The organism is Streptococcus sp. CCH5-D3, from assembly GCF_001556435.1.
In the GTDB taxonomy this organism is placed as follows: Bacteria; Bacillota; Bacilli; order Lactobacillales; family Streptococcaceae; genus Streptococcus.
Window position 1 is genome coordinate 1 of record NZ_LSIW01000081.1, and the last position, 57,671, is coordinate 57,671.

A 57,671-nucleotide genomic window follows, 5' to 3' on the forward strand; every position below is an offset into this window, starting at 1 on the left:
CCATTAGTATACCAAATTTATTTGACTTGTTCACACCTAAATCATAAACTGTCCATTTTTTGTCATAATCGGAAAATGACCGACTTATACTTACATTTTCGTTATTTTCCAAAAAAGCAAAAGGAAAAGTAAAAAGATTACTAAATAAATAGCAATCTTTTTCATACTAGTTACGGTAATATGGTCCATTTGCCCCAATAACAAGATAATCTGAGCTTCCTACTCCTCCTGCCACAACGGATAAGGCTACACTATCATCTTGAGATACCACCGATGCATTGAATGTATTATCTGAAACTCCTTGAGGCTTCAATTGAGCAGTATAACCTGTTGAGTTTTTAATAATTGTACCATCAGCGTTAATTGTAACTGATTCACCATTCGCATTAGTCCAAGTTCCCACAATAGAGCTAATATCACCATTATCAAGGGCACCAAAGTTAAGTGATGATTGACTATTATTTGTACCCTTCTCAGATTTATCCTTATCTGTTCCAACTGTAGCTTCAGCCACTTGACCACCATCTGTAGTGCCTGCTTGAGCTTGTTCTTGAGAAGAAGCTTTAGGTGTCACTACTGAGGCCTGATTGTCATTTTCTTCATTTGTGACTGCTGAAGATGATGATTGAGCTGATTTCTTATCCTTCTTAACAGCTTTACTTGAGCTTGAATATGACTTCTTAACTGTTTTGACTGAACTGCTACTTGTGCCAACACGAGCTGATTCATGGCTGTTAAATTTAGTCACCAAAAAGATAGCGAGAATAACTACGATAAGAGCTAATACTAAACCAATAAGTTTGCTTGTATTTTTCATGAGTGATGTTCCTTTATTGATTATTTTTTGTCATAAATATAACATTTTTATTTCTATATTTCAATACTATTACACAAAAATATAGAAATATTTTTATGACATCTTCTAAAATTGGATAGCCTTTAAAACTTAACTGATCTCAATATAACGACGTGCACCTGAATATGATAAATAAGAAATCCAATAATGACCATCTGCCTGAATAAGGCTATCATAATTTACTGTATTTCCAGCATCATAATATGCCAACTCAGGTGCAGAAATCTTTGGTTCTGCTTTGATACTTGCATGGCCTTTAAAAGTATAAACACCACTATTAGGAATTGATGGTTTAGAAGGATTAGATGTAGTTGAAGCACTTTCTACAGTTGTCGTTGTTCCACCTACACCAATTTGTTTACCACTATCAATAACATAATAAAGATGGATAAGATATTCTCCTCTGTCATTCTTATGATCACTAATTTTTACAGAAGTCTTATAGGTACCATCAGATTGTTTAACAGCTTTATACCATTTCAAGTCATCTTGTCCATTTTTTGCTGACCAAATTGGAACTTGAACTTCTTTTAGTCCAACATTACTTGAAACATTCGAGATAACAACATCAAAAGTACCTGATTGGTCATTCTTATTTGTAACGTTAATGGTTCCTTTAACCTCTGGTTTTACCTCAGTTGAAAGCTTTTGTACTGGAATATAGCGACGGTTTCCTGCATATGATAGATAAGAAATCCAGACATAACCATCTGCTTGGAGTGTTTTATCATAATTGACAGTATTCCCTGCTTCATAATAGGCTAGTTCTGGAGCAGACATTTTAGGTTCCGCCTTAATACTTACTCGCTCAGTAAATTGATAGGCTCCAGACGATGCTAAGCTACCACCCGTATTATTTGTTGGTGTAGGAGCATCGGGAATACTTGTATTTCCACCTTTTAAGTCTTTAAAATGGATGTAACCACTTGCAGAGTTTCTAGGAATAAACCTATGGTTATATCGATTTGTATATCCATAATTATATTCTTCAATCTCAACATTTTCCCCATTTACACCTACAACCCATGCAACATGAAATCCCTTATTACCAGTAAACCACGCAACTGAGCCAGCTGCCGGATTCATGTCAACACGATAGCCTTCATTTTGAGCACGATATCCCCATTGATTTGCATTACCATATGCATAAGGAATTGTAAATCCATTCACTGTACTCAATCTGTAAGCTACAAAAGAGACACATTCACGTTTATATAATCCCCAAGGATCAACTTCAGCATAAGGTATTGCAGCATTCGGCCATGGGTAGTTGTCTCCAATAACAGTACTTCTTGACATTGGTCGTCTAATATTTCCAACACTGAATAATCGCGAATAACCAGTACTTGGTGTTGATGGTTTATTATCTGTTATAATTTCAGGAACTTTTGGCTCAGAAATTTTCTCTGTTACAGTAACTTTTTCAGTCTTCTTATCTTCACGCACCTCAGACTCAACTTTTTTATTTACCTCATTAGAAATGTTTGGAGTAGTAATTTTTCTATCAGATGCCTTATCAGTATTTGTCGCTACGTTAACCTTTTCTTCTACTGTTGATATCGCTTCAGTAGTATTTTCAACTTTGTGAGTTTCATTCGTAGTAACTGTTTCAACACGCTGAGAACTTTCACTTGTCTTTTCTGGAGTCACAGCAGCTGAAGGAGCTTCAGCAGGTGCTAAACTTTCCTTTGGAATTGAAACATTAGCTTCAGAAAGAACAATCTCAGAGTTTGAAGAAGTTACTTTATCTGATACAACTCCATTATCACTAGTAATACTTGTAGTTGAATCAGAAACAGCTACTTGCTCATCAGCATGAGCAGTCTGTACACCAGAAAGTAGGAAAACTCCTAAAAGAACAGAAGCAGCACCAAAAGAGTACTTACGAATTGAGAAACGTTGAGCAACATGGTAAAAACTATTTTTCATAATAATATCTCCTTGTCTTTTTCATAACTCTTTCCTATGCAAAAGAGTATAGCACGACTATCCTTATCAAACTGTGTAAGTCATAAACAGTCAAAAAATTGTCAATACTAGCAATTTATTATATTCGTTTATCGGAAATTTTCTATCATTCTAAAAATATATGTCCTTTGAAAACAAATATCGAGTCAGTTACATGTTTTATTTTTAGCGTCTATTTAGAATGATAGTCATTAAATCGTGTTGATAAAGAACAATTAGGATACCTTTCTAAAACCTCTCGAACAGTGGACAAATCTATACCATGTCCATTCCCTTTGCTTGAGTAACTAATTTTAAAGATATGATATAGAGTATATTGATAAATTCTTGAGAAGTATTTACTCTTTTAGTGCTGCTTTCCATACCAGCCTCAAATATCTCTAGTCTTCCCAGTTTATATACGTGTCAATTGACGTATTGATAAAACCTCTTCACAATCACTTAAATATAAAGGCGAGATTCTTTTAATCTCTTTTTTTATTTAGAAAAATAGCTTACCTTTGCCAACAGAGAGGTGAATTTTTCCAAATAATTTTGGAAAAAGAGGATGCAATCCTAGCCGTCTGCAAGACCACAATAATAATGACTCTGTCATTATGTATATTGTGTTATAAGCAGCGTCAGACTCTGCGGACTGTCTTCATCATCCCCTAAAAAATTCGTCATAATCTGTTTTTTTATTTTCAACTTATCAGACATAATCAATAAATAAAGGAGAAAGTTATGGACAATGCATATACTATTTCAGCTCACTTTGGAAAAAAGATGAGTCGTGATCATAATATTCGTAATCGCAACATAACCAACTCGGAGGATCATATACATCCCGAAGGTTATTTTAAAATCATAGAAGACCGACCTATAAAACAGGCTTATTATAAAATTTTCGGACAGGCTGTGCTTGAATATAATTCGAAACAAACTCGGTCTGACAGACAAATTATAGACTATCATACGAAAGTACTTTCAGCTTATAAACGTGATCCCAATCGTAATCCTGCTACCAGCCACGAAGCGATTTTTACAATTGGAAATGTTAACCATCATCCCACAATCGTAGAATCAGAAAAGATTCTAACAGATTTTTTAGATCAATTCAAAAAAAATAACCCTAATGCCGTCGTTTTCGGCGCTTATTTCCATGCAGATGAACCTGGTTCTGCCCCTCACCTTCATGTTGATTTCATATTAGTCAAACGACAAAATAAAAGAGGCTTAAGCATTCAAGTCGGTCAAGAAGGTGCCCTTAAAGAAATGGGCTACTACACAACAGGTTCTAAAAAAAATAAGGATTTAGTAACAGCACAGACGAGATGGCAAGCAGCTCAACGCGAACTACTTCGAACAACGGCTAGAAATCATGGAGTTCAAGTTCAAGAAAGTGGCAAATCTAAAACAATAGCTAACCATCTGGATACTGAGATTTACAAACGAACTACAAAACTTAAAAACTTGGATCAAAAAATTGAGGAGAAAAAGATGTGGGCTGAAAATGCTAAATCTGAAGCAGAGAAAAATAAAAAGGAGCTGTCAGAGATCTTGAAAACTAAACAAGAGTTAGACATTGAAATTCAGATGAAAAAAGCAAACCTCGAAGAGATTACTAAAATTAAAAAGAAAAATAAAGAATTAAGAGAGGAGAATACTTTTTTAAAGAAATCAATTAATATTCTGCAAGAGAGTATCGATCTAGCCGAAAGTTGCTTCAAAACATATTTCTTAAAAAATAAAGAGAACCTCTGGAATATATTTAAACAAAAACTGTCTGAAACATTTGGTTCTAAAAAATACGAACGTTATAATATTATTCGTCATGATACAGAGTTAAATGAAAAACTTGCACAACACGAACGAGATTACTTAGAGGGTGAAAGACGTGATCCACCCCCTACTTTGCTATTTGGATATGATGCTAAAACAGATAATGAATCAGATTTTCATTGTGAAGAATTGACTGTTGAAAATGAAAATTTATAAAAAGGTTAGTTCTCGTATTTTTTCTACGACTAATATCAAACATAATATATTTAGAAAAATTGAAAATAAGGAGATAATAAATGATGAATCATGTCAATTCCCAAATAAAAAATAGGAGAAGAAATACAGTTATTGCAAGAGGAAAAATCATAAATATAGAAAATAATGAGGATTACTCTTACTTAAAATTATTTATTCGAAATGGCGCTGGACTAAGACATACTTACTTAATATTTAGATATGATCCAAAAATATTTTATATTAGTAAAAATCAATATGTGATAATTACAGCACATATTGAAAATAAACAAAATAGTTTTGGAGGTGTTGATCAATTTATCATAATTGATTCAATTTCTGAATCGCAAAGTGAACTATCTGAGCACTTTTTTGATAATCAAAAGAAATTAGGATTCTCGTATCCCAAACCATACGCAAAATGTTATGTATACGGAGAAGTCATTCATAAATTCGAAAAAAATAATTCTAATTGGATCGAACTTATTGTTAAGGACAATTTTGACTTCACAGTCAAACTCCAATATAGTAAAAAAATGCGAGTATCAGATATAAATTATGATGTAGGAGACAATCTATTCATATATGCTTTAATTATTTCAAGCGAAAAGACAATAAATCAAAAAAAGCGTTCATATTTCAATCTCATAGTAGAGGATATGATAAACAAAACCAATCTAAAATAGAAAAACAAAAAAACTGCCAAAAATAAATTTGGCAGTTTTTTTGGTAGGGAACCTATTAATTCAAACAGTTTCTCATAATCGCTTATCGCAATAAAAAACCGGTATAGTAGGATTCCGCAATTAAATAGCTATATGACTATTATTTAAGAGTAACTGAAGCTCCAGCTTCTTCAAGTTTAGCTTTGATTTCTTCAGCTTCAGCTGCAGCAACACCTTCTTTAATAACTGATGGTGCACCGTCAACGATAGCTTTAGCTTCTTTAAGACCTTCGCCTGTGATTTCACGTACAACTTTGATAACGCCAACTTTTTTGTCGCCTGCAGATGTCAATTCAACGTCGAATGAATCTTTAGCAGCACCAGCGTCAGCAGCACCAGCTGCAGCAGCAGCTACAGGAGCAGCAGCAGTTACGCCAAACTCTTCTTCGATAGCTTTTACAAGGTCGTTCAATTCAAGGATTGAAGCTTCTTTAATTTCAGCAATAATGTTTTCAATGTTCAATGCCATTGTGATTTCCTCCAAATGTGTTTTTTAATATAGTGTTTTAAACGTAGCTTAGGCTACGAGTTGTGAAGATGGGCTTATGCAGCACCGTCTTCTTTGCTTTCTGCAACCGCTTTGACAGCGTATGCAACGTTGCGCACTGGCGCTTGAAGTACAGAAAGGAGCATAGAAAGCATACCTTCTTTGTTTGGAAGTGATGCAAGAGCGTTGATTTCTTCGACTGAAGTGAACGCACCGTCAACAACACCACCTTTGATTTCAAGAGCTTCTGCGTCTTTAGCAAATTCGCTAATAACTTTTGCTGGTGCGATAACATCTTCGTTTGAGAATGCTACTGCAGATGGACCAACAAAAAGTTCTTTAAGGTCTTCAAGACCTGCTTCTTCAGCTGCACGGCTCAAGATAGAGTTTTTGATAACTTTAAATTCAACGCCTGATTCACGAAGATTACGACGAAGAACTGTATCTTGGTCAACTGTAAGTCCACGAGAGTCAACAACAACGATAGATGCTGCTGCTTTCATTTTCTCAGCGACGATAGCAACCTGTTCAGCTTTTTTAGCAATAATAGCTTCACTCATTAGTAGTTTTACCTCCGTTTTTATTTTTGGGCTAGGCACAAAAAAATCGTACCTAAACCTAGACACGAAAGTACAATACGTTACAAAAAAATAGTTACGTTTTGTGCCTCGGTTGGATGTTTACGAGTCTTGCTCCCCAACTGTCTTAGGTCAGTTTTTTCAAACCTTATTTATAATATCATGACCTAAATCAGACGTCAAGAAAAAAATGCAATTTTTTTATTTTTTTCTCTATCTTTTTTCGAAGACCATAAAACCTCTCAAAATCTAAAGATTTCAAGAGGTTATTTCTAATCATACCTAAGGGCCTCGATAGGATCGAGTTTTGAAGCTTTATTAGCCGGTAGAAGGCCAAAGATAATCCCTACAGCTGCTGAGAAGGCTATGCTTCCCATGGCTACACCAAGAGAAACCGTCGCTTTAAGGTCCATGGCATTCCCAATTGGTCCAACAACTAGGGCTGCAAAGCCTAGCCCAATCAAACCTCCCAGAATGGTCAGAACCATCGACTCAATCAAAAACTGAGTCAAGATTTTACGACGTGTAGCACCTAAAGCCTTACGAAGACCAATCTCTCGTGTCCGCTCAGTTACCGAAACCAACATGATGTTCATAACACCGATTCCGCCAACTAATAATGAAATCCCAGCAATAGCTCCGACAACGGTGGTAATGGTTCCAAAGATCGTATTCACCTGATCTAGGGCCGAACTCATATCTGCTGCCTTATATTCTCCATTGTCATCTTGGGCCAACTGGGTCAAGCGTTTAGCAGCATCCTTAGCAACGCTACTACTATTTTTCACATCGGTCACATGGAAAAAAATCTGGCCAATAGCATCAGTGTTATTTTCAGCCGCTAACTGGGTATTGGCCACAAGAGCTGTTCCAATTTCACCATAAGCACCGATTGCTGTGTCTTTATTCTTATAAACACCAATCACACGATAATCATTGTTCCCAATAGTAACCACTTGGTTAAGGGCATCCCCATTCGTCTCAAAGAGTTTTTTAGCCACCATCTGATCAATGACAATAACTCGTGAAAAGTTTTTATAATCATTGTCTTGCAAGGAACGTCCTGTCAACATTTCTAACTTTTTAGCTTTAAAGTAGCCCTGACTGGCACCTGTGATATTAACATTCTTCACGGTCTTTTTTTGGAGGGAGATAGAGGAAGTTAGGCTGTTAGTCACAAAATAACTATCAATACCAGGCGTCTGCCTAGCCACTTGCTCCAACCAAACTTCTTTAACCGGTTTGGTAGGTTGTGCCAAATCTGCATAGGCAGGATCTAGCTCCTCACCCTTGGCTTCATAGTAGACTTGAACTGTATCCTTGTCACCAGTCACACTATCGGTAACACTCTGACGCATTCCATTTCCTAGCCCCATGATAAGTACTACCGCAGCAACACCAATGATAATTCCCAACATGGTCAGGAAGGACCGCATCTTGTGTGAACGAATAGAACTAAGAGCAAATTTCCAATTTTCCATTCTTACCTCCTAGTCAATCCGAACGCTGTCCGTCGTGTCCTGGGTGATTTCACCATCACGAATGACAATCTTACGTCGGGCATAGTCCGCAATCTCTGGCTCATGAGTAACCATGATGATAGTCTTTCCTTCACGGTTCAGCTGGGTTAAGAGCTCCATAATCTGCATCCCTGTCTTGGTATCAAGAGCACCTGTAGGTTCATCCGCCAAAATGATTGCCGGATCGTTAGACAGTGCACGCGCAATGGCAACCCTCTGCTTCTGTCCACCAGACAGCTCCGATGGTAGGTGATGGCTACGGTCTGACAAGCCAACTTTTTCCAAGAATTGTTGTGCCCTTTGCTTACGTTCACGTGGAGATTTCCCTGCATAAATCAAGGGAAGCTCTACGTTCTTTTGGGCACTTAACTTTGGCAAGAGAAAAAACTGTTGAAAGATAAAGCCAATCTGGTCATTTCTTACCTTGGCTAGACGATTTTCAGAGAGTTCAGCCACATCCTCGCCCTCGAGTTGATAGGAACCTGTAGTCGGTTGATCAAGAAGTCCGATAATATTCATGAGGGTTGATTTCCCTGAACCAGAAGGACCCATGATAGCCACAAAATCACCTTCTTCAACTGACAAGTCAATACCCTTAAGGACCTGCAAAGACTCTTGACCATTTTTGAAAGACTTGGTGATGCTCTTTAAAACCATAAGTGCTGGCTTAGTCACTAGACCTCACCTCTTCTCCACTAGTGTCTTTTGATTGTTTGCTATCAGCATCCGTCACATCTTTTAGGGTTTCGCCATCCTTAAAGGATTTATCTGCCTTGGTGATAACTTTTTGACCTTCTTTAAGTCCTGAAGCAATTTCCTGTTGCTTGGCATCCGCATTGCCAAGTTTAACCTTGACTTGCTTAATTTTCTGAGTTTCATCATCGTAAACCCAGACATAGTTGTCAGAGCCTTTCTTGGTCACAGCAGTTACAGGAACCAACAAGGCATCATCATCTTTGGTCACTTCAAGTGATACATTAAAACCTTGCTTCAGTTTTCCGATTGGACTGGTCAATTGAACCTTGTATTCATACTGAGAACCTGACTGACCTGAGTTGCCAGATGTCCCCGTTGACTGGTTGGCATTTTGCTTAGGATAATTGGAAACATAGCTGACCTTCCCTGTCCAAGTTTGGTCTGGGTATACTTTGGAAGTAATCTTGACCTTTTGCCCCACTGAAATATTTGGAATGTCATATTCTGTTAAGGTCCCTTGAATCTCAAATTGGCCTTCACTTGTCACATGAACTAGGGTTTGGCTCTCTTTTGAAGCAGGGTCCACAGAGTCCGCAACTTCTACGACTGTCCCATTAGCATCTGAAACAATCACTGTTTGGTTGAGAACATCTTGTGCCTTTTCTAGCTCCGATGCTGCATTGGCAATAGCATCATTATAATCTTGCAAGGTTTGGTAATTACTTGCCTCGGTTTGCTGACGCTGTTGAGGACTAACGGTAGTTGTCGAATCATCCTCATCCGAATCACTACTTGTTTGTGCTGAAGCCGCAGGAGTCGTCCCATACTGTTGGAAATAATTACGGTCACGAACTGCCTTATTGTAGGCACGACTAGCCGTATCATAAGCCGCTTGGGCTGAGGTGCTGTCGTATTGGACCAGTTGCTGACCGACGCTAACTTCCTCACCCACAGAGACTGTCACAGTGGCATTGCGTCCAATGGTATTGTCAAAATAAACATACTGTTCCGACTGAGCCTTCACCATGCCAGTCAGAAGGGTCGACGAGGCTAGCTGCCCCTTAGTTACCTTACTTGCTGTAGGGGACTCAGAAGCCTTATCTTTCTTGCCACCACCTGCAAAAAGGTTAAAGCCTAGAACCAAAAGGACAAGGAAGCCGATTCCTCCAATGATCCAAACTCTTTTTTTATTTTTAAATAACTTTGGACTGATTTTCTTTCGCATATGTCTCTCTTTTCTTTTTGTATCACATAAGTAAAACAATTGTAATACTTTTAACTTTCAGTGTCAATGGCCTTCGTTTACATCCATGACACCATAATGTAGCTTTTGATTGGGCCGAACCTGGCGTTCAAAACCAAGTTCTTCAAAAACGATATCTCGAAAATGTGCCTTGATGATAATTTTTTCCCGTGCAACACGTTTAGCTTCTTTTAGCCATTCTTCTGTCAGACGGCTACCATTAGCTAGAGGTTTGATAGCTTGTAGATTTTCCGATTCCTTGATGATCTCTGAAAACATAGGATCGGCATAGATGATATCAAAAGAGTGATCAGACTGAGATTTCAAAAAGGATAGGCTATCGCTCTTAATAGCTTTAATAGAACGCATGGCCTTTTCAAGCTGCTTATCATCCGTCTGATAAGAGGCAAGACCACGAGAAACCACCTGAAAAATCACATCTTGACTCTCAAGGGCAGTCACCTGATTTCCCGCTGCTGCCATCACTAGGCTATCAGAAGCCAAACCCATAGTCGTGTCAAGAATAGCCTTGGGAGACTTACCTAAAAGACTGACTAAAGCGTCATGGGGAGCCTTAATCCTGAGAGCAGCCGTATCTGGATGGAAGGTCAACTCACTAGCATCCGAATTGATAAAAGACAGTCTATCTTTATATAGGAGATAGAAAGGTCCAAAGTGCTCTAAACATTTCGCCAAAGATAACTTGCGCCGAGGCTGGTAGTCAGCTCCGAGGTCGAGAGCTAGTTCTTGGGCACGCGCAATCAAGGTCTCGTTTCCCCGTAAAGATGTCGTAATAATCATGTTTCTAGTATAGCAGAATTTAAGTAGTCTAAACCATGGTCTTAGCTTTCATTTTTAACTTTCTAGCTTACATTTGTGTAAGAAAACTCCTCAGCAAGGTTGAGATTCAGAACATAATTAAACTATTTTTAAATATGAAATAGATTTTGCGAACCTAGTCAGCTTAGACCGAGACTTTTGGCAGTGATGAAAACGCCTGAAGCAATTAGTCTCAGGCGTTCGGAAGTTTTGAGACGTTCGGCTCAAAACTTAGTCATGGAACTTCGAAGAAGATCGCTGACGTCCGCCATCACCCAAGAAAAGTCTCAAAAGAAAACTGTGTCTTCAATAAAAAAAGTCCCAGCAATGCTGAGACTCTGTTTTAAAATTAGATAGCTTCTGTTGTAAAGCTACGGCTTTCAAGCACACGCACCATAGCATCTGCTGTATCAAGCGCTGTGAAGAGTGGAATTCCAGCTTCAATAGCTGAGCTACGGATAGCTGCTCCGTCTTCGTCATAAGTACGTTTGTTACCAACCGTATTGATAATAGCTTGCGCTTTACCTGTACGAACGAGGGCTGGAATGTCGTTATCATCATTTTCACCCAATTTGTTAACAAGCGTTGCGTGAACCCCGTGTTCATTCAAGAACTTAGCTGTTCCTTCAGTTGCGTAGATACCATAACCGATAGCATCGAAACGACGGGCCAAGTCAAGGGCTTCTTCTTTAGTATCATCATGAATAGTAAAGATGACATTACCAAAGGTTGGCAAGTGGAGGTAAGATGCTTCAAAGGCTTTATAGAGCGCTTTTTCAAGAGTCGCATCTGTACCCATAACTTCACCAGTTGACTTCATTTCAGGTCCAAGGAGGCTATCTACCTTAGCCAATTTTGTGAATGAGAAGACTGGTGCTTTGACATGGACATGGTTACTTTCTGGGTAAAGACCATCTTTGTAACCTTGCTCAGCCAATGATTTACCAAGAATCAAGTTTGTAGCAACTTGAGCCATTGCGATATCAGTAACCTTAGACAAGAATGGTACGGTACGGCTAGCACGTGGGTTAACCTCGATAACATAGACCGTTTCATCCTTAATAACGAACTGAATGTTCATCATACCGATACAGTTAAGACCAATAGCCAAGCGTTTAGTGTAGTCAGCGATAGTCTCTTGGATTTTCTTAGAAAGGGTTTGTGGTGGGTAAACTGCCATTGAGTCCCCTGAGTGAACCCCTGCACGCTCGATGTGTTCCATAATACCTGGAATCAAGACATCCTTACCATCAGAGATGGCATCCACTTCACACTCACGTCCGATGATATAGCTATCAACAAGAACTGGGTGGTCTGGACTTGCCTTAACGGCTGTACGCATGTAAGAACGAAGGTCATCTTCATTTTCAACAATTTCCATGGCACGTCCACCCAAAACGTATGATGGACGAACAAGAACTGGGAAGCCAATCTTACGAGCTGCTTCAACTGCTTCTTCTTCATTTGTCGCTGTTTGTCCTGGTGGTTGTGGAATGTCCAAATCTTTAAGGGCTTGTTCAAAGAGGTCACGGTCTTCGGCACGGTCAAGGTCGGCAACCTGTGTACCCAAGATTTTCACACCAGCTTTAGACAATGGCTCTGCCAAGTTGATGGCTGTTTGTCCACCAAACTGAACCACGACACCCTTAGGTTGTTCCAATTCGATAACGTTCATCACGTCTTCGAAAGTCAATGGTTCGAAGTAAAGTTTATCTGAAACTGAGAAGTCTGTTGAAACCGTCTCAGGGTTAGAGTTCATGATGATAGCTTCGTAACCTGCAGCCTGGATAGCTTTTACAGAGTGAACTGTCGCATAGTCGAACTCAACCCCTTGTCCAATACGGATAGGACCTGAACCAAGAACGATGACAGATTCTTTATCAGATTTGATTGATTCATTTTCCCACTCGTAAGTTGAGTAGAAATACGGTGTTGATGACTCGAACTCAGCTGCACAGGTATCAACCATCTTGTAGACAGGAACAATATGATTTTCCAAACGTGTCGCACGAACTTGGTCGGCTGTTTGATTCCAAAGATCAGCAATCTTACGATCAGAGAAACCGTTACGTTTAGCTTCTTTCAGAACATCAACATCGCCTACGTGAGTAGCCAATTCTTGTTCCAATTCAAAGATATGGAGCAATTTGTCAAGGAAGAAGATATCAATCTTAGTCAACTCTGACAATTCTTCAATAGTGTATCCACGACGGATGGCTTCAGAAAGGTAGAAGAGACGGTCGTCTTGAGCTTTGACAATCTTTTCAACCAAGGCATCGTCTGTGACATCCGCAAGCTCAGACATTTCATTGTGGTAAACACCGATTTCAAGTGAACGGCAGGCTTTAAGAAGTGACTCTTCGATGTTACGACCGATAGCCATAACTTCACCTGTTGCTTTCATCTGAGTACCAAGGCGACGTTCACCATGTTCAAATTTATCAAATGGGAAACGTGGAATCTTAGCAACCACATAGTCAAGAGCTGGTTCAAACATGGCATAAGTTGTACCAGTGACTGGGTTAATCATTTCATCAAGTGTCAAACCAACAGCGATCTTGGCTGCCAATTTGGCAATTGGGTAACCAGTTGCTTTTGAGGCAAGGGCTGATGAACGTGATACACGAGGGTTTACTTCGATAACATAGTACTTGAAGCTATTAGGGTCAAGAGCCAACTGTACGTTACATCCACCCTCAATTTTAAGGGCACGGATAATCTTCAAGCTGGCATCACGAAGCATTTGGTTTTCAATATCTGACAAGGTTTGCGTTGGGGCAAATACGATTGAGTCCCCTGTGTGGATACCCACTGGGTCGAAGTTTTCCATGTTACATACCACAAGAGCATTGTCTGCGGCATCACGCATAACTTCGTATTCTATTTCCTTGAAACCAGCGATAGAACGCTCAATCAAACATTGTGTTACTGGTGACAATTTCAAGCCATTTTCAGCGATTTCACGAAGTTCTTCTTCGTTGGCACACATACCACCACCAGTACCACCAAGGGTAAAGGCAGGACGCACGATAACTGGGTAACCAATTTCTGTCGCAAAGGCAACTGCTTCTTCAACCGTATTGACGATTTCAGATTCTGGAATAGGTTGTTCCAAATCTTCCATCAATTGTTTGAAGAGGTCACGGTCTTCGGCTTGGTCAATGGCAGACAATTTTGTTCCCAAAAGCTCTACTCCAAGCTCTTCAAGAATACCAGCTTTTGACAATTCCATTGCCATGTTCAAACCAGTTTGTCCCCCAAGTGTTGGCAAGAGAGCATCAGGACGCTCTTTACGAAGAATACGTGTAACAAATTCAAGCGTAATTGGTTCAATGTAAACCTTGTCTGCGATTTCTTTATCAGTCATGATTGTCGCAGGGTTAGAGTTGACAAGGACAACACTGTAACCTTCTTCTTTCAAGGCCAAGCAGGCTTGCGTACCAGCGTAGTCGAACTCAGCAGCCTGACCAATGATGATAGGACCAGACCCGATAACCATAATTTTTTTAATATCAGAACGTTTAGGCATAATTTATGATACAAAGCCCGTTAAGGACCCAGTGAAAATAGGAAACGTGACGACGCCTAAGCGTCTAGTCACCGTTTATCTTTTTCACACAGTCCTTAGGGCATGTTCACTTCCGTGAACCTGTATCTTCTCCTTTCTATTTGACAACTCTCTGGTTGTCATTAAATAAGGTAGTAGACTGGGGCGAACAAGAGTCACACCCCACTATAGTCACTAGACAGTTGCAATTAACGACGTGCTTTTTCAGCTTGGAAAGCATCAATCAATTCCAAGAACTCATCAAAGAGATAGCTAGCATCGTGTGGACCAGGTGCTGCATCTGGGTGGAATTGCACTGAGAATGCAGGGAAGTCACGGTGACGAACACCTTCAACTGACTTATCGTTAATTTCTTCATGTGTTACCATGAGGCAATCTGGAAGTGACTCACGGTCAATGGCATAACCATGGTTTTGGCTGGTGAAATCAACACGACCAGTCGCAATTTCACGAACCGCATGGTTAAATCCACGGTGACCAAACTTCATCTTGTAGGCCTTGGCACCATTCGCCAAACTAAACAATTGGTGACCCATACAAATACCAAAAATTGGAATTTTACCTTGGATGCCACGAATCATATCAAGTGCATACGGTACATCTTCAGGGTTACCTGGACCATTTGACAACATCACACCATCTGGATTAAGGTGGAGAATTTCTTCAGCAGTGATATCATGTGGCACAACAGTCACGTTACAATCACGTTTTGAAAACTCACGCAAGATAGAGTGCTTGAGACCAAAGTCAACCAAAACGATATTTTTACCAACACCTGGTGCTGGGTAGGCTGTCTTAGTTGATACCTGCTCAATATTGTTGGTTGGCAAAACAGTCGCACGCAATTGATCTTGCAAGTGCTCGATACTGTCACCAGGATTAGCCAAAGTGGCTTTCATGGTACCGTGTTGACGGATAATCTTAGTCAAGGCACGTGTATCAATACCAGAGATACCAGGGATGTTTTTCGCTTTCAAAAACTCATCCAAGGTCATTTGGTTACGCCAGTTGCTGGCACGACGGCTAGCCTCTGACACAACGACACCCTTAGTCGTTGGCGTAATTGACTCATAGTCGTCACGGTTAACACCGTAGTTACCAACAAGTGGATAAGTAAAAGTCAAAATTTGACCATTGTAAGACTGGTCTGTGATAGATTCTTGATAACCTGTCATACCAGTATTAAAGACGATTTCACCCGTCACATCCACATCAGCACCGAAGGCCTGACCTTCAAAAATAGTGCCGTCTTCCAAAATAAGTAAACGTTTTGCCATTATAGTAAATTGTTCCTTTCACTAAGATACAAAGGGCGTTAAAATCTGAATGAAAATCAAATCTAACAAAGAAGCTCTAGCCTCTAGGAAGATTTGTCTCTTTTCAAAGATTTAGCCCATGTTCTTTTTCGTCTGATTCTCTCAGGAATCGGTTAACGTTGTTTACGCTTTGCCATTTAAAATAGCTTCAATAATTGCCATACGGACAAAGACCCCGTTTTGCATCTGAGCAACGATACGAGCCTTAGGCGCCTCAACCAGGCTATCAGCAATCTCCACATCACGATTAACCGGAGCAGGGTGCATGATAATCGCCTGATCAGCTAACTTGGCATAACGTTCTTCAGTCAAACCATAGAGAGCATGGTAGTCTTCTTTTGAAAATCCTTTATCGTCCCCATGACGTTCGTGCTGAACACGAAGCAACATGAGAACATCCAAGTCCTCAATGACGTCGTCAATGGCCACATGCTGACCATAAACATCAAACTCATTCGAGTACCACTCTGCAGGACCAGCAAAATAAAGCTGAGCACCCAAACGCTTGAGAATCTGCATATTGGACTTAGCGACACGCGAATGCGTAATGTCACCCGCAATACAAATCTTAAGATTTTCAAAGGTTCCGAACTCTTCGTAAATGGTCATCAAGTCAAGCAAACACTGACTTGGGTGTTGCCCTGAACCATCACCACCATTGACAATAGAGGTCTGAATAGTCCTACTATCAATCAACTGCTTGTAGTAATCGACTTCCGAGTGGCGAACCACACAGATGTCAACGCCCAAGGCAGACATGGTCAAAATGGTATCATAGAGAGTCTCACCCTTATTCACCGAGCTAGTTCCAGCATCGAACTCAATCACATCCAAGCCAAGTTTTTTCTCAGCCACTTCGAAGGACTTGTGTGTTCGTGTTGAATTTTCAAAAAAGAGATTGGCAGCGAAATACTGTCGATCCAGCTGGAAATCAGCTCTGCCATTTTTAAAATCTCCACCTCGACGAATCAGGCCCAAGACCTCTTCATTCGTGAGGGTTTCCATGGTCACCAAATGTATCAGTGACACTTTTCCATCTGCAATCGCCATAGTTTTTCCTTTTAAATTGATTGACTAATCTTTACTACCTTTTTTAGGATCTGGCAAAATTTGATAGAGCAAGATACCAAGAATAGTTGAGCTTGCCACACCCGTGATTTGAAGACCACCAAGGTCAATCATCAAACCACCGATACCAGAAACCAAGATAACACTAGCAATCAAGAGATTCTTTTTATTATCAAAATCAATCTTATGTTCAACTAAAATTTTCAAACCGCTAGCAGCGATAACCCCAAAGAGGGCAATAGATAATCCCCCTAATACAGGAGTTGGAATAGAATGCAAGAGTGCTGATAGCTTACCAATAAAGCTCATCAAGACCGCAATCACTGCTGCGCCCGCAATAACGTAAACTGAGTAGACCTTACTGAGGGCCATAACCCCAATATTTTCACCATAAGAAGTTACCGGAGGAGCTCCAAAGAATCCAGCGATAATCTGTGCCAAACCATCACCAGTAAGGGTACGGTCAAGACCTGGATCTTTAAAGTAATCACGCTCAGTCAAACTGTTTAGAACCATGACGTGACCAAAGTGTTCAGTCATCGTCACAAAGGCAATCGGAGCCATGGTCAAAATCGCACTTGGATAGAGCTTGAAGCTATAATCCACAAATGGAATGTCAAAGTTTGGAACCTGAATCCAATGTGCCGCTGCTACCTCTGAGAAATTGATAAAGCTATGTCCTGTCAGCAAACCAAGAACCGCTGAGAAAATATAGCCCACAATTAAACCAAGTAAAATTGGGATAACACCGATAATCTTCTTGCCATACATGTTAAAGAGGATAACCGCAAAGAGGGTCACCATAGAAATCAAGAGAGCATAGATACTATAGCTTTTATTTAAAGTTGTCGCATCATTGACTGCATTAGCCGCAAGGTTCAAACCAATCACCATGATAATAGGGCCAACCACAATTGGTGGAAGGACCTTATCAATCCAGTCTTTACCCGCATACTTAACAATCAGAGCCACAAGCAAGTAAACCAAACCACCTGCCATGGCACCTTGAGCCACGGCCGCAATGCCATCAGTCTTCATAAGTGTCTGCATAGCCGCAATATAGGCAAAACTAGACCCCATGTAAGCTGGAATTTTGTACTTGGTCACCGTCAAGTGAGCCAAAGTTCCCAAACCAGATGAGAAAAGAGCAATAGCGGGATCAATCCCAACCAAAATCGGCACAAGCACCGTCGCACCAAACATGGCAAACAAGTGCTGGAATGACAAACCAACCAATAAACCAGGTTTTGGCATATCATTCACATCATATTTTACGTTATTCACGATATCAAAGGACTCCTTAAAACAAGATACAAAGGGCGTATAAAGAGCAAAGTAAAATTAGGAAATCTGACGCCGAAGCTTTAGCTTCTAGGAAGATTTATCTATTTTACACAGCTCTTAGCCCGTGTTCAATTAAACAAGATACAAAGGGACGTTTTGGCTTAGCCAAACATTTCTGTAGAAAAATAGGAAGTCGACAATGCACTCACAAGAGTGCTAGGAGACTTATCTTTTTTCCTAAGAAATGAGTCCCGTGTTCAATTAACAAGATACAAAGGGCGTTTCACCCTATCTGTCAGCCAACTTAGCTTGGATCAATAATGTTGACGCTATCTTTGCCATCAACTTCTGTCACCAACACTTCAATTTCTTCTGACTCACTTGTTGGGATATTTTTACCAACATAGTCCGCACGGATTGGCAATTCACGGTGACCACGGTCAACCAAGACAGCCAAACCAACACGCGCTGGACGTCCATGGCTAACGATATTGTCAATAGCTGCACGAATCGTACGACCTGTGTAAAGCACATCATCCACAAGGATAACATCCGTTCCATCAATTTCAATAGGGAAAACAGATGTGTCTTGTTCAGCCTTAACATCATCACGGAAAGCCTTAGTATCAAGCTCAATCAATGGCACATCAAGGTTTTCCAACTGTTTCAAGCGCTCTTGGATACGCTGAGCAATATAAACACCACGTGTCTTAATACCAGCCAAGACAATCTTGTCGAGATTTTTGTTACGCTCAATAATCTCATAAGTGATACGTGTAATGGCACGTTTCATGGTTACGTCATCGACGATTTCTTTTTTCTTCATAAAAAGAACCTTTCTAAATACAAAAAAATCCCCTCGAAAACAAGGAGATACACAAAAATATGAGTACAGTTCACCCGTACACTTCTCATGGCTCCTTGCCTGCCTCTCTGGACAGTGATTAAAGGACTTATTTAATTAGGTAAATTATAGCAAATTTCAGACTCTTTTACAAGAAAAAAACGGACGTCTCTCCCAAGAAAGACTATCCGTTTAATAACTGTTAAGCTTCTCTCAGCTTCTCCAAGGTTTCCTTGAAAATAGCAGGTTCTTCCGCTGTAAATTCGACCAATTCTCCAGTCGTAGGATGCGTGAAACCAAGGGTCTTGGCATGTAGAAATTGGCCATGGCCCTTGAGGGTCTTGCGTGGCCCATAAAGAGGATCTCCCGCCACCGGGTGACCGATATAAGCCATGTGCACACGAATCTGGTGCGTGCGACCTGTTTCCAGCTGCAACTCTACCAAGGTATAGTTGCCAAAACGTTCAAGAACGGTAAATCGTGTAACTGCAGGTTTTCCTTTAGCTGTAACCGCCTGCTTCTTGCGGTCCTTGTCTGAGCGCCCAATCGGAGCCTCAATCACGCCTCGATCGTTAGGCAGATTGCCATGCACGATAGCCACATACTTACGAAGGGACTTCTTATCCTTAAGCTCCGCCGCCAAAGCATTGTGAGCCTTATCATTCTTAGCAATCATAAGAAGACCAGACGTGTCCTTGTCGATACGGTGGACAATTCCTGGACGAACCACACCATTGATAGACGAGAGGTCCTTGACATGATACATCAGGGCATTGACCAAGGTACCAGACGTGTGACCAGCTGAGGGATGGACCACCATACCTTGAGGTTTGTTGACCACTGCCACATCCGCATCTTCGTAGATAATATCCAAAGGAATATCCTCAGCCTTGTACTCCAAGACCTCTTCTTCTGGCAATTCATAGGTGATGACATCACCCTCTTTAACCGCATACTTGGCCTTTGCCGACTTACCATTAACCAAGACTGTCCCAGCCTTGATTGCTTCATTGGCCTGACTACGTGACAATTCTGTCAAATCTGCCAAAGCCTTGTCCAGACGGTTTCCCGCCTCTTTAATGATGACTTCCATTTTCCTCTTTCCATAAGATTAAAATCAAGAGTAGCACACCCACCGTTAGATAGGAGTCTGCCACGTTAAATATCGCAAAATCAATAAAATCAAGCTGAACCATATCAACCACGTAACCCAAGTGCAGACGGTCAATAAAGTTACCAATACCACCTGAGATAATCAAAACCAAAGATAGCACCAGCCAAAGACTCTTCTGATAATTCTTAACCAGATAAACCAAAGCCGCACCAATCACTAGAACCGTCAAAATCACAAAGAAATATTTCTGATCCTGTAAAATCGAAAAGGCAGCACCACGGTTCTGTAGATAGGTCAAGCTGAAAAGTCCAGGAATAGCCTTGATAACTTGGTTAAGGGCAATATTTGCCACAACCCAATGCTTAAACCACTGATCCAAACCAATCAGAGCTAGAATAGCCAAAGGAATCACAACCTTACGCATAAATCCTCCTATGGTTTGTATGTATCAAAGTAGTCAAACATAACATTGACAAACTTGAGAGCACAAGACGACAAGTTAATCCCCTTACGACGGACATAAACCATCTTGTTATCCAAATTATCCTCAAGCGGAATCACCGTAATCCCATTCACACTTTGTGCATCCAAGAAGCCAGACCCCGTCGCATAAGCATCCGTACGTTCCAAGATACCGTTCAAAGTCGCACGGTCTGTCACGTTAAACATAAGAGATGAATCTGACGTATCCACAAAGTTCTCAGAATAGTAAAGGTACTCGTCCTTCTCCTGAGTGAAACGCACCGTAGGCAAGGCTGCCAAGTCCTCCATGACCAGACTTTCTTTTTTAGCCAGAGGATGCCCCTTACGGAGATAAATGTGAGTCTTAAACGGAATCAAATCAATAGCCTCAAGCCCAAGCTTGTCCATATTTTGCTGGATTCCCTTGCTATTTTGACGATTCAAATAGATAATCCCAATCTCACTGTGCCCCTTGGCTACCTCATCCAAAATCTGAATGGTCGTAGACTCAAAGATACGGAAATCCTTGTAATCAGGGTAACGCTCTGAAAAAGTCGTAATCAAAGGTGGCAAAAAGTCATAGTGCTGGCTGGCAATCGAAAACTGGTTCCCCTTTTCAGAAGCATTGAGATAGCGATTTTCAAAACTATCAAAACTGCGTACCACTTCAAGTGCACGTTCGTAAAAGGTCATGCCCTGACTGGTCAAGACAGCCCCCGTCGTTGTACGGGTGAAAATTTGAAAATTCAACTCCTGCTCCAAATCCTTGATAGCCACTGATAGGCTAGGCTGGCTCACAAAGAGCTTGCTGGCTGCCTCACGAAAGGTTCCGCTGTTGGCAATGGCTACGACATAACGTAGTTGTTGTATGTTCATCTGTGACACTTCTTTCTTGAAAAATCAATCAATTTTATTATACCAGATTTTATCCTCTTTTGTTGATACTAAAAAGCCCAGGCAACCCTGAGCTTGAATGACTAACAAAGTAGTCTTATTCGTCTGATTTATCTGTCAAGAAGTACTCGTTTTCACGTTTGTCATAGTCGAAGGTCAAACGAACAGTATCTACCTTACCATTTTCTGGATTATAATCTCGGTAGCTAAGACTCACTGACTGAGTGAGATCGCCCTGTTCAGTTTGTGTCATTTCATGATAAGTGAAGCTAGCCTCTGGGTGTTTTTCAACCACTTCAGAAAGTCGTGTCCCCTTAAGCAAATCAGCTTGTGTACCTACAGCCAACTTTTCATAGTCATCTTTTGTCCAGTTGCTATGATAGTCATCGACTTCTTTGACCTTATCATAGTCGAAGGTTGCTGAGGCAGATTTCAAAACATAGACACCGTCTTTTATCTCGAAAGTCAAACGAACATAGTTGTTTCCATCTGTATTTTCTTTTCTATAGGTGAGGTCTAGCAAATCTGGTTTATCTTCCTCGTAAGCATCACTATACTCGGCATCAGTCGCCTTACCGTGAGCGTCCAAGACCTCGTCCAATGTCAAAGTACCAACCTTCAACTCCTTAAACTGATCCTCAGTCCAGTCAAACTTATAATTCTCATCGATGTACAGATAAGCTCTATCGTGACCGTCACTTTGGAACTGTTCAGCATGGTTCATGACATATTTCACCGCTTGATAACCTGCTCCAGCAAGCGAAGTCATGAAGAAGATAATTGACATGACTAGGGCAATAATAGATAGTACCTTGCGTGTCGATTTCAGACTCAAAACCAAAGTCACAATAGCCAAAATGATAAGGAAGAAGGCAAGGAAGGTAAAGACAAAACCGATAGGAAGTGTCCAAGACAAAACGACAAATAGAATCCCCAAAACTAGAATAATGATTGGCAAAGCAATATTAACAAAAGCATTGTTCTTGGTTACTTTTGGTTTGTAATAAGGGTTTTCCAAAGGTATCTGACTTGCCTTTGGAGTTTCTTTTTCTTGCTCTTTCTCCAGATTCAACTCAGGCATGTGATTAGGAGCTTCCTCCTCTAATGTCACCTGAACTTCGTCTAGTTGCGTATCTGCTACTGAGTCAGCAGACACCTCTTCAGTAGTTTCAGAGCTATCCACTTGCTGAGACTCAACCTGCTCAGACACTTGGGCACTTGGTTCCTCCGAAGCGATGACAAAGCCCTCTTTCTTAGCTTCCATAAACTCCTCAGGACTTGGTTTACGACCATTGACGTCCTCAAAGTGACGCACCCATTCTTCTCTAGTTGCCATAGCTGACTCCTTTATCTCTTTTTCTTTATTTTATCATACTTTAATCTGGTCTTATGAAAATAAGGTCGGATATAAGAGATAATTTTTTGAGACTGCCTTAGGTGCTTAAGTGACAAGCTATCTCATGAAAATGGATGAAAGTCGAAAAAAAACTGTACCCTAAAGTTAGATTTTTCTGTCTAACTTTTGTGGTGCCATTCACTTCTAGTGAATTATAGTATTTTCACTGTCCACTGTAAGTGGGAGTATATCACCTTCACCATCTCAGAGGATAGGAATTAAAAGAAGATTTCAATAGAAAAAGGACTCTGCATTGAAAAAGAATCCTTAATTTCTTATAATCCCATCAAATAATTTCTTCAAATTCCCAAAACTCACCACTGGAAAGACGAGTCCTGAGTAGAATAAGAGCACGGTGTTTAGAAAATCTACCAAGACTGAAATTCGTTGGAAGCGGATGGTCAGTCGAATCATGACAAGATAATAGCCGAGGAAAATCAGGAAACCAATCAGTACCACGAGCAGTCCTTGAAAACTGATGACCTTCAAAGAAAAGTGAGTTGGTAAATCCTGATGAATCAAAAGTAGAGCAATCCAGAAGATCAAAGACAACCAAACAAAGTAAACCACTGCTCGTTGCAGGTAAATTCTATACACTGATTGCAAAGCATACTGGGTGCCAAAAGATTGCCCAGACCGAATCTCGTACTCCAACTCTTCATTACCCAAGGAGACCACATGGGTCAAGATGAAATAATAATAGAAATAGGACAACTGAAAGTCAGAATTTCCCCTCAAAAGGCTATAAAAACCAAGAATGAAAATGACGTGGTAGAGGGTGTCAAACAGGGTATCCGCCCAGCGTCTCCTGCGAAAGAGATAAAATCGCTTCACTTCATTATACATGGAACAAACTTCCCTTCTTTTTGGCATAGGTCAAACAAGTTTGAAAGCACAAGAAACCCAAGAGCCAGTAAATCAAACCGTATCCCAGTAATAATAAAAGAACGAACCAACTTGGCTGGCGGATAAAACTCACCAAGAGATGGAAAGGCAAGAAACGAGTTAAAGTAGCAATCAAATGACTCGATTGTTCCTGAAAACCAACCAAAAAGAGAATCCCGTAAGCAAGGAGGCTAGTAATACTGGAAATTTTTGTAAAGACAAAGGAAAAACTGGCAAAGAGAAAGCCTAGACCATAAAGGGACGCAATAACCACAAAGGACAGAAGAAAGGTAACAAATGTATCGACCCAGTCAGTAGGAAAGGCAATCTGCTGAACCAAGGCAACCAAGCAAAACAAAGGAATGGCCTTGACCAAGTCCAACAAAATCTGTACGATAATTTTGATAAAAAGCATGCCAAATATGCTCCGCCGACTCTGAATCACGTTGATAATGGTGCGGTCTGCAATCTCATCCTCGATAAAATAGGTTGGATGGGTGATACTGTGGCTAGAAAAATACCAAGTAAAAAGCAAGATAAACAGCTCAAAAGTATCTTGCTGGCTGTCAAAATAGGTCAGAAAACCCGTAATTAGAAAGAAAATTCCCAGATTGGCAAAGAGAAGATTGACTTTGAACTGTTTGTATTCACTGAGTTGGCGACTAAACTCTCGCCCAATAGCTGCTAGCATCATTTGAGCACCTCATAAAGCAAATCTTCCAAAGAGGCAGGTTCTCGGGTGAACTGCAAGACTTCTGTTTCTTCCAGCAATAGCCGATAAAGGTCTGGATTTCTGGTCTCTACCGAAATCCCACCGTCAAGCACCTTGTAGTCCAGCTCAGGGAATCTTTGTTTCAGTACACTTTCTGCACTCTTATCTAACAGCAAGTGATAGACTTCATGCTGGTGGACATTGCCAAAAATCTCTTCAAAGGTTCCTTCACGATAAAGCCGCCCCTCCTGAATTACCACCACCCGAGTGCTGACCTTCTCGATAAAACTAGCATCATGACTGGTGATAAAAATACTGGCTTGATGGTGACGAGCATAATCCTGCAAAAGAGTCATCAGCTGTTTTTTTGCCAGCAAATCTAGCCCATTGGTCGGCTCATCCAAACAGAGTACTTTCGGTTTTTGCACCAAGGCTAAGATTAAGGTCAATTTTTGACGGTTGCCCTGGGACAGTTCTGAAACCAGCGTGTCCTTATAAGGGGTAAAAGCCAGCTGGTCACACAAGACATCCACCTCTGCCTTGATATGAGACAAGGCAATCCCATTCAAGCTTAGAAAATATTGGAGATTCTCCATAGCTGTCAAATAACTGTACAACCCCTGCCCGCTCTCCAAGACAAACTTGACCAGCGAGTGGATTTTCTTGGAGCGATTAGAAACGCCATAGACACGAACCTCGCCCTTATCCTGCAAAAAAATCCCTGCCAAGAGCTTGATAAAAGTCGACTTACCGGCACCATTGCCACCAACGATGGAGAAGATTTCACCTGAATCCGCTTGAAAATCAGGAATGTCTAACACCAACTTCTTGTGAAAACTCTTTTGAACTTGTGAAAATGTTATGTTAGTCATTTAAGATTACCCCTTGATTTGGAAGATTCCCTTTAATTTGTTCAATTATTTTTTCAATATCTATAATTTCAGTATTATTAGGAAAATTATAATGCTTTGGAATATAGAGATTGTAGATATACTCATTTTTCCCCTCTTCATTAACACTCTGAGCAATCTCACGAATTTTTTCATTAATTTGTTTTTCCATTTTATCCTCCAATACGGTTTAAAATTGTTTTAACTTCAAGCATTTTGCCATCAATTTCATACATTACTTTAACCACAACTTAACCCTGCATCCTCCTATACTCCTTCGACTTCTCGCCATACCAGTCCTTAGCTGAGTAGCCAAATTGCTCTCGATATTGCTCAGAATATTTAAAAAGGTAATAGCCTCGTAGCAAATCAATGGAAAAGACATAAGTCGCAAAGACAAATATAGCAGGCATTATAGGCATTAACACCGCATCAATGTTCCCTCTAATGTCACTTCCAGTAGAGCGGTCAAAAAGCACCAGTCCAGCTGTAATCCCTGTTCCACTTAAAAAGACCAAACCATCCGAAATCTTTTCAGTCACAAGTGCTACCATGGGGCTAAACTCTGTCTGATTTTGAAGAGCTTCTTTCAGTTTACGGGGAACCGTTCGAATCAAGTAATAAATGGAAAGAAGAAACATAGTTCCCGATAGTATGCTGACAATATTTCGTCGTGTCATCATCATTATACCAGCACATATTGTAAAGATAGCGAGTAAGACTACCATGTAAAAGTAGGTGCAAAATTTTAGTTTCATCGGGCTTCTTCTGTACTTTATTGAAAGGAGCAGATAGACCAGATACATGACCACATACAAGATAATCATGGGCCACTGAATCCAAGAAAATGTAGGATCTTGTTCAACGGTCAAGCCCTTTATAAACATCGGTGTGGCAATGGAAGAAAAGTAAAGAAGGATTGAAGTGATAAACAAGCCAATAAATCGTTTCCAGCTTCCTTTTTGATTGAGCTTTTCTACGGTCTCCTTAGTGACAAGAGACTGGCTTTGATCGAATGTATAATTTAAAAATCTCAATAGTTTTCTCCTTTTATCAAGAAAAAACAGGAAGGTTTCCCCTCCTGTTCCTTAATTAATCCTCGCCATCTGGACCTGATTTATAAGTAAGGTAGAACGTATCGTCATCTTCTTTGGTATCAAATGACAAGTAAACACTCTTGAGTTTACCATCTCCAGCATCATAGTCACTATAAGAAATGCTCATTTCTTTTTTGAATTCACCTTGACGAGATGTTGAGATTGTGTATTCTGCACTTGAAGCTTTAGGGTGATCCTTAACGATATCTTCAAGTTTCGTACCGTTTGATGGATCAGTGTAATCACCCTTAGTGAGAGCATCAAACTGTTCTTTTGTCCAGTCAGCTTTGTAAGAGCGATCAACTTCAACCTTATCTTGAGGGAATCTACCTGAAGCATATGACAAGATAAATGTACCGTCATATTGTTTCTTAAAGTTTAGGTAAACACTTTCACCATAGTCTTTACCAGAGTAATTCAACTTCATCTCATCGCCAGAGATTTGTGCATCAGAAGCCTTACCATAAGTCTTGATGATAGACTTAACGGTATCTTTACCGACTTTCAATTTCTGGAACTTAGATTCATTCCAGTCAAATTTAGCATTTTTGTCAATGTAATCGTTGACGTCAGTGCTATCACCTTTTGAATCAGATTTAGAGTCAGATTTTGAATCGCTGTCATCATTTTTCTTGTCAGCATCATCGTCTTTATCAGCAACTTTTGATGTCTTGCTTGAGCTTGTGTTATCACTAGCGTTTTGAGAGATTTGGAAAATCAAACCACCAATAGACACAAAGAGCATGAGACCAGCAACACCTGTTGCAATGATTGAAAGCAATTTCTTGCTTGATTTAAGGCTAAAGACAAGTGAAACAACTGCCACCGCAACTGCGAGGACTGTCAAGATGATGAAGAGCCAAGCAGGACCTACAAACCATGCCAAGACTGCAAAGATTACTGAAAGTGCAATCGCAACGATTGGCAAGATAAGATTGAAAAGAGGTTTATCTGCTGAGCCAGCTGCTGCTGGATTAGGAACTGTTCCAAATCCTTGAGCTGATGAGATAGGTGCCTTTTCAAACATGCTTGAATCAAATTGTGGGGTTGGTTGTTGCACAGGTGCTTCTGAGAAAGCTTCTGCACCAAATGGTGATTCACTGCTTGCTTGTTCTGCGACGGCATCCTCAGCTGTTTCAGCTACATCTGCGATGTCATCTTGTTCTGTGACTTCTTCAGTAGCAACTGGTTCTGGAGCTACTTCTTCAGCGACAGGTTCATTAGCTGGTGCTTCTACAGATGCTGCTTGAGCAGCCAAAGCACTTGTATCAAAGTCAGCTGCTTTAGCATCCAAAAATTCTTGGGGGCTAGGCTTACGCCCGTGTACCGACTCAAAGAGTTCAGCCCATTCTGCTTTAGTTGACATAAAAATCTCCTTTTTTCAAGAAATCCAAACAAGAGGCCCCTTCAGCTTAGCGAAGTTTTCTATAGTTAGAATTTAGACACCTATCTCTGATAAGAGCAAGTAGCATGCGTCCTTCCAAAAGTCAGCCCTCACTTTTTAGCCTGAGGCAACCTTTCCCTATATCTAGTCCCATGTTCATTTTCTTGTTGATAGTTCCATTCTACCATATTTAAAGACCTCTGTTAACCGTTTCCCAAAAGGTTTTTTTCTGCTACAATAGTAGGTATAATGCACCAAAGGAGTTATATATGAAAAACATTAAAAAGTACATTCCATTAATTATTGTACTTGTTATCGCAGGCCTAGGTTTTGCCTTTCGTGAGAACATCTCACGCGCCGTTCGTGGAGATGCCTACGTTGATAACAAGATATTCACTAAACAATTAGAAAAGGCTCAAAAATCTGGAAAAGATGCCTTTCCACAGTTGTCAGACAAGGTTGGTAAGGACGAAGCTGAAGTTATCCTCCACACTTCAAAGGGTGATATCACAGTCAAGCTCTTCCCTACACTTGCTCCTAAGGCTTCTGAAAACTTCTTGAAGCATGCCAAGGACAAATACTATGATGGGCTTACCTTCCACCGTGTCATCAAGGACTTCATGATTCAAAGTGGTGACCCTAAGGGTGACGGTACTGGTGGAGAATCTATCTGGAAGAAAGGGTTCGCTGTTGAGCCTACACCATTCCTCTACAACATCCGTGGCGCACTTGCTATGGCTAATACTGGTGCTAAAGAGTCAAACGGCAGCCAATTCTACATTGTTCAAAACAAGGATGATCAAAGCAAACAGCTAGGAAATGCTGGCTATCCAAAACCTATCATTGACGCCTACAAAAAAGGTGGTTACTCAGCTGGCGATACTAAATATACCGTCTTTGGACAAGTCATCAAAGGCATGGATGTCGTTGATACCATTGGCAATCTTGAAGTCGATGACAACAGCAAACCAAAAGAAAATGTAACGGTCAATTCCGTTGAAGTCGTTAAAGACTACAAATTCAAATAAACAAAAATCCGAGAAGCTGATTCTCGGATTTCTTTTTTATTTAACAGCGGTGAGGAGATAATCACCAGTGTTAACACGAGCTTCTTTAGTTGTTAAGACATCATCAAAGTCAGCTGTATTGGTTACAATGACTGGTGTGATAACTGGTAATTTAGCGTCTCGGATAGTTGCTAGGTCAAATTCTATAAGTTTTTGACCCGCTTCTACGACATCCTCTGCTTCCACATAGGTCTTGAAGCCTTTACCAGCAAGAGAAACAGTATCCATACCAATATGAATGAGAAGCTCTGCACCATTTTCAGTTGTCAAACCAATCGCATGACCAGTAGGGAAGACTAAATTAACAGTTGCCTTAGCTGGTGCGACCACTACCCCATCAGTAGGGTCAATAGCGATACCTTTACCCATAGCTCCTGAGGCAAAGACTTGGTCAGGAACTTGGTCAAGTGGGACAACATTCCCGATAAGTGGGCTCGCAATAATTTCTTGTTGAATTTCTTTAGGAGCAGGTGCAGCTTCTTCAGCTTTTTCCTCAACCTTAGCTGCTCCACCACCGTATAGATTTGGTACTCGCACAAAGAGTTGGATGAGGAAGGCAAGAACACCACCCACAATGGCAATAATAATGGCAAAGATAACTTTAGAAAGGTTACCATCCGGTCCAATAAGGCTTGGGAAGACAAAAACACCCAGACCACCTATTGAATACGTCTTAATATCTAGGGCCATCATGGCAGCCCCCATAAGTCCTGAAACACCACATGAAATGTAGAATGGTGTTTTCATTGGAAGAGTCACCCCATAGATAGCAGGTTCTGTTACACCAAAAATAGATGAAACAAAGGCTGGCATAGAAATGATACGGACTTTTTCTTCTTTTGTCTTAAGCATGATAGCCCCCAATACACCTGTTTGCGTGAAACATGGAAGGATAGCTGCTGAAAGAATCGTAGAACTTCCGTTTGTTGCCACATCTAAGATAGCAAGGGGAACAAGCGCCCAGTGCATTCCGAACATAACCAAGACTTGCCATAGGATACCAAGTACAAGACCAAAGACAATCGGACTAAAGTTCATAATCGCTTGGAAAAGACTTGTCAATCCATCAGAGAAAGTGTTGGCAATTGGTCCCACCACCAAGAATGTTAATGGTACTGTAATGAGCAATGTAAAGAAAGGTACTACGAAGACTTTAATGACATCTGGAGTAATCTTAGTAAAGAATTTTTGAATGTATGAAGCCACCCAGATTGCCAAGATAGAAGGCATTACAGTTGAGAGGTAGCCCCCTGCAGGAAGCGCAAATGGAATAACTCCTAGAACATGACCTTGACCAGCTTTCTGAAGAGCAGTCACCAGCGTAGCAATATCAGGATAAACAAGTGCTCCTGCAATCGCAATAGCTGTAAACTCATTAACCTTGAAACGACGAGCAGAAGTCAAGGCAATCAAGATTGGCAAGAACTGGAAGAAACCATCCCCCGCCGCATTAAGGATGACATACATAGGGCTTGTTGCAGCTGACAGGCCACATGCTGCCATGACAGCGACTATTCCTTTGATAATCCCGGCTGCAGCCAAAGGCCCAAGGAAAGGTTGGAAAATACTTGATACCAAAGATACAAAGCGGTCAAAGAGATTTCCCTTTGGTGCATCCCCCTCATCAAGATCAAGACTTCCACCTGCTGGAAGACCACCAACTTGGAGAACCTCCGCATAAACATCAGGCACATGGTTACCGATAACCACCTGATATTGTCCACCTGCCTTAACAACAGTAACAACTCCGTCACGGTTCTTAAGGTAGTCATCATCTGCTTTAGATTCATCTTTCAAATCAAAGCGCAAACGTGTCACACAATGTTTTAAGCTATTGACATTTTGCTTACCACCAACGTGTTTGAGAATGTCTTCAGCTAATTCAGTATATTTAGCCATAAGGGCTCCTTTCTTTTCTAGGATTTTAGTTCTTTCGAGGCTTTTTCAACGAAAAAAACCTAAATAAATACCAAGAACCAATTAGGGTGAGTATACACTACTCCCATTAGTTTTCCGTATTTATCTAGGTTTTGCCTGCTGACCAGTAACAATCCTTTTGATATGGTTATATAATATCAGAGTCCAAATATTTTTGCAAGCCCTTACAAAAATATTTTTTGTTTTTTGAGGTAAAATCTTGACCAAGATAATAAGTCATGATAAACTATTGTTAGTTTATAAACTAACAGAAAGAGAGTTACACGATGAAAACAAGTGCAATTATTGAATTTAAAGATACATACGCTAGCATGAAATGCCACGAGCTTGGTTACCAAACCAAGGAAACTGCCTTAGCTATTATTTCTCCTACTGGACATATTCTATCAAGTACACCGCTTTTCAGAAAGGTATATGGTTCAAATACTGCTCACATCGACCAACTTCCTTTCAATATAGATAACCTCAGTATCACAGCAAGAGGTCTTAGTAAAAAGGCTAAAGCCAACTTGGAAGATTGGATTACCCATACTATAATTCTTCCAATGGACTATGATAAGTCCTTTACTAAGCATCAAGAACTTTTGCACCTCTTAGCAGATTCACCTATCGTTGAGTCTGTCCAATCTTTAACTTATAAGACAGTAAAGATTCATTTTTCCGAAGCACTCAATGATGAAAATATTCGCCAACTGCAAGGTTTTATTCTCGCTCAGGCAGGTATCTACAGCTATATTGGGACATCTACAGTCTCAGACCGAAATGCCCACCAGGCTCTTGAATGGGCTAAACTTGATGTTAATGGTCGTTCGCACAACGATCACAAGCCTGCTATTTTCCATCGTAGTAAGGGGCTCTTAAGTGGTTTCTTTCACCATGGAAGTCAAGAAAGTATTGCATAGATAATAATTGGGACACCTTGTGTCCTTTTTTTGACAACAAAAAACTCACCATAAAGGTGAGCTAAATTGATTTATTTACTGTGTTTCCAGTTACTATAGATACTAAATACGACAATCCAGATGGCTGCCCCAATAGCTCCGACAACTGTTGACTTTTGCAAGAAGAGACAAACAAAGACGAAGATGAAGAAAAGGATAGTCAATGGATTAAGAATCTTATAGGCTGGCATAAGGAAGCCATCTGCCATAAACTCTTGAGACTTACCGTACTTGAGATGAGCAAGCATGGTCAAAATATAGATGGCAATGTAGACACCTGATGAAGATGCGGTAATCAAAGCGAAGGCGTCAGATACACCAGGTAAGACGTTGATGAAGGCTGAAACACAAACTACAATGGCTGAAACAATGATAGCACGTGAAGGAATACCATTACGGGCCAAGGTATCAAGTTTCAAAGATTTCATAACCTTACTGTTTGGTGTTTCCCTAGCGATTTGGAAAAGGTGACGGCCAGTTGAATAAAGTGTTGAATTCAAAGAAGAGGCTGCTGCTGTCAAAACAACAAAGTTAATGAAAGCCGCTGCCCACTTGATACCAGCCATTTGGAAGACCGTTACGAAGGGTGATTCATTAACTGGAAGTTTTTGCCATGGGAAGATAGCCATGAGGGCAATGAGGGCACCCACATAGAAAATGACAATACGAATCGGAATTTCCTTAATTGCCTTTGGTAAAACCTTACGTGGATTTGCTGTCTCAGATGTTGTAATCCCTACAAATTCGATGGCTTGGTAGGCAAAGAAGACCATTTGGAAGGTCATGACAAAGCTCACCCAACCTTTAGGGAACATCTGAAAGCCGTGTGTAATATTGGAAAGGCTAGCATGTCCAGCAGGCGTTTCAAAGTTAGTTGCTACCATGAAGATACCTGTTGCGATAAGAGCAAGAATGGTGATAATCTTGATCATCCCAAACCAAAACTCAACTTCCCCGAAAATCTTAACCGCAATCAAGTTAACCGAACTCAGGATAATCAAGAAGACAATCTGAATCTGCCAGGCAGGCCAACTTGGAAACCAAAACTGCACATAGTTCGATACAGCCGTAATTTCTGCCATACCAAGAAATACCAGTGATACCCAGTAAGACCAACCTGAGAAGAATCCCCAGCCTTTACCAAGGTATTTCGTAATAAAATTAATAAAGGTATGTTGGTCCGGGTCCATGTAGAGCATCTCACCGATAGCTCGCATCATGAGGTACATGAAGACACCTGTCAGCATATAAACAAGTATGATTGAAGGTCCTGTTAGGGAAAGGGAACGCCCTGCCCCAAGGAAGAGACCTGTACCGATTGTACCAGCGATGGCAATCAGCTGGACGTGACGGTTTTGAAGACCACGCACCATCCCATTCTCAGTCTGGTTGTCGTCGTCTTTATGATGTTGCTTTTGCGACATTTTTTTCACTCCAATTCTATTAAGCAAGACTCATTGAGTCCTGCAATTTTTAACATAACCTACATTGTACCATTTTTGAAACAATTGGTCAATATTATACAGAATATTCAGAATTTTATACTTCAAAACAAGGGCTTGGAAAACTTCCAAACCCTTGTTACTAGTTATTATGATTCAGGATCATCAAGGCTACGACCATGCAAGCCTTTTTCACGTTGGATTTGACGTAGTTTCTCAGGTGTCACATCGTTACCTTCTTCGTCAACCACTTTAATTCCTTCGATGTGGTGACGAACTGAGCGACGATAACCCTCAATGTATTCTTCACGAAGTTTTGCTTGTTCTACCTCTTCTTCTGGTGTCAAGCCTTCTGTTTTTTTCTTTTTAGCAAGCTCATTGATACGAGCAATTTTTTCAGGTGTCATAATAAAACCTACTTTCTACCTGCCATCAAGTTATTATTTTGTATTCAATTGATTAAAGGCTGCAACAGCTTTGGCTTTAGCCACAAGACCCGAAAGAAGGGCCAAACGGTTATTTTTAACAGCTTCATCCTCTGCCATTACCATAGTATTGTCAAAGAATGCATCGATGACTGGGCTAAGAGCAAAGAGCTGAGCCAATTTGTCACTAGCTGAACCAGTCAATTCAAGCTCTTCAATTGCTTTAGAAAGGGCTTTTTCTTGATCATTTTCAAAGAGACTGGCATCGACTGTTACTGAAGCATCTGCTTTTTCTGCCAAGTTGAAGGCACGTGAGAGTGATTCAACAGCTGCCTTGTAACCATCAGCCTTAGCAGCTTCTGAGAGGGCGTCAGCTGCTTCAAGCATATCCGCAACCACGAAGTTTGAACCAGCAAGAACGGCTTCTTTGATATCTTTTGATGTGCGTCCCATCATCTTGTCCACACGCGCTTTGATGAAGTTGATGACTTCTGCTTGATTGTCATAAGAAAGACTATCAAATGAAAGGGCGTAAAGGCTGTCGATCAACTCATCCATAGGGATGTGCCAACCAAAAGCATCCAAGATACGAACAATCCCTTGCGTTGCACGACGAAGCGCATAAGGGTCATTAGAACCTGATGGAATCAAGCCAACTGAGAAGAAGGAAAGGAGGGTATCCAATTTATCTGCAAGCGCAAGGATGGCACCAACCTTAGTCTCTGGAAGAGCTCCGTCTGCTGAATCAGGAAGGTAGTGCTCACGGATAGCTGTCGCAACCGCAGCATCCTCACCAGCAAGGAGGGCGTATTTTTCACCCATGATTCCTTGCAATTCATCGAACTCTCCGACCATACCAGTCAAGAGGTCAAATTTATAGATTTCAGCTGCACGCGCTACGGCGGCCGTTTCTTCGGCAGTCAAACCAGCTTGCTCAGCCAATGATGCGGCAATGACACCAGCACGGGCCATGTGTTCTGAGAGAGAACCGATTTTTTCATGGAAAGTCACGTTAGCCAATTTAGCAACGAGGTCTTCAATCTTAAGTTTTTGGTCTTCACGCCAGAAGAATTCACCATCTTCAAGACGGGCCACCAATACTTTTTCATTTCCTCGGATAACATTTTCCAAGTGCTCAGCGTTACCATTACGGACTGAGATGAAGTTTGGTTTAAGCTTACCGTCAAGGTCACGTACAACAAAGTAACGTTGGTGCGTTTCCATTGATGTCACCAAGACTTCTTCTGGAACGTCCAAATACTTAGTATCGAAACTTCCCATAAATGCAGTTGGGTATTCGACCAAGTTCAAGACTTCATTCAAAAGTCCTTCTTCGATTTGGACTTGAACACCTTGTTCTGCTTCGATAGCTTTGATTTGCTCACGAATCATGTTTTCACGTTCTTTGCTATCCGCAATCACGTAAACAGTACGAAGGTCTTCCTCATAAGAATCCGCATTGGTAATTTCCACTTCATGTCCAAGGAAACGATGTCCACGACTCACACGACCTGACTTGATATCCAAGAAGTCAAGGTCAAGCGCTTCGTCGCCCAAAAGAACTGTCAAGGTGTGAACTGGGCGAATGTATTCAAATGTGTTGTTAGCCCAGTGCATGCTGACAGGGAAAGTCAATGAAGCAAGCACTTCTGGAACGCCAACCAAAACTTCTTTAGCAGGTTTTCCAGCTTCGTGTTTAGTAACATAAACGTACTCTTCACCTTTGACTTCACGGAATTCGATATCGTCAACAGTCAAGCCTTTCCCACGGACAAATCCTTGCGCCGCTTTTGAGAAGTTACCTTCTGCATCCAAAGCGATTTTCTTAGAAGGGCCTTTAAAATCTTCGGTCAAATCGGATTGTTGATCAGCCAAACCAATCACACGGACTGCCAAACGGCGTGGTGTTGAGAAGGTTTGAATGCTTTCGTATGAGAGACGGTTATCATCCAAGAAGGCTGCCATTTTCTCCCCGAGTTGTTTTTCACTTGGTGTGACAACGTAGGCTGGCAACTCTTCAAGTCCAAGTTCTACTAATAAGTTTTTTGTCATGTTTCTTCCTTTACAAAATTCTTTTTTCGATAGGCGCCTTAGGTACTGGGGATGTTGCTAACTAACTTTGTGAGGCTGTATGGAAATCTGGTGTCTCCTTAACATAGATTTCCAACAGTCTCATCAAAGTGGATTTAGCTAACTGATTTTTGAACCTAACGTTTCAAAAATTCCCATATACCAGTACGGCGGCGCCTATCCCTTTAGCAAGTCTTCGACTTGCCTCTGGGTAGCCATGTGGGCTCACTAGGTTCGCCCATTTTCCATTCTTGTAACTTTGCTTATTCTTCCTCTTCTGCTAGGAGTTTTGCGCGTGTGGCTTCGTCAAGAAGTGGGTAACCAAGTTTCTTACGTTCTGCGACGAAGGTTTTGGCTACGACACGGGCCAAGTTACGGATGCGGGCAATGTAACCGGCACGTTCTGTAACAGAAACAGCGCCACGAGCATCTAGCAAGTTAAAAGTATGTGAACATTTCAAAACGTAGTCATAGGCAGGGTGAACAAGACCCAATTCCAAGGCACGTCCTGCTTCTTTTTCAAATTTTTCGAAGTTTTCAAGAAGCATGTCTTGGTCAGAAACTTCAAAGCTGTATTTTGAGTGTTCGTATTCTGGTTGAAGGAAGATTTCTCCGTATTTAACGCCTGGAGCCCACTCGATATCATAAACTGAGTCTACTTCTTGGATGTAAGAAGCCAAACGTTCCAATCCGTAAGTGACCTCAGAAGTTACTGGACCAGTTGCCAAACCACCGACTTGTTGGAAATAGGTGAACTGAGTGATTTCCATACCGTCAAGCCAAACTTCCCAACCAAGACCAGCCGAACCAGTTGATGGGTTTTCCCAGTTATCTTCAACAAAACGGATATCGTGTTCCAACGGATCAATTCCCAACTTTTCCAAAGACTCAAGGTAAAGCTCTTGGATGTTAGATGGTGATGGTTTCATGACCACTTGGAATTGGTGGTGTTGGTAAAGACGGTTTGGGTTTTCCCCATAACGACCATCAGCTGGACGACGAGATGGTTCTACATAAGCCGCATTCCATGGCTCCGGACCAATGGCACGAAGGAAGGTGTAAGGACTCATAGTTCCCGCACCCTTTTCGTTATCATAAGCCTGCATGAGCATACACCCCTGGTCATTCCAGTATTGTTGCAAAGTCAAAATAATTTCTTGAAATGTTAATTTCTTAGACATTGAATACTCCTTGATTAAAAATGATTTCTTGCGACACGAGTCTGCCTCGTCGATTATACGAGGCAAGACGAGTTAGTACTGCGTCTAGCTCAGGCACCCTAGTGCTGAGCGTGAGGCAGTCCGACTGTAAGGAGGTCTCTGCCACTGACGCAGTGGAAAGTCAATTTTTTAGACATGTTTTACTCCTTATTCATAAAGTTTCTTGTGACTCAGGATACAAAAAGAACCGTGTCTCTGCTCCTAAGTCGTTTGACCTAGGGGCGTCAGAAACGCGGTTCCACCCTAATTTATTACTTCATTTTATCTGTTTGTCTTCAGCCATTTGCTGAGAGAAAGCGCCACTTGCCTACTTTGCTCTACTTGGCTTCCACTGTCCCAAGCTCGCTAGAAAAACGCCATAAGCCCTTCTTTCTTGTCAGTATTATAGCAGAAATAGAGAAACTTGTAAAATAAAATTCTAATCCTTCTTACTAATCCCCATTTCCTGACGAACATGTGCATGAGAGTCTTCATGGAGAATCTCATTATCAATAATTGAAGCTTCTCGAAGTTCTTCGGCCTTTTTCTTGTCCCGATGGGTCAAGTCTTGATTGGGATCATAAGCTTTCTCAACGATAGACAAGAGATGATTTCGAATTTCCTTTTCCTTACGAATCTTAGCTTTTTTGCGGTAGTTAGCCACAACCAGCACGACCAACATCAGCATTCCCAAATAACCGATAATAGGATACATAACCGCTACCAATTGACGGAAGCCCATGAAGGAAATAGCAAAACCAGCAAGGGCAAATGTAGCCACAAAGAATTTGAAGCGTTTATCACTACCTGCTGAGAAGCGTTTCCCAAGGGCATAGTAGAGACTAAAGACGGTATTAAAAATCAATCCAAAAATGACCAAGGCGTAGAGCGTCGCAAAGATAGGGTTCACTTCCTTTGCAATAGCCAACATAGGAACATCTGAGCTAGCAATCTTATCGCTGTTAGCAAAGAGAATCAAGGTTGTGACGAAGAAAATCACCCCAACCATAAATCCTCCCCAGGCTCCACTCTTTTCAGCTTCATTGATTTTGAGAATAGAGCCACCCATGACAAAGGCCATGGCTATGGCTGACATGACACAAACGGCGAAATAGTTAACCACAGACAGCCAAATACTCGGAAAAGGAGATTGAATGGTTTGCGACACCTTATCCATCTCAGCAAAATCCCAGTGACGCCCTAAAACATTGGTCACGAATATCATGGCAATCATAACCAGAATCATAGGGGTAAAAACTCCAATAACACCGATGATTTTTTTGAAATCTAGGAAACTCACAAAAATAGTCAGAGCTGTACACAGGAAAGCACCTACCCAAATCGGAAAGCCAAACTGTTGGTTTAGGTTAGCCCCTGCCCCCGCTGTCATAACAAAGCCAAACAGGAAACAAGTGATAATCAAAGCGATATCCAAAATACGGTAGATAACAGGATGACTGATTTCTGCCAGGACTACTGAGTGATCGTCTGAGCGATAATAACTTCCCAGAGCAATCATGAGTCGCCCAAAGCCAACATGCAAGATTCCTAGAACTATGACACCTATCAGTCCCCAGGCTCCAAAACTAACAAAATACTGTAAGAGGTCCTGTCCTGAAGATACCCCTGCACCAATCATTACACCAACATAGGCCAGGGCAATGCTCCAAATACGTTTTGACATATTACCTCCTGTAAAATACAAAGTATTTCTATTTTACACTACTCTAACACCTTTGTAAAAATCAATAAAAAACAGCACCTTCATAAGAAAGTGCTACTCATACTCTTATTTTTCCCAACCTTTTCGTCCATCAACAAAGGTTGCTTGTAATTCCAAGGAGTCATCTAATACAATAAAATCAGCTGGTAAACCTGCTTTTAGGCTTCCGCAAGTATTTTCAAGCCCAACCGATTTAGCTGGAACACTAGTGGCCATTTGTAAGGCTTGAGCAACTGTCACAAGTCCCCAATCAACCACATGTTTGACACCGTCTTTAAGTTGTAAGATAGATCCAGCTAGATTACCACCTTCTTTGAGGCGGGCGGTACCATTTTCAACAATAACAGGAAGTTCGCCTAACATATAGTCGCCGTCCGGACAGCCTCCCGCTGACATACAGTCTGTAATTAGGGCAACTCCTTGAGGTGCCTTTTGCTTGATAAGAACCTTACAAGCTGCAGGGACCACGTGATGACCATCTGCAATCAGCTCACCAATAGTTTCTGGACTATCGAAGGCTGCACCAACCATACCTGGCTCACGGTGGGTAAAGCCACGCATCCCGTTGTAGACGTGAACCCAAACGGACGCCCCGGCTTCCACTGCTGCCATGGCTTCTTCATATGTAGCATTGGAATGACCTAGAGCGATTGTCACACCTTGCTTGGTTGCTTCTTGGATAAATTCAGCTACTCCCTCACGTTCAGGAGCAAGGGCAAATTTAATCAGTTTTCCTTGAGCCGCCTCCTGCCATTCCTTCAATTGTTCCACGCTTGGATTGCCCATATACTTAGGATTTTGAGCTCCCTTGTAGGTTTCAGTGAAATAAGGTCCTTCAAAGAAGAGCCCTTGAATTTTGGCACCAGTCTCCTTACCAACCGTATTAGCTGTTGTTTGGCAAATAGCCTTCAACTCTTCAAATGGCGCCGTTAAAGCTGTCGGTAAGAAGGAGGTCACACCTGCTGAAAGCAAGGCTTGACTCATGCCTAGAAGACTTTCCTCAGAATTATCCATGACATCATAACCCACAAATCCATGAATGTGAGTATCTACAAGACCCGGAGAAATCTGATAATCACTGTAATCTAGCACCTCTGCACCTTCTGGTACATTTTCCGTCCAGTCACCAAAACGGCTATCCTCAACCGCTAGGTAGCCACCTTCCTTGATTTTATGTTCAAAATAAAAACGTTTGGCTGAAATATAATAGGTCATAAGACCACCTCTCATCAATTTTCTATGTTTTTAATACGCTTTCATTATAACAAAAAAGCCGAGAAATTTTCTCGACTTTCTCTATTAAATCACACCTTCTGTAACCTTTTCAACAAGGTTAATCGCATGGTCTGCGATACGTGTGTAATGTGAGAGATAATCAACATAGTTGATACCGGCTTGCGCAGTACACTCACCATTGTTAAGACGTTTGGTATGTATTTTACGCAATTGTTTTTCAAGTTTTTCCAACTCTTCATGGCGAAGGATGACTTGACCTGCAAGTACCTTATCGTCATCTACAACAACACGAATACTATCAAGGGCGATACGGTGAGTACGGTTGTAAACATCCGCAAGCTCAGCCTTGGCAGTATCAGAAAATTCAATTCCCTTATTATGAATGTGTTGTGAAAGGTTTGCACTTGCAACTGCAAGGTCACCAATACGCTCCAAGTCACGAACAGAGTCAAGCACACTTGCCAACACTTCATTTTCAGAAACGCTTAGAGATTCGTTAGAGATGTCAATCAAATAAGTTGTTAACTCTTCGTCAATACTATTAACTGCTGTTTCATACTTCTCAACCTTATCGAAGTATTTTTCATCTCCCTTAGCAAAGAAAGCATAGGAAGCTTCCAAAGACTGGATGGCGTACGATGCCAAGTGCACCAATTCTTTCTTAGCATTACCAAGGGCGATAGCTGGTGCTTGTGTGATAAGCAAACGGTCCAAGTAGAGTGCTTCGTACTTGTTAATCTCATCTTCACCAGGAATAATCTTAGTCACAAGGTAAGCCAAGAGTCCGATGAATGGGAATTGAACAATAGTATTTGCGATGTTAAAAGTACCGTGAGCAAAGGCGATAGTCATCTCAGGTGTCAAACCAAGCACAGACTTAAACCATTGAATCAAGGCTGTGAATGGTACCAAGAGAATCAAACACAAGACCGTCCCGATGACGTTGAACAGTACGTGAGCCCCTGCCACACGTTTAGCTGCAATGTTCGAACCAAGAGCAGCTAGAACCGCTGTAATAGTTGTTCCGATATTATCCCCAAAGAGGATTGGAAGGGCACCTTGCAGGTCAAGCAAACCACCTGAATAGAGACTCTGAAGAATACCGATGGTCGCTGCTGACGATTGAATCAACATGGTCAAGCCAGCACCGATGATAACCCCCATGACTGGGCGATCACCCAAGGTTGCCAAGTAGTCCTTAAAGGCTGTAACTGACTTCAAAGGTTCTACCGCATCTCCCATAAGGTTAAGGGCAAAGAAAATTCCCCCTACACCAAACAAGATACGACCTAGGTTATTGAGCTTCTTATTGCTTGTAAAGAAGAGAAGCGCAGCCCCCAGGAAAATCACTGGAAGGGCATAGTCACCAAGCTTGAAACCAATCATGAAGGAAGTTACCGTTGTACCGATATTTGCCCCCATGACAATACCAATAGCCTGACGAAGACTCAAAAGTCCTGCCGAAACCAGACCGACGACAATAACGGTAACCCCTGAACTCGACTGAATCAAGGCCGTCATGACAATACCAATCAAAACCCCTAAAAACGGGTTGCTGGTATACTTATCGATGTAAAAACGCAACTTATCTCCGGCTGCTTGTTGAAGACCATCTCCCATGTACTTGATACTAAAGAGGAAAAGCCCCAAACCACCGAGGAAAGAAAACGCAATATCTTGCCAATTTACTGACACATTTTTGTCCTCATTATTTAAAATTTTTCGGTAAAACCGACCTTTCTATTGTATCTATTTATTAAGGAATTAACAAGACCTTTCCCCAAAATAATAGAAAGATCAGAAGAAAATCTGACCTTTCTAGATATCTCAATTAATCCACTTGAACATAACGGCGAACACCACTATAGCTGATGTAAGAAATCCAACTATGACCATCTTGAATAACCTTCATATCAAAGTTAATCTGATCACCTGCTTCTAAGTAAAATTCAACTGGAGCCTTATCACTAGGAGTATTTTTGACAGCCGTACGTTTGGTAAGCTTGTAGCTGCCAGATTCTGCTATGCCACCATCAATTGGAAGTTGATTGTCAGTAACTGTCACGTCTTTAGGTAGCGTCATATTATCTGATTCTTTTAAGTAGACCTTTGTTCCTCCAGTACTGGTTACTTGAATGGTATCTTGTTCGTAGCTTGGACCAGAAATAGCTGCTTTTTTAGAGACAAAGCTAATATCTCCAACGATACCAGAGGTGTCCCCCCTATCTCTTGAGAGGGTAGCATCATACTTACCTGAGCCCTCTTGATAATCATCTTTCGGGTGTACATAATTATGAACTGTCGCTTGGCCTTGTGCAGTTATATCTCCTACTAGGCTAGTGTTGTCAAAGACCAAACGACTGCCATCACTAGACTTCCAAGTTCCGGCAATACTATCAAACTGACCACGCGCTACCGCACTCACATCCATATCTACAGTGGTCACTTGCATATCCGTTTTAGCTTGAGCTTGGCTGCTAGATTGACTACTTGAAGCTTGACTATCACTTGAGCTCTTTGGCGCTTGGGATTGACTGGCTGAAGACTGACTCTCGTTTGAAGATTTAGGAGCCTGTGACTGACTGCTTGAGGGAACTGATGAACTATTTGAAGATGATGACTGAGTCTGACTACTGCTTGAACTTGGTGCAGAAGACTTTTTACTACTTGGTGCACTTGAAGATTCAGTATTTGAACCAGAAGACTCCTTGACTTTAGCACTAGGCTTGCTGGTCTTACCACTATCTTTATTGGATGATTTAACTCTACTTGATGAGGTCACCTGGCTACTCTTAGGCGTCTTATCTGCTGAACTCGATTCCTTATGGCTGGAACAGGCCGTCAGAAAAGCCATTGAGGAAAGGGTAACCATTGAAAGCACGATTGCTTGGGAAAATTTGTTTTTCATAATCATTTCCTCATTTCTAGTCTTTCATAAAAAGTAAAGATAGGGCCTATATTATAAGGAAACATCAGGTTCTCTCTACTTTTAAGGGAAGAATATCTTCTACACTTTTATTATATCATTTTCTAATGTAAACGCTAACATGTTAGCCTTGTAAATCCTAAAATAGAGATGAAAATATCTTGAATCCTTGTGATATAATAGAGACAAAAAATTGAAAGTTATACCATGACATTCTATCTTCTAGCACAAGTATTCTCAGCCATAGGTGCCCTATGTGTCGCCATATCCTCTTTTGCAAAATCAAAAAATAACATGCTCGTCTGGCAAATTACCGACTATATTTTTACTGCTATTGCCAACCTGCTTCTCGGAGGCTATACCGGTGCTTTAACCATTAGTATTTCCATCATACGTAATAGCCTGATGGTCAAAAAGAAGATGACCAAGACTATCTTGACCATCCTCATCATTATTCAAATCATCGTCGGAACCTATCTCAATCAACTTGGGATTATTGGTTATTTACCTATCATCTCTTCAGTTTCCTATAGCCTAGCTATTGCTGCCACACCAAACCTTCAGTGGCTTCGCTGGGTCATTATTGAAAATATGTTACTTTGGCTAATTTACGATTTGACCATTCAGGCTTACCCAGCTGCCATCACTGATGTCACTATCACACTTACTACTCTCATTGCCATTATCAGAAATCGAAAAACCTTTAGCAAACAATAAAGCTAAAGGTCTTTTTCTTATAGAGCCCAAGTACGAATGGCGTGTGCCACACCTGCCTCGTCATTTGTCAAAGTCACATACTTACACAAAGCCTTAATGCCGTCACTCGCATTACCCATGGCAACGCTTTGACCGACGAATTGAAGCATTTCAAGGTCATTGGCAGCATCGCCTAGAGCCATGATTTGATCTGGGTTAATGTCAAGCTTTTCTGCTAAATGTTTAAGCCCGCTAGCCTTTGTTGCCCCTTGTGGCATGATTTCAAAGATATAGTCTTGACTACGAACTGTACTATAGCTCTGACTAAGTCCATCTTGCACGGCATTTTGGAAGGCGTCCAAAGGTTCAGAATCAGCCATATACATGGCTTGGAAAATCACTTGACCTTCCGCAAAGATTTCTTCCAAACTCCTAGCTTTCGCTTCTGTGAAGACAGTGCCAGCATCATAAGCTACTAACTCAGGCACCTCATCGCCCACAACATAGTAAGTCTTTTCTCCAGTCAAGGTTAGAGCCACCTCTGGAAAGTCTTCGCAAGCCTGCAAGAGTTCTTCCATCTCAGTGCGAGATAAACTTTCATATTGCAGCAAGGTCCAATTTTTAGTTTCATAAGTAGAGCAACCATTGTTCATGATAATATACTCTTCTTCACTCAGTCCTAATTTCTCAAAATGTGGAAGAATGCCCGAACGTGGGCGACCTGTACAAAGGACGATTTTAATGCCTGCTTCAGCCGCCTCTTGAATAGCCTTGATATTCTCTTCAGGGATCTCTTTTTGGCTATCTAAAAGCGTCCCATCCATATCTATTGCTATCAATTTAATCATACTATCTAACCTTCTCTCTTTCAAGGGAGTGCAAAAATCCATCGAGGTGTGCATCTCAATTCCTAATGTAACTACCTCCATTATAACACATACAAATCAAAAAAGACGTGCCGAATCGACACATCATGTTGTCTATAAACCATTCCGTAGGGGGCCTATTGATATTACAAATACAAGCCCTTTTCTACACTTTTCTTAACCAACTCTTCCGTCAGCTTCCATAACTCTTCAGACTCACTTTTTATAAATTTTTTCTTTTCTAATACCATGTCTGAACTAATATTATCTGGATTATAATTACATTCTGACACTTCCAAGTGATTTATTAGTGGTACCAATGCGTCAATGACTCTTGCATATCTTGCCTCAGCACTCTGCCCTTTTTCAAATTCTAGCCAAGATTCTTTCATATTCAAATATTTTTCTTCTGGAAGGATGCTCATTGTTTTTTTAATAGATTCTAGCTCTCTATCATGAGAGTGAACCTTTTTTTATCGTCAAAAACCCAAGTATCTCCAACATAAATCTCACCTAGATCATGAATCAATAACATAGAAATGACCTTTTCCATATTCAATTTTTCAGGATAATAATCTTGAAGAACAATTGAAGCTATCGCACCCTGCCAAGAATGCTCGGCACTATTTTCAAATCTTCCATCAAGGGTTCTATTAAATCTTGTTACGGACTTCAATTTCTCTATTTCTTTAATAAAATCAACTGTTTTATCTAAATCACTCATTGTCGCTCTCACCTTCCTAATAAGTGTCATAAATGGTTAACTGGTATTGTTCAATAATGCTATTTAATTTTTCTCCATAGGTTGTATCCGTAGCGTAGACCCCTGTTAGGGCAGCTGTCGCATCCTTATAATTCTTAGTCTTGGAACGGTGTACCCCTACATAGTAGCTACCCTCAAGGAAGTCTACGTAGTCCTGTAAAGAATTTTCCACAGAGCCATAAGAACGAAAAGCTGCATCAATATAGTAAGGATTGCCCTTACCATCATCCTCCCAGGTTGGTAGGGTTACACTTTGACCATTGTAGTCCCCCTTAATCCCAAAGAAGTTATAGGACGGCTTCTGACTCAAACTGGATTGTCCAGAGTCAGATTCCAAGATAGCCTGAGCAATCATGACAGATGCATAAAGATCGTTTCTAGCCGCCAAATAGCGGGACGTCTCGCCAATCTCTGCAATAAAAGCAACCGTCGTCTCATCCGTAGATGTCATGTTCTTTTCCATGGTCAACCTTGGAAAATTCAAACTAGCAAGGAGTCCCAACAAGGCAAATAGGCCAATAAAAATCAGACTCCACTTCTGGAAAAATTTAGGAAAGAGCAAGAAAGACTTCTTTTTCTTTTTAGTTTTCTTAGGTCTAGCTTTCGACTTGCTTTTCTTTTTTCCTTTTGCCAATTGGTCACCCCCTCAATCATACTAACTTCTCTAAGTATATCAAAATTCACTAAAAAAGACCCAAACCAACCGGTTTAAGCCTTCATTATATTAAATGGCGTCTCCACCACGTTCACCAGTACGAATACGGATAACATCATCAATAGGAACGATAAAAATCTTCCCATCACCAACTTCTCCTGTCGCCACGGCACTACGAATAGCTTCAACAACTTCGTCAACTGCCATGTCCTTGACTACAATCTCAACCTTAACCTTAGCTAATAAGGTAGGAACAATGCGCTGTCCCCGAACAAACTCTGCAAAGCCACGTTGATTACCATAACCTAGGACTTGACTTACAGTCATTCCCTTAGCCAGACCACTACCAGTCAAGGCATTTTTCAAATCTTCTAATTTATCCGAACGAATAATCGCTTCTACTTTTTTCATATACATTCTCCTACGAATCTAAGCCCATAAAGGTTGGATAGGCTGTTTCCTTGTGTTCACAGTCATCAAGACCAATAGCTTCATCACGGTCACTAACACGTAAAGGCATATAATGAGCAATTACTTTAATAATACCATAGGTCACAAGAGCAGACCAAATAGCTGTAAAAATAATAGCCAAAAATGTCACAATAAACAGATGCGCCTTTCCATAAATCAAGCCAATATTGGCCTTATCTAGGGCTAAATCTGGTGTCGTAAAAATTGCAGTGGCAAAACCACCAAAGATACCTCCAACACCATGGCAACCAAAAGCGTCCAAAGCATCATCATAGGCAAAACGTTTCTTCAAGACTGAAATAGCATAGAAACAAATCGGACTAACCATAAGACCAATTAGAATAGCACTCCAAATTGAAACAAAACCTGCTCCAGGTGTGATTGCAACTAGACCTGCTACCAAACCGGTTGAACCACCAACCAAGGATGGATGTCCTGTGACATGTTTTTCAATTGCCAACCACGAAAACATGGCTGCAGCAGCTGACACATGAGTGGTTACTAGCGCGTGAACTGCCAAACCATTAGCAGCCAAGGCTGATCCTGCATTAAAGCCAAACCAACCAAACCATAAGAGACCCGCTCCCAATAGGACAAAAGGAACATTATGAGGACGGTGTTCTAAAATGCCAAAATCACGACGTTTACCAACAACGATTGCCAAAACTAGGGCTGATACACCTGAGGTAATATGAACCACATCACCACCTGCAAAGTCAATCGTCCCCCATTTTGCAAGGAGCCCTTCATCCCAAACCATATGTGCAAATGGATAATAGACAAAAAGTAACCAAAAGACAACAAAAATGGCTAAAGGTGTAAAGCGCATCCGTCCTACCACTGAACCCGTCAATATCGCCACACAGATAATCGAAAACATCATCTGAAAAGCAGCAAACAGCATATCAGGAATGGTTAAACCACGGCTTGAGGCCGTTTCAGACACACCATTTAAAAAAAGGTGACTGAAATTACCGAAGAAATTCCCATGACCGCCAAAAGAAAGCGAGTAGCCAGCAACAATCCACAAGAGAGAAGCTATAGCTAAGGGAAGAACAGACATCATCATGGTATTGATAACATTCTTACGACGTCCAAGCCCACCATAGAAGAAGGCCAAGGCCGGTGTCATCAAACAAACCATGGCAGAACAAATCAATATAAAGGCACTGCTACCTGTATCCATGAAACCACTCCAATGCGTAAATTATTTTATGTCAGATAATATAACACAAAATTACGAGGCACACAAGTTTATTTACGGAATTTTTCGATAATTCTTTCTTTTCTAACATCTTGTGTTGCCACAAAAAAAGAGCCTCTTAAACCCCATGAAAAAGGTTATAAAGCTCTTGTCTATTCATTTTTCGCTCTTTAGCAACGGTTTTTATAGCCTGATTAGGTTTCATTCCAGAGGCAATTAAAGCTTCTACAGCCTCTACCGGGGTAACATTTGATGTTAGATTTTCTTCCTTATCATTTTCAGAAGCTCCAGCCACAATCAGTAAACATTCACCCTTGAGAGGATTACTAGCAATATAATCTAAAACTTCTGAAATAGATCCTCGTTGGTACTCTTCATAAAGCTTGGTCAATTCTCGAACTAAAGTTACTTGACGGTTGCCATAGACCTCATGCATATTTTCAAGAGTATCCGCCACACGGTAAGGTGACTCGTAAAAAATCTGTGTCTCAGGATAAGACAGTTTTTCCTTGAAGAAATCAATCTGCTGTCCTTTTTTACGGGGTAGGAAGCCATAAAAAATATGAGGTTGGGGTGCTAAACCACTGGCAATCAAGGCTGTAATACCAGCCGATGCTCCCGGTAAGGCCACCACTGGAATATCCTCAGCAATGGCAGCTTTGACCAAATCATGCCCAGGATCCGAAATAGAAGGCATCCCCGCATCAGAAACCTGAGCCAAAGAAAGACCTGACTTCAAGCGCTCCAGTAAATCTGGAATTTTCTCATAAGCATTGTGCTCATGAAAAGAATACTGCTTCGTTTCAATCTCAAAATGCTTGAGCAAGAGACCCGTATTACGCGTGTCCTCCGCACAAATAAGATCCACCTCTTTCAGGATTTGCACACTACGAAAAGTCATATCCTGCAAATTCCCAATAGGTGTGGGAACCAGATAGAGGGTACCGTAGCTAGATTGCCCCTTAAAACTCTTTTGAACCTGCATGTTTAGTCTCCGTACAACAATTCTGCACAGAAGCCACAAGCTTCATTATTATCACGACGTTGGCCATAAAAATCTGGACAAATATGGAATCCATCATCATAAATAGCCTCGAGGTTCACCTTACCATGAGACATTTTAGTCCCTGTCTCCTCTTGAACCACTTGACTCAAGTGCTCACGCAACTTGTCGTTTTCCAACTTGAGGGCCGTATTCTCATCAAGAATCCCTGAGAAGTTCGCCTTAATTGCTTCCACTTCTGCCAACATCGACATCAAATTTTGTGATAATTCCTCGAATTTATCATACAATTCACGCTTTTCCATTTAGCTGAACTTCCTCCACTCCATAAGTTAGGGGCGCACGCCCTTTTTCAAATACAACCTTAATAGTCCCTGCAATTACATCAATGGCAACGACCTGACCTGTGCCATCCTTGGTTTCAATGTCATCACCCAAGTCAGGATAACTAGCCTTGCTATCTCGGTAAAAGTCATCTTCATAACTGAGACAACACATAAGTCGACCACAGACCCCATTCATCTTACCAGAATTCAAAGATAAACTCTGATTTTTAGCCATCTTAATCGATACTGGTGGGAATTCACCCAAAAAACTAGAACAACAAAGTGCTCGGCCACAAGGTCCTAGGCCACCATAAATCTTTGATTCCTCACGACTCGAAATTTGGCGCAACTCAATACGTGTCTTAAAGTAAGAAGCCAAATCTTTGAGCAATTGACGAAAATCTACCCGTTTTTCAGCAACAAAACTGATTAGCACATAAGAGCAGTTTAGCGGAAAGACAATGTCAACCACCTTCATTTCTAGCTGATTTTGAGTAATTAAATCAGCTACTACTCCCATACTCTTTTCAGCCTTCAAAAGATTTTCATCATATCTAGCGAAATCTTTCTCTCCTGCCAATCCTTCAACCCGATTCAAATCCGCAGGCAAACTAACCTCAGGAAAATCTGTGTTTTCCATGACAACCTGGGCTAGGCGTTTATCTTTTTTCTCCAAAACGACTACAAAGTCATCTTTGGCATAATTTTTATCAGGAACAACATATTCTACTGCTCCAGTTTCTTCAAATTTTATTCCAATGACTTCTGTCATGATAATACCATATACTCCATCGCATTTTGAAAGCTGACATTAGCTAGCCACATTTTTCGTGCCTCATAAACTAAGCCTAACCATCGTCTTACTTGTGGATTTTGTATATCCTTCCCCAATTGATAAGTTAAAAAAGCCCAGACCATCTCTTGTTCCGACTTTTCACTACACTGGACAGCCAGTTTTGCAACATCCAAATAAAGCAGGTCCTGATTAGATAGCAGGGACTGTGTGAAACGCTCTACTGTATTAATCAGATCAAGAATCCTATTATCCTTAGCTAAGTCTAAAGCCTGAACATCATCTTTGGCAAAATCCGCCAACACTTTGGCTTGTGTCAACAACAAGCCTTCCTTCTGCAGCAATTCTTCCAGATAAGCCCGATTCTTAGGAAAATAAAAGAGTTGAGCTCGACTTTTAATCGTCGGTAACATACGACTATCATCAGCTGTCAAAAGAAAAATATAAATCTGACTTTGAGGTTCTTCAATAAACTTTAATAGACTATTGGCAGCATTGACATGCATCTTATCTGCATCACGAATGATAAACACCTGAGCCTGCCCCTCAAAACTCGATTGACTAAACTCTCTGGTCAACTGACGAATCGTGTCCGTCTTAATAATCTGTCCTTGTGGCTCTACTAATTTAACATCAGAAAAGTCCCCCTGTGCAATCAAGCGACAGGGACGACAATGACCACAAGGTAGACTATTCTCAGGAGTCACACAAAATCGACTCTGTGCTAGCCAAATAGCCATGTCGAGACTTCCAAAATCACCCGAAAACAAATAAGCATGACTCAAACGATTTTCCCTGATAATTTGTGAAAACTCTTCAAATAGTTTGCTTTGACTTTCAGCTAACTTCATCTTGCTCCTTATAAATAGCCTTTAATTACTTTCCAAGCGTCCTCTACAACATCTTCAAAAGCCTGTGAGGCATCGATTAGCTTGATACGTTCTGGTTCAGCCTGTGCTAAATCTAAATAACCTTGACGTACACGCTGATGCAAGTCAAGCTTCTCTAAATCCAACCGATTGACTTCACGTTCACCGCTGGCTGCAATGCGGGCCAAACCAGTCTCAGAATCCACATCAAACAATAGAGTCACATCAGGTTTATGCCCATCAGTCGCATAGGCATTTAACCAGGCAATCTCATCCTGATTCAAGCCACGACCAGTACCTTGATAAGCAACTGATGAATCAATAAAACGATCCATGATGACCATGTTGCCTTTTTCAAGCTCTGGTAAGACCTTCTCAACCAGATGTTGACGGCGAGCCGCAATATAGAGCAAGAGCTCTGTCTTAGCATCCATAGCCGTATTATCCACATCCAAAATAACCTCACGGATTTGCTCTGCAATAGCTACTCCTCCTGGTTCACGTGTCGTCACAACCTGAGCTGGATAAACCTCTCTTAAACGTGGTAAAAGAGCCTCCAAAACTGTAGTCTTTCCAGCACCATCTGGCCCTTCGATTGAGATTAATAACCCTTTTGACATGATACTTCCTTTATTTTTTTTCATCTTCTATTTTATCAAATTTTAGCTTAAAAGAACAATCAAGGACAAAAGAAAACAGAGGTTTCTAAAAAACCCTGTTTCTATCTGAATACCTCTGACCATGCCGATTGCAGGTTTCGAACCTGTGACCTACGCGTTACGAGTGCGTTGCTCTACCAACTGAGCTAAATCGGCTGACACAGTCATTCTAACACTATGCCCTAAAAAGTCAAGTTCTGTATAACATTTACAAAAAAAGAACTTGGACTAACCAAGCTCTTTCTTTTCTTACAATGATTTGTAAAGTTGACTGGCATTTTCAACAGTGAAACCATATTCTTTAAAGATACGGTCACCAGGTGCTGAGGCGCCCCAAGTATCAATAGTAAGTGTTTTACCTGCAAGACCAACGTATTTGCCCCAACCAAAGCTAGTTCCAGCTTCGATAGCCAAACGTTTTGTCACAGCTGCTGGAAGAACTTCTTCTTTATATGCAGCATCTTGTTCATCAAAGAGATTTTGTGATGGCATTGAAACAACACGGACATGCACGCCTTCAGCTTCAAGAGCTGCTTGAGTATCAAGAGCCAATTTCACTTCAGAACCAGTCGCAATGATGATACCATCAAGATCACCTTTAGCTTCTGAGATGATGTAAGCCCCTTTATTAACACCAGCTTCAGCATTTTCAGCTGTACCGTCAAGGACTGGCAAGTTTTGACGTGTCAAAACTAGCATTGTTGGACGTTCAGTCTCAGCCAAGGCACGTTTCCACGCAGCATTAGTTTCATTACCATCTGCAGGACGGATAACGTTAAGATTAGGCATTGAACGCACACTTGCCAATTGTTCGATTGGTTCGTGAGTAGGTCCATCTTCACCAACTGCTACTGAGTCGTGTGTCATAACATAAGTTACTGGCAAGTTTTGAAGAGCTGCCATACGTACTGCTGGAAGCAAGTAGTTTGAGAAGACGAAGAAAGTACCACCATAAACACGAGTACCACCATGAAGAGCAATACCATTCATAGCTGCTGCCATAGCAAACTCACGTACACCAAACCAAATATTACGTCCAGCATAGTTATCTGCTTGGAAATCAGACTCAGCCTTAACCATAGTATTGTTAGAAGCTGAAAGGTCTGCTGAACCTCCCCAGAATGAAGGAACTTGTTCAGAAATCTGTTGGATAGCTTGTTGACTTGATACACGGCTAGCTACTGCTGAACCCAATTCATGAGCATTCAAGTTAACGTGTACAGGTTCATTTGCAAAGGCAGCCTTGTATTCAGTAGCCAATTCTGGGTAAGCAGTTTCATATTCTGCAAATTTAGTTTGCCAAGCATTTTCAGCAGCTTCACCACGGAATTTAATACCAACTTCAAAACGACGAGCAACTTCATCTGGAACTGTAAATGCCGGTGCATCATAACCGTAAACACCTTTTGCGTGATCAATGCCATCTTGACCAATTGGAGCACCGTGGACAGCTGATGTTCCTTGCCCTTCAGCTCCATAACCAATGATTGTCTTAACTTCAATGATAGATGGTTTATCTGTCTCAGCCTTAGCTTCTTCGATGGCTTTAGCAATAGCTTCCAAATCATTACCATCTTTGACAAGAATGTGTTGCCAACCATAAGCTTCAAACTTAGCCTTAACATCTTCTGTGAAAGCCATTGAAGTTGGTCCATCAAGTGAGATATCATTTGAATCGTAAAGAAGTACCAACTTACCAAGTTTAAGGTGACCAGCAAGACTGGCAGCTTCTTGAGAAACACCTTCCATCAAACAACCATCGCCATGTAGGGCATAAGTATAATGGTCAACAATATCAAAACCAGGTTTGTTGAATTTAGCAGCCAAATGCGCTTCAGTCATGGCCATACCAACAGCATTAGCAATCCCTTGACCAAGAGGACCTGATGTTGCTTCAACACCATCAGTATGGTTAACTTCAGGGTGACCTGGAGTCTTAGAACCCCATTGACGGAAATTCTTCAAGTCATCCATTGTTACATCATAGCCAGAAAGGTGCAATAGACTATAAAGCAAGGCAGAACCATGACCAGCAGAAAGAACAAAACGGTCACGGTTTGTCCAGTTACGGCTAGTCTTTGGATTAACATTCATCACATGGTTCCAAAGCACATAAGCCATTGGCGCTGCACCCATAGGAAGACCTGGGTGCCCAGAATTCGCGGCTTGAATTGCCTCGATCGAAAGCGAACGAATAGTGCTGACCGCCATTTGGTCAATTGCATCAAAAGTCATGATTCTAACTCTCCTTTTTTGGAAAAAAATGCGGAGCATACAGACTATTAGCGTCTGAGCTCTAGTTATACTATTTTAATTATAGCATATTATCTATCTCTTTGGGCAATCCAATTCTATTTGTGAAACCCTAAACCTATAAAATACAGTACCTAAAGCGTTCGTTTTTACAAACCAATAGCATTTGTCTTATCCCAAGCAATCATTAAATCTATTCATCAAAAAACAAAAAAGCCGAGGGAAACCCCGACTTTATGTAAAATTATTTAACGAAGTCAAGCAATGCCAAGAAGCTTTCAGCTTCAAGTGATGCACCACCAACAAGAGCTCCGTCAACGTCTGGACAAGCCATGTATTCAGCAACGTTTTCAGGTTTAACTGATCCACCGTATTGAACACGTACTTTGTCAGCAACTTCTTGACCAAAGTCAGCAGCCACAACGTCACGAACAACTTTACACATTTTTTGTGCGTCGTCTTGTGAAGCTGATTTACCAGTACCGATAGCCCAGATTGGTTCGTATGCGATTACTGTTGAAGCTACTTGTTCTGCAGTCAATCCAGCAAGAGCAGCTGAAACTTGAGCACCTACGAATTCTGCTGCTTTACCAGCTTCGTAAGTTTCAAGTGATTCACCACAACAGATGATTGGAAGCATACCATTAGCAAAGATTGCTTTTGCTTTTTTGTTGATGTCTTCATCAGTTTCGTGGAAGTAGTCACGACGTTCTGAGTGACCGATAACAACGTAGTCAGTACCGATTTCTTTCAAAACTTGTGGGCTAGTTTCACCAGTGAAGGCACCAGCATTTTCAAAGTAAGTGTTTTGTGCAGCAACTTTAAGGTTTGAACCTTTAGCAGCAGCAAGTACAGCTGTCAAGTCAACTGCAGGAGCTGCGATACCAGCTTCAACAAGATCTGATGAAGGAAGTTTTGATGCTACAGCTTCAACGAATGCTTTTGCTTCTTCTGGATTTTTGTTCATTTTCCAGTTACCAGCGATAAATGGTTTACGTGACATTTCACATACCTCTTCTTTTATTTATTTACTCGTTTATTTTATCACAAATCCCTTACTATTACTAGGATTTTAGGAAAATTCCGAAAACTCGACTTGCTTTATGACTTTTTTTCACTATCAAAACTTAGCTTAAGCACCTTAAACAGTTTAAAAGTATAGAATCACAAGTATTTTTAAACACCAAAAAGAGCCGAGTAAACTCGACTCTCTCAATTATTGTCTGACGAATAATTGTATTGGGAACTTAATATTAATTAAGCTTCGATTTCAGATACGATACCTGAACCAACAGTACGTCCACCTTCACGGATAGAGAATGTTGTACCTTGTTCAACGGCGATTGGGTGGATCAACTCAACGTCGATAGTCACGTTATCACCAGGCATAACCATTTCAGTACCTGCAGGAAGTTCGATTGAACCTGTTACGTCAGTTGTACGGAAGTAGAACTGTGGACGGTAGTTGTTGAAGAATGGAGTGTGACGTCCACCTTCTTCTTTAGAAAGGATGTAAACTTCACCTTTGAATTTAGTGTGTGGGTTGATTGAACCAGGTGCAGCCAATACTTGACCACGTTCGATTTCATCACGTTGGATACCACGAAGAAGGACACCGACGTTATCTCCGGCAATACCTTCATCAAGTTGTTTACGGAACATTTCAACACCAGTAACAACTGCTTTTTGGATTTCTTCTTTAAGACCAACGATTTCAACTTCGTCATTGACACGAACAACACCACGGTCGATACGTCCTGAAGCAACAGTACCACGACCAGTGATTGAGAATACGTCTTCGACTGGAAGCAACAATGGTTTGTCAGTGTCACGTTCTGGTTCTGGAATGTATTCGTCAACAGTGTTCATCAAGTCCATGATGATATCTTCGTATTTAGAATCACCTTCAAGAGCTTTAAGAGCTGAACCTTGGATAACTGGAATGTCATCACCTGGGAAATCGTATTCTGAAAGAAGGTCACGGATTTCCATTTCAACCAATTCAAGCAATTCTTCATCGTCAACCAAGTCAACTTTGTTCATGAAGACGATAAGGTGTTTAACACCAACCTGACGTGAAAGAAGGATGTGCTCACGAGTTTGTGGCATTGGTCCGTCAGTAGATGCTACTACAAGGATAGCACCGTCCATTTGAGCGGCACCAGTGATCATGTTTTTAACGTAGTCCGCGTGTCCTGGCGCGTCGATGTGAGCGTAGTGACGTTTTTCAGTTTCATACTCAACGTGTGCAGTGTTGATTGTGATACCGCGTTCACGTTCTTCTGGAGCAGCGTCGATTGAAGCGTAGTCTTTTGGTGTGTTAACTGCGCTAGGAAGACGACGAGCCAATACAGTTGTGATTGCAGCTGTCAAAGTAGTTTTACCGTGGTCAACGTGTCCGATTGTACCAATGTTAACGTGTGGTTTACTACGATCGTATTTTTCTTTTGCCATTTAGGAAAAGCCTCCAATAAAATATATTTTATAGATAGACAGTAGGCAATACAGTCTAACTTTACTCTACTATTCTATCAAAATGTCATAGAATTGCAAGTATTTTATATAGTTTTCAGTTTTTCTTTAGAGTAATTACAAATATTCCTTTCAATAATTCTATTTCTAGTGCTCCTATTAGCTTTCACTATCTTCATACTGCTGCCTAACACCATCTAACGAAAAAAGAAGCCGTATTAACGACTTCTTCTTAAAGGTACGATTTTTTCATCTTGGCTTTCTAATTCTTGAGTCTGAGACAATTCTTCCTCAATCGCTTGAACAATATTATCACGCTTTTCATTAGCAGCGATGTTCAAGACAAAGGCTATCCCAACTGAAGTCACTAAAAGAGAGTTACCTCCTTGCGAAAGGAAGGGGAAGGTAACCCCTGTTGATGGAATCAGCCCTGAGATTCCTCCGATGTTAACGAAGACCTGCATTAGCATTAAGGCACCTACACCCAATGCCATCATAGAGTTAAAAGGATTTCGTGCCTTAACTCCCACAATCATAACACGAAGAATGAGGAAAAAGAGAAGGGCCAGAATCAAGCCAGCTCCGATAAGACCTAACTCTTCAATTACAATTGAAAACACAAAGTCTGTTGTAGCTTCTGGGAGATAGCCAGTTTTCTCAATCGAATTTCCAAGTCCAAGACCGAACCAGCCCCCATTACTCATAGCATAGTAAGAATGAGATAGCTGGAGACCAGATCCAGTCAAATCCTTGAACGGATTAAAATATGCTGCGAAACGCTTGGCAACATAACCGAAGATAGGTACCTTAGCCATGGTTTGAACCCCAACCAAGGCAATTAAACCAAGGAAGGCTGATGAAATCCCTACAATGCCGGCAAATAAGGCCGTGAACCAACGGTAGCCAACACCAGAAATTGAAAACATAACTACCGTAGTCAATACAATGATAGCCGCATTACCCAAGTCAGGTTGGATAGCAACCAAACCAATCATTACAAGCAAATAAACACGCCAGTCATTAAGTTCCTTACCATTCCTAGGAATCCATCTATTCTTCGTCAAAGCTTGGTAGTCATAACGTTCTATAGCAGACTGTTTTTTTGAAAAAGTGTGTGCCAAAAACCAGACAACAATGATCTTAAGGTACTCCGCTGGTTGGAAAGACAAGGGACCAAGCACAATCCAACCATTGGCACCATTAATTTCCCTAGTGAAAAACTTAGCAATGACCAAAAGTAAAATCTCAAAGGCAATAACACCACCCAAAAGCTTATCTTTCCTGAGAAAGTTCAATTTCAGTCGGTAGATGAAAAAAATAGAGAACAAGGATAGCAACCAAAAGGCCCCTTGGTTCATAACAGATGCGAAGGGATTGGCTCCAAAGGCTACTAAACGAGCACTCGTTGTTGAATACACTACTATTAAACCAACTATGGATAAGATTAAATAAGGTATCAAGATGGTGTAATCTAAAAGATGCTTCTTTTCAATTTTCATATCTTTAAAAAACTCATACTTTCTATTACGTTACTCTACATTTTCTCTTAAAATATAAAGCTAACAGCTTATATTATAACACTTTGATACCTTAAACTAAAGCAAAAGCTAAATTAACCGTTTTCAGGACTGGAAATCTGATTTTTTATCTTACCTTCAGATAGGTTTTACAATGAGCTTTCTTTGATAACTTTGCTACTTCTCATGTTTTCTTTTACGACAAATAAAAAACGGGACCAAAGTCTCGTTTTTTTTGTCTTATTTTGTACCGACACTGATACGATTAAGTGCTCGACGGAGAGCAACCTGAGCACGTTGAACTTCATCAATACGGTCAGATTTAGTTGCTTCTTCCAAGTCACGTTCGGCACGTT

General features: G+C 41.0%; 50 protein-coding genes, 1 tRNA gene, 2 pseudogenes and 1 other annotated feature (1 of these 54 running past the window's edge). Of the genes and pseudogenes, 5 read left to right on the top strand and 48 right to left on the bottom strand.

Features of this window, described 5'->3' with window-relative positions:
- Positions 1 to 166: 166 nt before the first annotated feature.
- Together AX662_RS05470 and AX662_RS05475 are read right to left on the bottom strand one after the other, a co-directional pair.
- Positions 167 to 817, bottom strand: coding sequence for a DUF6287 domain-containing protein (locus AX662_RS05470; protein WP_060971846.1), 651 nt, complete (start codon positions 815 to 817; stop codon positions 167 to 169).
- Between the two features lie 129 nt (positions 818 to 946).
- Entirely contained in the window at positions 947 to 2,785 is a 1,839-nt protein-coding gene (locus AX662_RS05475; RefSeq protein WP_060971847.1) for an SH3 domain-containing protein, read from the bottom strand.
- 762 nt (positions 2,786 to 3,547) lie between these two features.
- Between AX662_RS05475 and AX662_RS05480 the strand changes: the two genes are divergently transcribed.
- Together AX662_RS05480 and AX662_RS05485 are read left to right on the top strand one after the other, a co-directional pair.
- Positions 3,548 to 4,801, top strand: a complete 1,254-nt coding sequence (locus AX662_RS05480; RefSeq protein ID WP_060971848.1) for a hypothetical protein — start codon at positions 3,548 to 3,550, stop codon at positions 4,799 to 4,801.
- An 80-nt stretch (positions 4,802 to 4,881) separates the two neighbouring features.
- On the top strand, positions 4,882 to 5,505 hold the full coding sequence (locus AX662_RS05485) for a hypothetical protein (protein ID WP_060971849.1): 624 nt from the start codon (positions 4,882 to 4,884) through the stop codon (positions 5,503 to 5,505).
- A gap of 139 nt (positions 5,506 to 5,644) precedes the next feature.
- Here the strand turns inward: AX662_RS05485 and rplL are convergent, their stop codons facing one another.
- The 21 genes and pseudogenes from rplL to AX662_RS05590 form a co-directional block, all read right to left on the bottom strand.
- Complete coding sequence (rplL, locus tag AX662_RS05490) at positions 5,645 to 6,013, bottom strand: 50S ribosomal protein L7/L12 (protein ID WP_004183006.1); 369 nt, start codon at positions 6,011 to 6,013, stop codon at positions 5,645 to 5,647.
- Positions 6,014 to 6,087: 74 nt separating this feature from the next.
- The gene (gene rplJ, locus AX662_RS05495) at positions 6,088 to 6,591 is read right to left on the bottom strand and encodes a 50S ribosomal protein L10 (protein ID WP_003095623.1); all 504 of its coding nucleotides are present in this window, start codon (positions 6,589 to 6,591) and stop codon (positions 6,088 to 6,090) included.
- 31 nt (positions 6,592 to 6,622) lie between these two features.
- Positions 6,623 to 6,759, bottom strand: a sequence feature (ribosomal protein L10 leader region).
- A 122-nt stretch (positions 6,760 to 6,881) separates the two neighbouring features.
- Positions 6,882 to 8,090, bottom strand: a complete 1,209-nt coding sequence (locus AX662_RS05500; protein WP_060971850.1) for an ABC transporter permease — start codon at positions 8,088 to 8,090, stop codon at positions 6,882 to 6,884.
- 9 nt (positions 8,091 to 8,099) lie between these two features.
- Positions 8,100 to 8,786 carry an ABC transporter ATP-binding protein gene (locus AX662_RS05505; protein WP_155124436.1) on the bottom strand — a complete coding sequence of 229 codons (687 nt, stop codon included), beginning with the start codon at positions 8,784 to 8,786 and terminating at the stop codon, positions 8,100 to 8,102.
- 10 nt (positions 8,787 to 8,796) lie between these two features.
- Positions 8,797 to 10,050, bottom strand: a complete 1,254-nt coding sequence (locus tag AX662_RS05510; RefSeq protein WP_060971851.1) for an efflux RND transporter periplasmic adaptor subunit — start codon at positions 10,048 to 10,050, stop codon at positions 8,797 to 8,799.
- 63 nt (positions 10,051 to 10,113) lie between these two features.
- On the bottom strand, positions 10,114 to 10,869 hold the full coding sequence (locus AX662_RS05515; protein WP_060971852.1) for a class I SAM-dependent methyltransferase: 756 nt from the start codon (positions 10,867 to 10,869) through the stop codon (positions 10,114 to 10,116).
- Between the two features lie 367 nt (positions 10,870 to 11,236).
- Positions 11,237 to 14,416, bottom strand: a complete 3,180-nt coding sequence (gene carB, locus AX662_RS05520) for a carbamoyl-phosphate synthase large subunit (RefSeq protein WP_060971853.1) — start codon at positions 14,414 to 14,416, stop codon at positions 11,237 to 11,239.
- Between the two features lie 227 nt (positions 14,417 to 14,643).
- On the bottom strand, positions 14,644 to 15,732 hold the full coding sequence (locus AX662_RS05525) for a carbamoyl phosphate synthase small subunit (protein WP_060971854.1): 1,089 nt from the start codon (positions 15,730 to 15,732) through the stop codon (positions 14,644 to 14,646).
- A 162-nt stretch (positions 15,733 to 15,894) separates the two neighbouring features.
- Positions 15,895 to 16,821 carry an aspartate carbamoyltransferase catalytic subunit gene (locus AX662_RS05530; protein ID WP_060971855.1) on the bottom strand — a complete coding sequence of 309 codons (927 nt, stop codon included), beginning with the start codon at positions 16,819 to 16,821 and terminating at the stop codon, positions 15,895 to 15,897.
- A 24-nt stretch (positions 16,822 to 16,845) separates the two neighbouring features.
- On the bottom strand, positions 16,846 to 18,123 hold the full coding sequence (locus AX662_RS05535; protein WP_048676126.1) for a uracil-xanthine permease family protein: 1,278 nt from the start codon (positions 18,121 to 18,123) through the stop codon (positions 16,846 to 16,848).
- Positions 18,124 to 18,427: 304 nt separating this feature from the next.
- A complete protein-coding gene (pyrR, locus tag AX662_RS05540) occupies positions 18,428 to 18,949 on the bottom strand; it encodes a bifunctional pyr operon transcriptional regulator/uracil phosphoribosyltransferase PyrR (protein WP_002890254.1) in 522 nt (173 codons plus the stop codon).
- Positions 18,950 to 19,169: 220 nt separating this feature from the next.
- Complete coding sequence (locus AX662_RS05545; RefSeq protein ID WP_002886027.1) at positions 19,170 to 20,060, bottom strand: RluA family pseudouridine synthase; 891 nt, start codon at positions 20,058 to 20,060, stop codon at positions 19,170 to 19,172.
- Positions 20,044 to 20,505 carry a signal peptidase II gene (gene lspA, locus AX662_RS05550; RefSeq protein WP_021144555.1) on the bottom strand — a complete coding sequence of 154 codons (462 nt, stop codon included), beginning with the start codon at positions 20,503 to 20,505 and terminating at the stop codon, positions 20,044 to 20,046. The genes AX662_RS05545 and lspA overlap by 17 nt, the downstream gene beginning before the upstream one ends.
- An 8-nt stretch (positions 20,506 to 20,513) precedes the next feature.
- Positions 20,514 to 21,419, bottom strand: coding sequence for a LysR family transcriptional regulator (locus AX662_RS05555; RefSeq protein WP_021144556.1), 906 nt, complete (start codon positions 21,417 to 21,419; stop codon positions 20,514 to 20,516).
- 115 nt (positions 21,420 to 21,534) lie between these two features.
- Positions 21,535 to 22,773 (bottom strand): CD20-like domain-containing protein, encoded by a 1,239-nt coding sequence (locus AX662_RS05560; RefSeq protein WP_060971856.1) that lies wholly within the window; start codon positions 22,771 to 22,773, stop codon positions 21,535 to 21,537.
- Positions 22,774 to 23,100: 327 nt separating this feature from the next.
- On the bottom strand, positions 23,101 to 23,679 hold the full coding sequence (locus AX662_RS05565; protein WP_060971857.1) for a hypothetical protein: 579 nt from the start codon (positions 23,677 to 23,679) through the stop codon (positions 23,101 to 23,103).
- Positions 23,672 to 24,412 (bottom strand): hypothetical protein, encoded by a 741-nt coding sequence (locus tag AX662_RS05570; protein WP_060971858.1) that lies wholly within the window; start codon positions 24,410 to 24,412, stop codon positions 23,672 to 23,674. Before AX662_RS05570 ends, AX662_RS05565 begins: the two co-directional genes overlap by 8 nt.
- Entirely contained in the window at positions 24,409 to 25,302 is an 894-nt protein-coding gene (locus AX662_RS05575; protein WP_060971859.1) for an ABC transporter ATP-binding protein, read from the bottom strand. The genes AX662_RS05570 and AX662_RS05575 overlap by 4 nt, the downstream gene beginning before the upstream one ends.
- A gap of 76 nt (positions 25,303 to 25,378) precedes the next feature.
- Positions 25,379 to 25,492: pseudogene (locus tag AX662_RS11100) on the bottom strand (immunity protein YezG family protein); the annotation flags it as partial.
- A 79-nt stretch (positions 25,493 to 25,571) separates the two neighbouring features.
- Positions 25,572 to 26,000 carry a hypothetical protein gene (locus AX662_RS10970; protein ID WP_231728415.1) on the bottom strand — a complete coding sequence of 143 codons (429 nt, stop codon included), beginning with the start codon at positions 25,998 to 26,000 and terminating at the stop codon, positions 25,572 to 25,574.
- 412 nt (positions 26,001 to 26,412) lie between these two features.
- Positions 26,413 to 27,783, bottom strand: a complete 1,371-nt coding sequence (locus tag AX662_RS05590) for a hypothetical protein (protein ID WP_060971862.1) — start codon at positions 27,781 to 27,783, stop codon at positions 26,413 to 26,415.
- A 287-nt stretch (positions 27,784 to 28,070) separates the two neighbouring features.
- Here AX662_RS05590 and AX662_RS05595 point away from each other — a divergent pair, with 287 nt between their 5' ends.
- A complete protein-coding gene (locus tag AX662_RS05595; RefSeq protein ID WP_060971863.1) occupies positions 28,071 to 28,829 on the top strand; it encodes a peptidylprolyl isomerase in 759 nt (252 codons plus the stop codon).
- Between the two features lie 36 nt (positions 28,830 to 28,865).
- Here AX662_RS05595 and AX662_RS05600 read toward each other — a convergent pair whose 3' ends face one another.
- The gene (locus AX662_RS05600; protein ID WP_060971864.1) at positions 28,866 to 30,767 is read right to left on the bottom strand and encodes a beta-glucoside-specific PTS transporter subunit IIABC; all 1,902 of its coding nucleotides are present in this window, start codon (positions 30,765 to 30,767) and stop codon (positions 28,866 to 28,868) included.
- Between the two features lie 305 nt (positions 30,768 to 31,072).
- Between AX662_RS05600 and AX662_RS05605 the strand changes: the two genes are divergently transcribed.
- On the top strand, positions 31,073 to 31,708 hold the full coding sequence (locus AX662_RS05605) for a hypothetical protein (RefSeq protein ID WP_060971865.1): 636 nt from the start codon (positions 31,073 to 31,075) through the stop codon (positions 31,706 to 31,708).
- Positions 31,709 to 31,779: 71 nt separating this feature from the next.
- Here AX662_RS05605 and AX662_RS05610 read toward each other — a convergent pair whose 3' ends face one another.
- The 8 genes from AX662_RS05610 to AX662_RS05645 all read right to left on the bottom strand — a co-directional run bounded on the left by AX662_RS05610 (position 31,780) and on the right by AX662_RS05645 (position 42,750).
- Entirely contained in the window at positions 31,780 to 33,171 is a 1,392-nt protein-coding gene (locus tag AX662_RS05610) for an amino acid permease (RefSeq protein WP_060971866.1), read from the bottom strand.
- 167 nt (positions 33,172 to 33,338) lie between these two features.
- Entirely contained in the window at positions 33,339 to 33,596 is a 258-nt protein-coding gene (locus AX662_RS05615; protein WP_048790600.1) for a DUF896 family protein, read from the bottom strand.
- Between the two features lie 33 nt (positions 33,597 to 33,629).
- Positions 33,630 to 35,666, bottom strand: coding sequence for a glycine--tRNA ligase subunit beta (gene glyS / locus AX662_RS05620; protein WP_060971867.1), 2,037 nt, complete (start codon positions 35,664 to 35,666; stop codon positions 33,630 to 33,632).
- A 281-nt stretch (positions 35,667 to 35,947) separates the two neighbouring features.
- On the bottom strand, positions 35,948 to 36,865 hold the full coding sequence (glyQ, locus tag AX662_RS05625) for a glycine--tRNA ligase subunit alpha (protein ID WP_049496776.1): 918 nt from the start codon (positions 36,863 to 36,865) through the stop codon (positions 35,948 to 35,950).
- Between the two features lie 457 nt (positions 36,866 to 37,322).
- Positions 37,323 to 38,567: a YkvI family membrane protein gene (locus tag AX662_RS05630; RefSeq protein WP_060971868.1), complete on the bottom strand. Its 1,245-nt coding sequence runs from the start codon at positions 38,565 to 38,567 to the stop codon at positions 37,323 to 37,325.
- 105 nt (positions 38,568 to 38,672) lie between these two features.
- On the bottom strand, positions 38,673 to 39,821 hold the full coding sequence (gene nagA / locus AX662_RS05635; protein ID WP_060971892.1) for an N-acetylglucosamine-6-phosphate deacetylase: 1,149 nt from the start codon (positions 39,819 to 39,821) through the stop codon (positions 38,673 to 38,675).
- Between the two features lie 84 nt (positions 39,822 to 39,905).
- On the bottom strand, positions 39,906 to 41,537 hold the full coding sequence (locus tag AX662_RS05640; RefSeq protein ID WP_002890237.1) for a Na/Pi cotransporter family protein: 1,632 nt from the start codon (positions 41,535 to 41,537) through the stop codon (positions 39,906 to 39,908).
- Positions 41,538 to 41,673: 136 nt separating this feature from the next.
- A complete protein-coding gene (locus AX662_RS05645) occupies positions 41,674 to 42,750 on the bottom strand; it encodes an SH3 domain-containing protein (protein WP_060971869.1) in 1,077 nt (358 codons plus the stop codon).
- A gap of 225 nt (positions 42,751 to 42,975) precedes the next feature.
- Here AX662_RS05645 and AX662_RS05650 point away from each other — a divergent pair, with 225 nt between their 5' ends.
- Positions 42,976 to 43,485 (top strand): YgjV family protein, encoded by a 510-nt coding sequence (locus AX662_RS05650; protein ID WP_060971870.1) that lies wholly within the window; start codon positions 42,976 to 42,978, stop codon positions 43,483 to 43,485.
- A gap of 17 nt (positions 43,486 to 43,502) precedes the next feature.
- Here AX662_RS05650 and AX662_RS05655 read toward each other — a convergent pair whose 3' ends face one another.
- The 16 genes and pseudogenes from AX662_RS05655 to AX662_RS05730 form a co-directional block, all read right to left on the bottom strand.
- On the bottom strand, positions 43,503 to 44,312 hold the full coding sequence (locus AX662_RS05655) for a Cof-type HAD-IIB family hydrolase (protein ID WP_060971871.1): 810 nt from the start codon (positions 44,310 to 44,312) through the stop codon (positions 43,503 to 43,505).
- A gap of 164 nt (positions 44,313 to 44,476) precedes the next feature.
- Positions 44,477 to 45,054: pseudogene (locus AX662_RS05660) on the bottom strand (HD domain-containing protein).
- Positions 45,055 to 45,070: 16 nt separating this feature from the next.
- Positions 45,071 to 45,727 (bottom strand): glycoside hydrolase family 73 protein, encoded by a 657-nt coding sequence (locus AX662_RS05665; RefSeq protein WP_060971872.1) that lies wholly within the window; start codon positions 45,725 to 45,727, stop codon positions 45,071 to 45,073.
- Positions 45,728 to 45,817: 90 nt separating this feature from the next.
- The gene (locus AX662_RS05670; RefSeq protein WP_021144573.1) at positions 45,818 to 46,159 is read right to left on the bottom strand and encodes a P-II family nitrogen regulator; all 342 of its coding nucleotides are present in this window, start codon (positions 46,157 to 46,159) and stop codon (positions 45,818 to 45,820) included.
- Positions 46,160 to 46,169: 10 nt separating this feature from the next.
- Positions 46,170 to 47,405 carry an ammonium transporter gene (locus AX662_RS05675; protein ID WP_060971873.1) on the bottom strand — a complete coding sequence of 412 codons (1,236 nt, stop codon included), beginning with the start codon at positions 47,403 to 47,405 and terminating at the stop codon, positions 46,170 to 46,172.
- A gap of 136 nt (positions 47,406 to 47,541) precedes the next feature.
- A complete protein-coding gene (rsmI, locus tag AX662_RS05680) occupies positions 47,542 to 48,408 on the bottom strand; it encodes a 16S rRNA (cytidine(1402)-2'-O)-methyltransferase (protein ID WP_002890224.1) in 867 nt (288 codons plus the stop codon).
- A 2-nt stretch (positions 48,409 to 48,410) separates the two neighbouring features.
- Positions 48,411 to 48,731 (bottom strand): DNA replication initiation control protein YabA, encoded by a 321-nt coding sequence (yabA, locus tag AX662_RS05685; protein WP_002887582.1) that lies wholly within the window; start codon positions 48,729 to 48,731, stop codon positions 48,411 to 48,413.
- Positions 48,718 to 49,524: a regulatory iron-sulfur-containing complex subunit RicT gene (ricT, locus tag AX662_RS05690; RefSeq protein ID WP_060971874.1), complete on the bottom strand. Its 807-nt coding sequence runs from the start codon at positions 49,522 to 49,524 to the stop codon at positions 48,718 to 48,720. The genes yabA and ricT overlap by 14 nt, the downstream gene beginning before the upstream one ends.
- Positions 49,521 to 50,396 (bottom strand): DNA polymerase III subunit delta', encoded by an 876-nt coding sequence (locus AX662_RS05695; RefSeq protein ID WP_060971875.1) that lies wholly within the window; start codon positions 50,394 to 50,396, stop codon positions 49,521 to 49,523. The genes ricT and AX662_RS05695 overlap by 4 nt, the downstream gene beginning before the upstream one ends.
- Positions 50,397 to 50,404: 8 nt before the next feature.
- Positions 50,405 to 51,034 carry a dTMP kinase gene (gene tmk / locus AX662_RS05700; RefSeq protein ID WP_060971876.1) on the bottom strand — a complete coding sequence of 210 codons (630 nt, stop codon included), beginning with the start codon at positions 51,032 to 51,034 and terminating at the stop codon, positions 50,405 to 50,407.
- Between the two features lie 122 nt (positions 51,035 to 51,156).
- Positions 51,157 to 51,229 (bottom strand) — tRNA-Thr (locus AX662_RS05705).
- Positions 51,230 to 51,322: 93 nt separating this feature from the next.
- Positions 51,323 to 53,308 (bottom strand): transketolase, encoded by a 1,986-nt coding sequence (gene tkt, locus AX662_RS05710; protein WP_060971877.1) that lies wholly within the window; start codon positions 53,306 to 53,308, stop codon positions 51,323 to 51,325.
- A 262-nt stretch (positions 53,309 to 53,570) separates the two neighbouring features.
- Positions 53,571 to 54,329, bottom strand: coding sequence for a triose-phosphate isomerase (tpiA, locus tag AX662_RS05715; RefSeq protein ID WP_002890214.1), 759 nt, complete (start codon positions 54,327 to 54,329; stop codon positions 53,571 to 53,573).
- Between the two features lie 254 nt (positions 54,330 to 54,583).
- Positions 54,584 to 55,780 carry an elongation factor Tu gene (gene tuf, locus AX662_RS05720; RefSeq protein ID WP_002890213.1) on the bottom strand — a complete coding sequence of 399 codons (1,197 nt, stop codon included), beginning with the start codon at positions 55,778 to 55,780 and terminating at the stop codon, positions 54,584 to 54,586.
- 236 nt (positions 55,781 to 56,016) lie between these two features.
- Complete coding sequence (ftsW, locus tag AX662_RS05725) at positions 56,017 to 57,297, bottom strand: cell division peptidoglycan polymerase FtsW (RefSeq protein WP_060971878.1); 1,281 nt, start codon at positions 57,295 to 57,297, stop codon at positions 56,017 to 56,019.
- 258 nt (positions 57,298 to 57,555) lie between these two features.
- Positions 57,556 to 57,671, bottom strand: partial view of a F0F1 ATP synthase subunit epsilon gene (locus AX662_RS05730; RefSeq protein ID WP_002890211.1) — the final stretch only. 301 nt of this gene lie beyond the right edge of the window; 116 of the gene's 417 nt are visible here — the last part of the coding sequence; its start codon lies off the right edge, out of view — the gene reads right to left on this strand; the stop codon is at positions 57,556 to 57,558.

What these genes read in the sequence shown, in the direction of transcription:
- AX662_RS05470 (WP_060971846.1), bottom strand. Translation starts at nt 817, where the DNA reads ATGAAAAATACAAGCAAACTTATTGGTTTAGTATTAGCTCTTATCGTA.
- AX662_RS05475 (WP_060971847.1), bottom strand. Translation starts at nt 2,785, where the DNA reads ATGAAAAATAGTTTTTACCATGTTGCTCAACGTTTCTCAATTCGTAAG.
- AX662_RS05480 (WP_060971848.1), top strand. Translation starts at nt 3,548, where the DNA reads ATGGACAATGCATATACTATTTCAGCTCACTTTGGAAAAAAGATGAGT.
- AX662_RS05485 (WP_060971849.1), top strand. Translation starts at nt 4,882, where the DNA reads ATGATGAATCATGTCAATTCCCAAATAAAAAATAGGAGAAGAAATACA.
- rplL (WP_004183006.1), bottom strand. Translation starts at nt 6,013, where the DNA reads ATGGCATTGAACATTGAAAACATTATTGCTGAAATTAAAGAAGCTTCA.
- rplJ (WP_003095623.1), bottom strand. Translation starts at nt 6,591, where the DNA reads ATGAGTGAAGCTATTATTGCTAAAAAAGCTGAACAGGTTGCTATCGTC.
- AX662_RS05500 (WP_060971850.1), bottom strand. Translation starts at nt 8,090, where the DNA reads ATGGAAAATTGGAAATTTGCTCTTAGTTCTATTCGTTCACACAAGATG.
- AX662_RS05505 (WP_155124436.1), bottom strand. Translation starts at nt 8,786, where the DNA reads ATGGTTTTAAAGAGCATCACCAAGTCTTTCAAAAATGGTCAAGAGTCT.
- AX662_RS05510 (WP_060971851.1), bottom strand. Translation starts at nt 10,050, where the DNA reads ATGCGAAAGAAAATCAGTCCAAAGTTATTTAAAAATAAAAAAAGAGTT.
- AX662_RS05515 (WP_060971852.1), bottom strand. Translation starts at nt 10,869, where the DNA reads ATGATTATTACGACATCTTTACGGGGAAACGAGACCTTGATTGCGCGT.
- carB (WP_060971853.1), bottom strand. Translation starts at nt 14,416, where the DNA reads ATGCCTAAACGTTCTGATATTAAAAAAATTATGGTTATCGGGTCTGGT.
- AX662_RS05525 (WP_060971854.1), bottom strand. Translation starts at nt 15,732, where the DNA reads ATGGCAAAACGTTTACTTATTTTGGAAGACGGCACTATTTTTGAAGGT.
- AX662_RS05530 (WP_060971855.1), bottom strand. Translation starts at nt 16,821, where the DNA reads ATGGCGATTGCAGATGGAAAAGTGTCACTGATACATTTGGTGACCATG.
- pyrR (WP_002890254.1), bottom strand. Translation starts at nt 18,949, where the DNA reads ATGAAGAAAAAAGAAATCGTCGATGACGTAACCATGAAACGTGCCATT.
- AX662_RS05545 (WP_002886027.1), bottom strand. Translation starts at nt 20,060, where the DNA reads ATGGAAGTCATCATTAAAGAGGCGGGAAACCGTCTGGACAAGGCTTTG.
- lspA (WP_021144555.1), bottom strand. Translation starts at nt 20,505, where the DNA reads ATGCGTAAGGTTGTGATTCCTTTGGCTATTCTAGCTCTGATTGGTTTG.
- AX662_RS05555 (WP_021144556.1), bottom strand. Translation starts at nt 21,419, where the DNA reads ATGAACATACAACAACTACGTTATGTCGTAGCCATTGCCAACAGCGGA.
- AX662_RS05560 (WP_060971856.1), bottom strand. Translation starts at nt 22,773, where the DNA reads ATGGCAACTAGAGAAGAATGGGTGCGTCACTTTGAGGACGTCAATGGT.
- AX662_RS05565 (WP_060971857.1), bottom strand. Translation starts at nt 23,679, where the DNA reads ATGTATAATGAAGTGAAGCGATTTTATCTCTTTCGCAGGAGACGCTGG.
- AX662_RS05570 (WP_060971858.1), bottom strand. Translation starts at nt 24,412, where the DNA reads ATGATGCTAGCAGCTATTGGGCGAGAGTTTAGTCGCCAACTCAGTGAA.
- AX662_RS05575 (WP_060971859.1), bottom strand. Translation starts at nt 25,302, where the DNA reads ATGACTAACATAACATTTTCACAAGTTCAAAAGAGTTTTCACAAGAAG.
- AX662_RS10970 (WP_231728415.1), bottom strand. Translation starts at nt 26,000, where the DNA reads ATGACACGACGAAATATTGTCAGCATACTATCGGGAACTATGTTTCTT.
- AX662_RS05590 (WP_060971862.1), bottom strand. Translation starts at nt 27,783, where the DNA reads ATGTCAACTAAAGCAGAATGGGCTGAACTCTTTGAGTCGGTACACGGG.
- AX662_RS05595 (WP_060971863.1), top strand. Translation starts at nt 28,071, where the DNA reads ATGAAAAACATTAAAAAGTACATTCCATTAATTATTGTACTTGTTATC.
- AX662_RS05600 (WP_060971864.1), bottom strand. Translation starts at nt 30,767, where the DNA reads ATGGCTAAATATACTGAATTAGCTGAAGACATTCTCAAACACGTTGGT.
- AX662_RS05605 (WP_060971865.1), top strand. Translation starts at nt 31,073, where the DNA reads ATGAAAACAAGTGCAATTATTGAATTTAAAGATACATACGCTAGCATG.
- AX662_RS05610 (WP_060971866.1), bottom strand. Translation starts at nt 33,171, where the DNA reads ATGTCGCAAAAGCAACATCATAAAGACGACGACAACCAGACTGAGAAT.
- AX662_RS05615 (WP_048790600.1), bottom strand. Translation starts at nt 33,596, where the DNA reads ATGACACCTGAAAAAATTGCTCGTATCAATGAGCTTGCTAAAAAGAAA.
- glyS (WP_060971867.1), bottom strand. Translation starts at nt 35,666, where the DNA reads ATGACAAAAAACTTATTAGTAGAACTTGGACTTGAAGAGTTGCCAGCC.
- glyQ (WP_049496776.1), bottom strand. Translation starts at nt 36,865, where the DNA reads ATGTCTAAGAAATTAACATTTCAAGAAATTATTTTGACTTTGCAACAA.
- AX662_RS05630 (WP_060971868.1), bottom strand. Translation starts at nt 38,567, where the DNA reads ATGTCAAAACGTATTTGGAGCATTGCCCTGGCCTATGTTGGTGTAATG.
- nagA (WP_060971892.1), bottom strand. Translation starts at nt 39,821, where the DNA reads ATGACCTATTATATTTCAGCCAAACGTTTTTATTTTGAACATAAAATC.
- AX662_RS05645 (WP_060971869.1), bottom strand. Translation starts at nt 42,750, where the DNA reads ATGAAAAACAAATTTTCCCAAGCAATCGTGCTTTCAATGGTTACCCTT.
- AX662_RS05650 (WP_060971870.1), top strand. Translation starts at nt 42,976, where the DNA reads ATGACATTCTATCTTCTAGCACAAGTATTCTCAGCCATAGGTGCCCTA.
- AX662_RS05655 (WP_060971871.1), bottom strand. Translation starts at nt 44,312, where the DNA reads ATGATTAAATTGATAGCAATAGATATGGATGGGACGCTTTTAGATAGC.
- AX662_RS05670 (WP_021144573.1), bottom strand. Translation starts at nt 46,159, where the DNA reads ATGAAAAAAGTAGAAGCGATTATTCGTTCGGATAAATTAGAAGATTTG.
- AX662_RS05675 (WP_060971873.1), bottom strand. Translation starts at nt 47,405, where the DNA reads ATGGATACAGGTAGCAGTGCCTTTATATTGATTTGTTCTGCCATGGTT.
- rsmI (WP_002890224.1), bottom strand. Translation starts at nt 48,408, where the DNA reads ATGCAGGTTCAAAAGAGTTTTAAGGGGCAATCTAGCTACGGTACCCTC.
- yabA (WP_002887582.1), bottom strand. Translation starts at nt 48,731, where the DNA reads ATGGAAAAGCGTGAATTGTATGATAAATTCGAGGAATTATCACAAAAT.
- ricT (WP_060971874.1), bottom strand. Translation starts at nt 49,524, where the DNA reads ATGACAGAAGTCATTGGAATAAAATTTGAAGAAACTGGAGCAGTAGAA.
- AX662_RS05695 (WP_060971875.1), bottom strand. Translation starts at nt 50,396, where the DNA reads ATGAAGTTAGCTGAAAGTCAAAGCAAACTATTTGAAGAGTTTTCACAA.
- tmk (WP_060971876.1), bottom strand. Translation starts at nt 51,034, where the DNA reads ATGTCAAAAGGGTTATTAATCTCAATCGAAGGGCCAGATGGTGCTGGA.
- tkt (WP_060971877.1), bottom strand. Translation starts at nt 53,308, where the DNA reads ATGACTTTTGATGCAATTGACCAAATGGCGGTCAGCACTATTCGTTCG.
- tpiA (WP_002890214.1), bottom strand. Translation starts at nt 54,329, where the DNA reads ATGTCACGTAAACCATTTATCGCTGGTAACTGGAAAATGAACAAAAAT.
- tuf (WP_002890213.1), bottom strand. Translation starts at nt 55,780, where the DNA reads ATGGCAAAAGAAAAATACGATCGTAGTAAACCACACGTTAACATTGGT.
- ftsW (WP_060971878.1), bottom strand. Translation starts at nt 57,297, where the DNA reads ATGAAAATTGAAAAGAAGCATCTTTTAGATTACACCATCTTGATACCT.